This window comes from Micromonospora sp. NPDC049529 (assembly GCF_055586685.1).
Genome location: NZ_JBVJHT010000007.1, coordinates 297365 through 353845, shown reverse-complemented (window position 1 = coordinate 353845; position 56481 = coordinate 297365). Strand labels below are relative to the sequence as shown.

General features: G+C 71.8%; 51 protein-coding genes, 1 tRNA gene and 2 pseudogenes (1 of these 54 running past the window's edge). 19 read left to right on the top strand and 35 right to left on the bottom strand.

The features are described from left to right. Positions 1 to 129: the beginning of a glycoside hydrolase family 15 protein gene (locus ACZ6QQ_RS15005; protein WP_465876809.1), read on the bottom strand. Its footprint begins 1644 nt before the window's first position; 129 of the gene's 1773 nt are visible here — the first part of the coding sequence; the start codon lies at positions 127 to 129; its stop codon lies beyond the left edge, outside the window. A 190-nt stretch (positions 130 to 319) separates the two neighbouring features. Between ACZ6QQ_RS15005 and ACZ6QQ_RS15000 the strand changes: the two genes are divergently transcribed. After that, positions 320 to 1351, top strand: coding sequence for an NADPH:quinone reductase (locus ACZ6QQ_RS15000; RefSeq protein WP_465876719.1), 1032 nt, complete (start codon positions 320 to 322; stop codon positions 1349 to 1351). 5 nt (positions 1352 to 1356) lie between these two features. Here ACZ6QQ_RS15000 and ACZ6QQ_RS14995 read toward each other — a convergent pair whose 3' ends face one another. After that, the gene (locus ACZ6QQ_RS14995; RefSeq protein ID WP_465876718.1) at positions 1357 to 1590 is read right to left on the bottom strand and encodes a hypothetical protein; all 234 of its coding nucleotides are present in this window, start codon (positions 1588 to 1590) and stop codon (positions 1357 to 1359) included. Between the two features lie 282 nt (positions 1591 to 1872). Here ACZ6QQ_RS14995 and ACZ6QQ_RS14990 point away from each other — a divergent pair, with 282 nt between their 5' ends. Together ACZ6QQ_RS14990 and ACZ6QQ_RS14985 are read left to right on the top strand one after the other, a co-directional pair. Beyond that, positions 1873 to 2325 carry a ribonuclease domain-containing protein gene (locus tag ACZ6QQ_RS14990; RefSeq protein WP_465876717.1) on the top strand — a complete coding sequence of 151 codons (453 nt, stop codon included), beginning with the start codon at positions 1873 to 1875 and terminating at the stop codon, positions 2323 to 2325. 79 nt (positions 2326 to 2404) lie between these two features. Continuing rightward, on the top strand, positions 2405 to 2821 hold the full coding sequence (locus ACZ6QQ_RS14985; RefSeq protein ID WP_465876716.1) for a barstar family protein: 417 nt from the start codon (positions 2405 to 2407) through the stop codon (positions 2819 to 2821). 40 nt (positions 2822 to 2861) lie between these two features. On the opposite strand, the gene ACZ6QQ_RS14980 is transcribed toward ACZ6QQ_RS14985, so the two are convergent. Together ACZ6QQ_RS14980 and ACZ6QQ_RS14975 are read right to left on the bottom strand one after the other, a co-directional pair. After that, positions 2862 to 3335, bottom strand: a complete 474-nt coding sequence (locus ACZ6QQ_RS14980) for a hypothetical protein (RefSeq protein WP_465876715.1) — start codon at positions 3333 to 3335, stop codon at positions 2862 to 2864. A 29-nt stretch (positions 3336 to 3364) separates the two neighbouring features. After that, a complete protein-coding gene (locus ACZ6QQ_RS14975; protein WP_465876714.1) occupies positions 3365 to 5044 on the bottom strand; it encodes a fatty acid--CoA ligase in 1680 nt (559 codons plus the stop codon). Between the two features lie 107 nt (positions 5045 to 5151). Here ACZ6QQ_RS14975 and ACZ6QQ_RS14970 point away from each other — a divergent pair, with 107 nt between their 5' ends. Beyond that, entirely contained in the window at positions 5152 to 5646 is a 495-nt protein-coding gene (locus ACZ6QQ_RS14970) for an NUDIX domain-containing protein (RefSeq protein ID WP_465876712.1), read from the top strand. 30 nt (positions 5647 to 5676) lie between these two features. Here the strand turns inward: ACZ6QQ_RS14970 and ACZ6QQ_RS14965 are convergent, their stop codons facing one another. Continuing rightward, positions 5677 to 7293 carry an MDR family MFS transporter gene (locus ACZ6QQ_RS14965; protein WP_465876711.1) on the bottom strand — a complete coding sequence of 539 codons (1617 nt, stop codon included), beginning with the start codon at positions 7291 to 7293 and terminating at the stop codon, positions 5677 to 5679. A 226-nt stretch (positions 7294 to 7519) separates the two neighbouring features. On the opposite strand from ACZ6QQ_RS14965, the gene ACZ6QQ_RS14960 reads away from it, so the two are divergent. From ACZ6QQ_RS14960 to ACZ6QQ_RS14950, 3 genes are all read left to right on the top strand, one after another. Beyond that, a complete protein-coding gene (locus ACZ6QQ_RS14960; protein WP_465876709.1) occupies positions 7520 to 8824 on the top strand; it encodes an MFS transporter in 1305 nt (434 codons plus the stop codon). Positions 8825 to 8909: 85 nt separating this feature from the next. Beyond that, on the top strand, positions 8910 to 10739 hold the full coding sequence (gene rfaE2 / locus ACZ6QQ_RS14955; protein ID WP_465876707.1) for a D-glycero-beta-D-manno-heptose 1-phosphate adenylyltransferase: 1830 nt from the start codon (positions 8910 to 8912) through the stop codon (positions 10737 to 10739). Between the two features lie 14 nt (positions 10740 to 10753). Next, positions 10754 to 11686 carry a glycosyltransferase family 2 protein gene (locus ACZ6QQ_RS14950; RefSeq protein ID WP_465876807.1) on the top strand — a complete coding sequence of 311 codons (933 nt, stop codon included), beginning with the start codon at positions 10754 to 10756 and terminating at the stop codon, positions 11684 to 11686. Between the two features lie 73 nt (positions 11687 to 11759). On the opposite strand, the gene ACZ6QQ_RS14945 is transcribed toward ACZ6QQ_RS14950, so the two are convergent. The 5 genes from ACZ6QQ_RS14945 to ACZ6QQ_RS14925 form a co-directional block, all read right to left on the bottom strand. Next, entirely contained in the window at positions 11760 to 12863 is a 1104-nt protein-coding gene (locus ACZ6QQ_RS14945; protein WP_465876706.1) for a glycosyltransferase family 9 protein, read from the bottom strand. A gap of 16 nt (positions 12864 to 12879) precedes the next feature. After that, positions 12880 to 13596 carry an Hsp20/alpha crystallin family protein gene (locus ACZ6QQ_RS14940; RefSeq protein WP_465876704.1) on the bottom strand — a complete coding sequence of 239 codons (717 nt, stop codon included), beginning with the start codon at positions 13594 to 13596 and terminating at the stop codon, positions 12880 to 12882. Then, a complete protein-coding gene (locus ACZ6QQ_RS14935) occupies positions 13593 to 14108 on the bottom strand; it encodes a DUF2231 domain-containing protein (protein WP_465876702.1) in 516 nt (171 codons plus the stop codon). The genes ACZ6QQ_RS14940 and ACZ6QQ_RS14935 overlap by 4 nt, the downstream gene beginning before the upstream one ends. 139 nt (positions 14109 to 14247) lie before the next feature. After that, entirely contained in the window at positions 14248 to 15552 is a 1305-nt protein-coding gene (locus tag ACZ6QQ_RS14930) for an FAD-dependent oxidoreductase (protein WP_465876700.1), read from the bottom strand. Between the two features lie 72 nt (positions 15553 to 15624). Continuing rightward, entirely contained in the window at positions 15625 to 16170 is a 546-nt protein-coding gene (locus ACZ6QQ_RS14925) for a GNAT family N-acetyltransferase (protein WP_465876698.1), read from the bottom strand. Positions 16171 to 16278: 108 nt separating this feature from the next. Between ACZ6QQ_RS14925 and ACZ6QQ_RS14920 the strand changes: the two genes are divergently transcribed. The 4 genes from ACZ6QQ_RS14920 (at position 16279) to ACZ6QQ_RS14905 (ending at position 18935) form a co-directional block, all read left to right on the top strand. Further along, on the top strand, positions 16279 to 16656 hold the full coding sequence (locus ACZ6QQ_RS14920; protein ID WP_465876697.1) for an ArsR/SmtB family transcription factor: 378 nt from the start codon (positions 16279 to 16281) through the stop codon (positions 16654 to 16656). Between the two features lie 219 nt (positions 16657 to 16875). Beyond that, entirely contained in the window at positions 16876 to 17565 is a 690-nt protein-coding gene (locus ACZ6QQ_RS14915) for an arsenate reductase/protein-tyrosine-phosphatase family protein (protein ID WP_465876695.1), read from the top strand. 171 nt (positions 17566 to 17736) lie between these two features. Continuing rightward, positions 17737 to 18498, top strand: a complete 762-nt coding sequence (locus ACZ6QQ_RS14910; protein WP_465876693.1) for an aquaporin — start codon at positions 17737 to 17739, stop codon at positions 18496 to 18498. A 74-nt stretch (positions 18499 to 18572) separates the two neighbouring features. Continuing rightward, complete coding sequence (locus tag ACZ6QQ_RS14905; protein WP_465876805.1) at positions 18573 to 18935, top strand: arsenate reductase ArsC; 363 nt, start codon at positions 18573 to 18575, stop codon at positions 18933 to 18935. 299 nt (positions 18936 to 19234) lie between these two features. On the opposite strand, the gene ACZ6QQ_RS14900 is transcribed toward ACZ6QQ_RS14905, so the two are convergent. Next, positions 19235 to 19311, bottom strand: a tRNA-Thr gene (locus ACZ6QQ_RS14900). A gap of 177 nt (positions 19312 to 19488) precedes the next feature. Between ACZ6QQ_RS14900 and ACZ6QQ_RS14895 the strand changes: the two genes are divergently transcribed. Both ACZ6QQ_RS14895 and ACZ6QQ_RS14890 read left to right on the top strand, forming a co-directional pair. Beyond that, a complete protein-coding gene (locus ACZ6QQ_RS14895; protein ID WP_465876692.1) occupies positions 19489 to 21210 on the top strand; it encodes a metallophosphoesterase family protein in 1722 nt (573 codons plus the stop codon). 411 nt (positions 21211 to 21621) lie between these two features. Beyond that, entirely contained in the window at positions 21622 to 25461 is a 3840-nt protein-coding gene (locus tag ACZ6QQ_RS14890) for a DUF7933 domain-containing protein (protein WP_465876690.1), read from the top strand. Between the two features lie 111 nt (positions 25462 to 25572). On the opposite strand, the gene ACZ6QQ_RS14885 is transcribed toward ACZ6QQ_RS14890, so the two are convergent. From ACZ6QQ_RS14885 to tmk, 6 genes are all read right to left on the bottom strand, one after another. Further along, positions 25573 to 26415, bottom strand: a complete 843-nt coding sequence (locus tag ACZ6QQ_RS14885) for a PSP1 domain-containing protein (RefSeq protein ID WP_465876688.1) — start codon at positions 26413 to 26415, stop codon at positions 25573 to 25575. A gap of 58 nt (positions 26416 to 26473) precedes the next feature. Beyond that, positions 26474 to 27142, bottom strand: a complete 669-nt coding sequence (locus ACZ6QQ_RS14880; protein WP_465876687.1) for a hypothetical protein — start codon at positions 27140 to 27142, stop codon at positions 26474 to 26476. Between the two features lies 1 nt (position 27143). Then, complete coding sequence (locus ACZ6QQ_RS14875) at positions 27144 to 27449, bottom strand: type VII secretion target (RefSeq protein WP_465876686.1); 306 nt, start codon at positions 27447 to 27449, stop codon at positions 27144 to 27146. Between the two features lies 1 nt (position 27450). Continuing rightward, a complete protein-coding gene (locus ACZ6QQ_RS14870) occupies positions 27451 to 27777 on the bottom strand; it encodes a YbaB/EbfC family nucleoid-associated protein (protein WP_465876685.1) in 327 nt (108 codons plus the stop codon). A 110-nt stretch (positions 27778 to 27887) separates the two neighbouring features. After that, on the bottom strand, positions 27888 to 29096 hold the full coding sequence (locus tag ACZ6QQ_RS14865; protein ID WP_465876684.1) for a DNA polymerase III subunit delta': 1209 nt from the start codon (positions 29094 to 29096) through the stop codon (positions 27888 to 27890). Between the two features lie 37 nt (positions 29097 to 29133). Next, complete coding sequence (tmk, locus tag ACZ6QQ_RS14860) at positions 29134 to 31305, bottom strand: dTMP kinase (RefSeq protein WP_465876804.1); 2172 nt, start codon at positions 31303 to 31305, stop codon at positions 29134 to 29136. A 319-nt stretch (positions 31306 to 31624) separates the two neighbouring features. Here tmk and ACZ6QQ_RS14855 point away from each other — a divergent pair, with 319 nt between their 5' ends. Beyond that, positions 31625 to 32839: an amino acid deaminase/aldolase gene (locus ACZ6QQ_RS14855; RefSeq protein WP_465876802.1), complete on the top strand. Its 1215-nt coding sequence runs from the start codon at positions 31625 to 31627 to the stop codon at positions 32837 to 32839. A gap of 25 nt (positions 32840 to 32864) precedes the next feature. Here ACZ6QQ_RS14855 and ACZ6QQ_RS14850 read toward each other — a convergent pair whose 3' ends face one another. Continuing rightward, positions 32865 to 33536: a TetR/AcrR family transcriptional regulator gene (locus tag ACZ6QQ_RS14850; protein ID WP_465876683.1), complete on the bottom strand. Its 672-nt coding sequence runs from the start codon at positions 33534 to 33536 to the stop codon at positions 32865 to 32867. Positions 33537 to 33766: 230 nt separating this feature from the next. Here ACZ6QQ_RS14850 and ACZ6QQ_RS14845 point away from each other — a divergent pair, with 230 nt between their 5' ends. Continuing rightward, positions 33767 to 35131, top strand: a complete 1365-nt coding sequence (locus ACZ6QQ_RS14845; RefSeq protein ID WP_465876681.1) for a D-arabinono-1,4-lactone oxidase — start codon at positions 33767 to 33769, stop codon at positions 35129 to 35131. Between the two features lie 15 nt (positions 35132 to 35146). Here ACZ6QQ_RS14845 and ACZ6QQ_RS14840 read toward each other — a convergent pair whose 3' ends face one another. From ACZ6QQ_RS14840 to ACZ6QQ_RS14810, 7 genes are all read right to left on the bottom strand, one after another. Beyond that, positions 35147 to 36376, bottom strand: a complete 1230-nt coding sequence (locus tag ACZ6QQ_RS14840; RefSeq protein ID WP_465876679.1) for a CapA family protein — start codon at positions 36374 to 36376, stop codon at positions 35147 to 35149. Positions 36377 to 36513: 137 nt separating this feature from the next. Next, on the bottom strand, positions 36514 to 39432 hold the full coding sequence (gene topA / locus ACZ6QQ_RS14835; protein ID WP_465876677.1) for a type I DNA topoisomerase: 2919 nt from the start codon (positions 39430 to 39432) through the stop codon (positions 36514 to 36516). Between the two features lie 499 nt (positions 39433 to 39931). Continuing rightward, the gene (locus ACZ6QQ_RS14830; RefSeq protein WP_465876801.1) at positions 39932 to 40627 is read right to left on the bottom strand and encodes a hypothetical protein; all 696 of its coding nucleotides are present in this window, start codon (positions 40625 to 40627) and stop codon (positions 39932 to 39934) included. A gap of 65 nt (positions 40628 to 40692) precedes the next feature. Next, positions 40693 to 41235 (bottom strand): hypothetical protein, encoded by a 543-nt coding sequence (locus tag ACZ6QQ_RS14825; RefSeq protein WP_465876675.1) that lies wholly within the window; start codon positions 41233 to 41235, stop codon positions 40693 to 40695. 87 nt (positions 41236 to 41322) lie between these two features. Beyond that, on the bottom strand, positions 41323 to 43701 hold the full coding sequence (locus ACZ6QQ_RS14820; RefSeq protein WP_465876673.1) for a sodium-translocating pyrophosphatase: 2379 nt from the start codon (positions 43699 to 43701) through the stop codon (positions 41323 to 41325). A gap of 320 nt (positions 43702 to 44021) precedes the next feature. Then, complete coding sequence (locus ACZ6QQ_RS14815) at positions 44022 to 44459, bottom strand: ATP-binding protein (RefSeq protein WP_465876671.1); 438 nt, start codon at positions 44457 to 44459, stop codon at positions 44022 to 44024. Continuing rightward, positions 44456 to 44812 (bottom strand): STAS domain-containing protein, encoded by a 357-nt coding sequence (locus ACZ6QQ_RS14810; protein WP_465876669.1) that lies wholly within the window; start codon positions 44810 to 44812, stop codon positions 44456 to 44458. The genes ACZ6QQ_RS14815 and ACZ6QQ_RS14810 overlap by 4 nt, the downstream gene beginning before the upstream one ends. Positions 44813 to 45008: 196 nt before the next feature. Here ACZ6QQ_RS14810 and ACZ6QQ_RS14805 point away from each other — a divergent pair, with 196 nt between their 5' ends. Then, positions 45009 to 47399 carry a DEAD/DEAH box helicase gene (locus ACZ6QQ_RS14805; RefSeq protein ID WP_465876668.1) on the top strand — a complete coding sequence of 797 codons (2391 nt, stop codon included), beginning with the start codon at positions 45009 to 45011 and terminating at the stop codon, positions 47397 to 47399. 58 nt (positions 47400 to 47457) lie between these two features. Then, positions 47458 to 47685: a hypothetical protein gene (locus ACZ6QQ_RS14800; RefSeq protein ID WP_465876666.1), complete on the top strand. Its 228-nt coding sequence runs from the start codon at positions 47458 to 47460 to the stop codon at positions 47683 to 47685. A gap of 24 nt (positions 47686 to 47709) precedes the next feature. On the opposite strand, the gene ACZ6QQ_RS14795 is transcribed toward ACZ6QQ_RS14800, so the two are convergent. The 3 genes and pseudogenes from ACZ6QQ_RS14795 to ACZ6QQ_RS14785 form a co-directional block, all read right to left on the bottom strand. Then, entirely contained in the window at positions 47710 to 48216 is a 507-nt protein-coding gene (locus ACZ6QQ_RS14795; RefSeq protein WP_465876664.1) for an SRPBCC family protein, read from the bottom strand. 55 nt (positions 48217 to 48271) lie between these two features. Next, positions 48272 to 48571 (bottom strand): annotated as a pseudogene (locus ACZ6QQ_RS14790) (Rv3654c family TadE-like protein); the annotation flags it as partial. Between the two features lie 301 nt (positions 48572 to 48872). Continuing rightward, positions 48873 to 49445 carry a helix-turn-helix domain-containing protein gene (locus ACZ6QQ_RS14785; protein ID WP_465876663.1) on the bottom strand — a complete coding sequence of 191 codons (573 nt, stop codon included), beginning with the start codon at positions 49443 to 49445 and terminating at the stop codon, positions 48873 to 48875. A 77-nt stretch (positions 49446 to 49522) separates the two neighbouring features. On the opposite strand from ACZ6QQ_RS14785, the gene ACZ6QQ_RS14780 reads away from it, so the two are divergent. Then, entirely contained in the window at positions 49523 to 50473 is a 951-nt protein-coding gene (locus ACZ6QQ_RS14780) for an alpha/beta hydrolase (RefSeq protein ID WP_465876661.1), read from the top strand. A 49-nt stretch (positions 50474 to 50522) separates the two neighbouring features. Continuing rightward, a complete protein-coding gene (locus ACZ6QQ_RS14775; protein WP_465876660.1) occupies positions 50523 to 51494 on the top strand; it encodes a CPBP family intramembrane glutamic endopeptidase in 972 nt (323 codons plus the stop codon). A 73-nt stretch (positions 51495 to 51567) separates the two neighbouring features. Here the strand turns inward: ACZ6QQ_RS14775 and ACZ6QQ_RS14770 are convergent, their stop codons facing one another. The 7 genes and pseudogenes from ACZ6QQ_RS14770 to ssd all read right to left on the bottom strand — a co-directional run. Beyond that, complete coding sequence (locus ACZ6QQ_RS14770; RefSeq protein ID WP_465876658.1) at positions 51568 to 51933, bottom strand: Rv3654c family TadE-like protein; 366 nt, start codon at positions 51931 to 51933, stop codon at positions 51568 to 51570. After that, positions 51930 to 52298 (bottom strand): TadE family type IV pilus minor pilin, encoded by a 369-nt coding sequence (locus ACZ6QQ_RS14765; RefSeq protein WP_465876657.1) that lies wholly within the window; start codon positions 52296 to 52298, stop codon positions 51930 to 51932. The genes ACZ6QQ_RS14770 and ACZ6QQ_RS14765 overlap by 4 nt, the downstream gene beginning before the upstream one ends. Beyond that, positions 52295 to 52465: a DUF4244 domain-containing protein gene (locus ACZ6QQ_RS14760; protein ID WP_465876655.1), complete on the bottom strand. Its 171-nt coding sequence runs from the start codon at positions 52463 to 52465 to the stop codon at positions 52295 to 52297. Before ACZ6QQ_RS14760 ends, ACZ6QQ_RS14765 begins: the two co-directional genes overlap by 4 nt. 24 nt (positions 52466 to 52489) lie before the next feature. Next, positions 52490 to 53233, bottom strand: coding sequence for a type II secretion system F family protein (locus ACZ6QQ_RS14755; protein WP_465876653.1), 744 nt, complete (start codon positions 53231 to 53233; stop codon positions 52490 to 52492). Beyond that, on the bottom strand, positions 53233 to 54180 hold the full coding sequence (locus tag ACZ6QQ_RS14750; protein WP_465876651.1) for a type II secretion system F family protein: 948 nt from the start codon (positions 54178 to 54180) through the stop codon (positions 53233 to 53235). The genes ACZ6QQ_RS14755 and ACZ6QQ_RS14750 overlap by 1 nt, the downstream gene beginning before the upstream one ends. After that, positions 54177 to 55553 carry a TadA family conjugal transfer-associated ATPase gene (locus ACZ6QQ_RS14745; RefSeq protein ID WP_465876649.1) on the bottom strand — a complete coding sequence of 459 codons (1377 nt, stop codon included), beginning with the start codon at positions 55551 to 55553 and terminating at the stop codon, positions 54177 to 54179. Before ACZ6QQ_RS14745 ends, ACZ6QQ_RS14750 begins: the two co-directional genes overlap by 4 nt. Beyond that, positions 55550 to 56392, bottom strand: a pseudogene (ssd, locus tag ACZ6QQ_RS14740) (septum site-determining protein Ssd); the annotation flags it as partial. The gene ACZ6QQ_RS14745 and the pseudogene ssd, both read right to left, overlap by 4 nt. Positions 56393 to 56481: the final 89 nt, after the last annotated feature.

Below are 56481 nucleotides of genomic sequence, written 5' to 3'. Positions count from 1 at the left end.
CCGGGCGAAGACCGACGGGCCGTCGAACCGCGACGGGCACCACCAGTCCACCGCACCGTCCCGGCCGACCAGCGCACCCGTACGGCCGTCGGCCAGGAAGCCGTAGTCGCCGATCCGGTTGCCGCTCACCGGCTCACCGTCCGCCACAACCCCACCTCCCCGACCGGGAAGCACCCCGGATACCCGCGCATCGCCGCGCTAACCGGTCAGGGGGTGTGCCCCGACGCCGACCGGTCGTACGAAGCAAATTCGCCAACCACCACGAAGCTCCCCATGAGCGGGGAAAATGGGGTCAACCGCGCCAGCCAGGGGGACCACCATGAAGGCAGCCGTCTACACCCGCACCGGCGATCCCGGCGTGCTGGAACTGGTCGACCAGCCGGTCCCCGAACCCGAGCCGGGCGAGGTGCTGGTCAGGATGGCCTTCGCCGGTGTCAACCCGACCGACGTCAAGGCCCGGTCCGGCGACGGCAGCCCACCCCCGTACGGCTGGCAGGTCCCCGGCCAGGACGGCGCGGGCGTGATCGAGGCGACCGGTCAAGGGGTGGACTCGACCCTGGTCGGCGAGCGTGTCTGGGTCTGGGAAGCGGCCGTGAGCCGCCCCTGGGGTACGGCAGCCGAGTACACCCTCGTACCGTCCCGGCAGATCGTCCTGCTCGGCCCGGCGCCGTTCGAGGTCGGCGCGGCGCTCGGCGTGCCGTTCCTGACCGCCCACCGTTGCCTGACGGTCGGCGAGCTGATGCCCCGGCACCTCGACCTCGGCAGCCTGGCCGACCACGTCGTACTCGTCCAGGGCGGCGCGGGCGCGGTCGGCAACGCGGCGATCCAGCTCGCCCGCTGGGCCGACGCCACCGTCATCGCCACGGTCAGCAGCCCGGAGAAGGCCCAGTTGGCCGCCGCCGCCGGTGCCTCACACGTGATCGACTACCAGCAGCAGGACGTGGTCGCCGAGGTGCGGAAGATCGCCCCGCGCGGGGTCGACACCATCGTCGAGGTGGCCGGGGACCGGAACGCGTCGATCGACGCGCAGGTGATCGGCCACGCCGGGGTGGTCTCCGTCTACTCGTTCGGCGGCGACGGCACCCTGACCCTGCCGGCGATGCAGCTCATGCCGCCCGGTGCCCGCTGGCAGTTCGTGACGATCTACCAGGTGCCGGCCGCGGCGAAGGCGCAGGCCGTACAGGATGTGGCGACGGCGGCGACCCAGGGCGGCATCCGGGTCGGCGCGGACGCCGGCCTGCCGCTGCACTACTACCCGCTCGCCGAGGCCGCCGAGGCGCACGCGGCGGTGGAGAACTCGGCGGTCGGCAAGGTCCTGATCGGCGCCGCCCAGGAGCAGTCGGCGGCGTAGCCCGCTCAGCCGCTGCGGCGGTTGCCCCACTGGCGCGGCCCCTGGACCGAACCCCGGCCGCCGAAGCTCTTGCCCTTGCCCTGCGGCTGCTGCTGCGCGGAACCCTTGCCCCGGCGGGCCGCCCGGTTCAGGAAGGCGGGAGCGTCGTCCTCGGCCGTGGCGTCGTCCTCGGCCGGGTCGGTGCCCTCGGTCGACTCGGTCACGTCGTCGGTGTTCTCGGGGCCACTCGGATCCGGCATCGTCTCTCCCTGCAGCTCGTGGGTACGGGTCACACGACAGCGCCGGGCTCCGCACGGGGAATTCACCGAAGCTTACGGCCACCCGCGAGAGCCGCCGCACCCGACCAACCGGACGGCCGCCCCGACCCCGAGCGCCTTCCGGTACGCCCGGGGCCGAGGCGGAAACATATGGTAGATCATCGATTAAATTAACCTTTTCCCCCTTCCGGGGCAGGGATCCACTACCGAGGATGGATCACGACCCGCACACCCCCGCGGACTTCCCGGCACTGGAGGCCCACCATGACCGTCCTCGCCCCGCTCGCCGCCGTCGCCCGATCGCGACCGCAGCGCCTGCTCCCCAGCTTCGCCCTGCTCATCGCCATGATCGCCGCGTTGCTGGTCGGTCCGGCCGTGGTGGCTCCGACGCACACCGACTCGGCCTCCGCCGCCGTCTACAGCTCGTGCACCATCTCCCGCTGCGCCGACGCCCGCACCGCCCGCAGCGGTTGGGCCAGCCGGGGCTTCCCGACGGCGCGCGGCTGGGTCAGCTGGAGCGGCGGGCTCTCCAACTACGCCGGTGGCCGGCACATGAACTACGAGGGCCAGCTCCCGACGAACGCCACCTACTACGAGTACGACGTCTACCCGCGCCGCCAGGGTGCCGCCCGCGACGCCTACCGGATCGTGGTCAACAAGGCCACCGGTGCGACCTGGTTCACCCCGAACCACTACGCGGACTTCTACCGGCTCTGACCGACCGGTCCGTACCGTCGGGCCGGGCGGCACCCCGTCCGGCCCGACAGCTCCGCCACCAGAACGACGAGGGAACCCGATGTCAGAACCGACCGGTCCGCAACTGCCACTGTGGCTGAGCGTGTCGAGCACCGCCGACGTACCGCCGGGCGCACTGGTGGTATCAGGTGCGGCCAGCCGTACCCGCCACGCGCTGTTCACCGAATGGGCGGCGGCGCTGGCCTTCCCGGACTACTTCGGCCGAAACTGGGACGCCCTGGCGGACGTGCTGCGGGACCTGGTCGAGGAGCGGCCGCACACGCTGGTCGTGACCGACGCCGCCGAGGTGCTCGCCGACGAGCCGCCCGCGCAGTTCGCCACCCTGCTGGCCGTACTGGGCTCGGTCGGGGTCGGGGCGGACGACAGCGGTTCGGGGCCGGCGCTGCGGGTCGTGCTGAACACCGGGCCGGACGACGCACCCGCCCTGCGGGAACGGGTCGCCACCGCGCTGACCTGAGCCCGCCCCGGCCGGGTTACGGCGGTAGCACCGGGCAGGTTTACGGCAGCTCCATGGTCTGGGCGACGAAGATCTCGGCCAGCGCCGCGTCGAGGTAGTCGGCGAGCGGCCGGCCGGTGACCGCGAGCAGGTCGGCGACGAGCAGCGGCGCGTGCCGGGCCATCGCCGCCGGCTCGATCCGTGGCGCCTCCTCCTCGGCGGCATGTACGCCGAGCGCGGCCGTCAGGAGCAGCACCAGCACCGTCGGGTCCAGTTCCGGGAACCAGGCGATGTTGTCGACGGCGCACCGCTTCAGGACCAGTTGCAGGTCGTCGCTGTCCAGCCCGTCCGGGTGCACCTCCTCCAGCAGCATCCGGACCACCCCGCCGAGCACCAGCCCGACCTGCTCCGGATTACGGGCCGCCAACTCCACCGCCGCCCGCTCGTACGCCTGCGCGTCCCGCTCCACAGCCGCCGCCACGGCGACCTGCGCCGCCCGCCCGATCACCCGCCCCACACCCACCCCTGCTCCCATGCACCCATTCAACTCGCCGTGGCGGTCCACTACCCCTGTGGGGCGAGGGTTTCGACGGTGAGGGTGTTGGCGGCGTGGGTGGCGCGGATCTGCTTCTTGTCGAACTTGCCGACGCTGGTCTTCGGTACCACGTCGACGAAGGTCCAGCGCTCGGGGAGCTGCCACTTCGCCACCCGCTCGGCGAGGAAGTCGCGTAGTTCGGCGGCGGTGGCGGTGGCGCCGTCGCGGAGCACCACGGCGGCCAGCGGGCGCTCGTCCCACCGCTCGTCCGGCACCCCGACCACGCAGGCCTCGTGCACCGCCGGATGGGCCATCAGGTGGTTCTCCAACTCGACCGACGAGATCCACTCCCCACCGGACTTGATCACGTCCTTGGCCCGGTCGGTGAGGACCAGGTAGCCGTCCGGGGAGAGGGTGCCGACGTCGCCCGTACGCAGCCAGCCGTCGCGGAACTTCTCCGGGTCGGGCGTCTCCTCCCCGACGTACCGCGAGGTGACCCAGGGGCCGCGGACCTCCAGCTCGCCGACGGCCCGGCCGTCGGCGGGCATCGGCTCACCGGCGGGGCCGACGATCCGGGCCCGCACCGCCGCCGGCAGCCGCCCCTGGGTGTAGCGGTACGCCCAGGCGTCGTCACCGGAGGCGCCGGCCGGTGGGCGGGCCACCGAACCGAGCGGTGACATCTCGGTCATCCCCCAGGCGTGGATCACGTCGATCCGGTGCCGGTCGTGGAAGGCGTGCATCAGCGACGGTGGGCAGGCCGAGCCGCCGACGATCACCTCGGTCAGCGACGAGGTGTCGACCGGGTTCGCGTCCAGGTGGGCGAGGAGGTCGTTCCAGATCGTCGGTACCGCGCCGGCCAGGGTCGGCCGCTCGGTGGCGATCATCCGGGCGATCGGGGCGCCCTGGAGGAACCGGTCCGGCATGATCAGCGAGGCGCCGGACATCAGCGCAGCGTAGGGGATGCCCCACGACATGGCGTGGAACATCGGCACGATGGCCAGTTCCCGGGTGGTCGGGCCGAGCCCGAAGCCCTCCGCCATGCAGATCTGCATCGAGTGCAGCCAGATCGACCGGTGCGAGTAGGCGACACCCTTGGGGTGGCCGGTGGTGCCGGAGGTGTAGCAGAGGGCGGCGGCGTCGCGTTCGTCCAGCTCCGGCCAGTCGTACCGTTGCGGCCTGTCCCGCAGCAGGTCGGCCCAATGGTGTACGGCGACCGTCCGGCCGCCGGCGGCCGCCGCCTCGACCAGCGGTGCCGGGTCGCCGCCACCGACCACCACCAGGTGTTCGACCGTGGTCAGTTCCGGCAGTACCCGGGCCAGCAGCGGGATCAGGGTGGTGTCGACCAGGATCACCCGGTCGGCTGCGTGGTTGGCGATGTAGGCGACCTGGTCGGGGAAGAGTCGCAGGTTGAGGGTGTGCAGCACCGCGCCCATGCTCGGTACGGCGAGGTAGGCGACTAGGTGCTCGTTGTTGTTCCACATGAACGTGGCGACCCGCTGGTCCCCGGTGACCCCGAGGTCGTCGCGGAGCGCGTACGCGAGTTGCGCGGCGGCGGCACCGACCTCGGCGTACGTCATCCGGCGGGTGGGGCCACCGGCGGCCGGGTCGGCTCCGGTCCAGGTGACCACCTCGGAGCCGCCGTGCACCGTGCTGCCGTGTTCGAGGATCCGCGAGACCTGGAGGGGAACGTCCATCATGGTGCTGCGCATGCGTCACAAACTAGTGGCCCAGTTCACATCTTGGAAACCCTTGTGACCCTCGGCCGGCCCCGGAACAGCCACCGTTCCGCCCGTGTCCGCTGCCCTAGAGTGATCGGATGAGCAGCATTTCGTGGGCGGAGTCCTACCTCGGGCAGCTTCGTACGCTGGCCGGTGACCGAACCCTGATGTTCGTCGGTGCCCGGGGCGTGGTGCGGGACGCGGCCGGTCAGATCCTGCTGATCGAACGGTCCGACAACGGCGACTGGGCGATGCCGGCCGGGGCGATGGAACTCGGCGAGTCGATCAGCGACTGCGTGACCCGGGAGGTGTGGGAGGAGACCGGGCTGCGGGCGGAGGCGGTCACCCCGTTCGCCTTCTACACCGGCCCGGAGCGCACCTTCACCAACATGTACGGCGACACGTACCAGCTCTTCGTGGTCGCGTTCCGGATCGAGACCTGGTCCGGTGAGCTGTTGACGGTCACCGACGAGACCACGAACGCGGGCTTCTTCCCGCCCCGGAGCCTGCCCACCCCGATCGCCCCGACGGTGTCCGAGACCCTGGACGACCTGGCCGTGTTCGAACGCACCGGCCAACTCGTACTCAAGTAGGCCGGTGCGTTCGTTCGTCCGCGGTCGCCGTCAGATCATCGTCTGCGCGTTGGCTTCCATGTCGGTCGCGGCGTCGTCGTGCGACTCCTTGTCCAGCGGTGTGCCGGCGGCTCCGGCACCGCGCAGTTCCGCGTTGGGCATCAGCAGGGTGAGCACCACCGCCACGATCGCGATCAGGCCGGCGACCAGGAAGACCAGGTGCAGCCCGCTGACGAAGCTCTGCTGTACGGCGTCGCGGAGCGGGTCGGGCAGCGCCATGATCTTCGCCGGTTCGTTGATCGAGAACGTGCTCGGGTCGATCGGGGCCTGCTGCTCCGGCGGCAGCTTGGACAGGGCCGTCGGCAGCCGGTCGGTGAGTCCGCCGGTCAGCCGGGTGGAGAGCAGGGTGCCGAGGATGGCCACCCCGAACGAACCGCCGAGCGACCGGAAGAAGGTGACGGTCGACGTACCGGCGCCGAGGTCGCGTACCTCGACCGAGTTCTGCACACCGAGGATCAGCGACTGCATGCAGAGGCCGAGACCGATACCGATGATCACCATGTAGAGGAACGCCAGCCAGAGCGTGGAGCGCACCTGGAGTTGGGTGAACAGCAGCATGCCGAGCACCAGCATCAGGGCCCCGGCCACCGGGAACCACTTGTAGCGGCCGATCCGGCTGATCGCCCGCCCGGTGAGCACCGAGGTGACGATGATGCCGGCCATCATCGGCAACATCAGCAGACCGCTGTTGGTCGGTGACGCGCCCTTGACGATCTGAAGGTAGAGCGGGATGAAGATGATCGACCCGAACATCACCAGGCCGAGGATGAAGGAGGCCGCGTTGCCCAGCGCGAAGGTCCGGCGGCGGAACAGGCCGAGCGGCAGGATCGGCTCGGAAACCCGCGACTCCTGCCACAGGAAGACCGCCGCGAGCAACGCGCCGACCGCGAACAGGCTGAGGATGAGCGGGGAGGCCCAGGCGTACTCGTTGCCGCCCCAGCTCAGCGCGAGCAGCAGCGCGCTCACCGAGGCGACCAGCAGGCCGGCGCCGAGCCAGTCGACCGAATGCTGCCGCTTGACGAACGGGATCAGCCGCATCACGTAGTAGCTGACGATGATCGCGACGATCGCCAGCGGCACGTTGATGTAGAAGATCCAGCGCCAGTTGTGCTCGGCGAAGTAACCACCGACCAGCGGGCCGGCGACCGAGGCGATGCCGAAGACCGCGCCGAACAGCCCCTGGTAGCGACCGCGTTCCCGGGGTGCCACCACGTCCGAGATGATGGTGAAGGCGAGGGTCAGCAGACCGCCGGCGCCGATGCCCTGGATCGCCCGGGTGATGATCAGCTGGGTCATGTCCTGGGAGAGGCCGGCGAGTGCCGAGCCGACCAGGAACGTGCCGATCGAGAACAGGAAGACCGGCCGGCGGCCGTAGAGGTCGGCCATCTTGCCGTACAGCGGTGTCGAGGCGGTCGACGCCAGCAGGTACGCGGTCACCACCCACGAGTAGTGGTTGATCCCGCCCAGCTCGCCCACGATCGTGGGCAGTGCCGTACCGACGATCGTCTGGTCCAGAGCGGCCAGCAGCATGCCGGTCATCAGACCGCTCATCAGGAGCAGGATCTGCCGGTGACTCAACGTCGGCCGGGCGTTTTCGGCGGTCGTCATCGTGCTTTCTCCCCCCGCCGGCACGGAACATGCCTGGCGGGTGGCACTCTTCCACCGCCACCACGACGCTTACCTGCCGGCCGGCCAGTATGTGATCCCCGGCATCCCGAAGATCAGAGAACGCTGGGAAACCGAAGGTCAACACCGGTACCCCCGGGAAAATCGGCTCGACGGAACGGGCCCGATCCGGAACCATCCGCCAGGTGACGACGGAACCGACCACGAGGTGAGAACCGGCCTGCTCCGGCGCCTGGCACTGGACCTCACCCCGCTGCGTACCTCCCGGGACTTCAGGCTCGTCTTCGGCGCCGCCGGGATCTCCGGCTTCGGGTCGTTCATCACGTACGTCACCGTTCCGTACCAGGTGTACGAGATGACCAAGGATCCGCTGCTGGTCGGGCTGCTCGGCGTGGTCGAACTCGTACCCCTGCTCCTGATGGGTTTCGTCGGCGGTGCCCTCGCCGACTACCTGGACCGGCGCCGGCTGGTGCTCGGCGGCGAGATCGGGCTCACTCTGCTCTGCGGTGTGCTGCTGGTGAACTCGCTCTCCGACCAGCCGCACCTGTGGCTGCTCTACCTGGTCGCCGGGCTGACCGCCGCGGTCGACGGCCTGCAACGCCCGGCGCTGGAGGGGCTCACCCCACGGCTGGTCACCCCGGCCGAGATCCCGGCGGCCAGCGCGCTCAACTCGCTGCGCATGCAGGTCGCCCAGCTCGCCGGGCCGGCCCTGGCCGGGGTGCTGATCGCCTCGGTCGACCTGGCCTGGGTGTACGCCATCGACCTGGCCACCTTCGCCGCCTCGCTCGGCTGCCTGGCGCTGGTCCGGGCGGTCCCGCCGCCACCGGCCGCCGACCGCCCCTCGGTGCGTTCGGTGCTGACCGGCCTGCGGTACGCCCGCAGCCGCCCCGAACTGCTCGGCACCTACCTCGTCGACATCAACGCGATGTTCTTCGGCATGCCGCAGGCGCTCTACCCGTTCATGGCCGACAAGCTCGGCGGACCAGCCGTACTCGGCCTGCTCTACGCCGCCCCGGCGGTCGGCTCGCTGCTCGCCACGCTCGGCTCCGGTTGGACCCGGCAGGTGCACCGGCACGGGTTGATGGTGGTGCTCGCGGCCGGCGCCTGGGGGCTGGCGATCCTCGCCTTCGGGCTGGTCGACTCGCTCTGGCTGGCGCTGGTCCTGCTCGCCCTGGCCGGTGCCGCCGACATGGTCTCCGGCCTGTTCCGGATGATCATCTGGAACCAGACCATCCCCGACCACCTGCGCGGCCGGCTGGCCGGAATCGAGATGCTGTCGTACTCGACCGGGCCGCTGCTCGGCCAGCTGCGGTCCGGGCTGGCCGCCCGCGTACTCGGCGTGAACGGCTCGATCGTCTCCGGCGGGCTGCTCTGCATCGTCGGCACGATCGCCCTGGCCGCCGCGCTGCCCCGGTTCCTGCGCTACGACGGGCGCGACGGCCTGGCCCGCAAGGAGGCCGAGGACACCGCCTGGGCCGCCGCCGCGACCGCGCCGCCCAGCACCGTCGGATAACCCCGATCGGGTACGAACACCACCAGAACCACCGTGCGCCGACCACCGCCCGGTTTGGCGCTGCCGACAGCGGGGACCCGCCGGCATGGTGATCGGAGCAGAGGACGATCGGCGACTCGCCGATGTGGTCGAGAGCTGGCTCGGGCGTGGCGTGCTGGTGGTCGGCGACGCGATGCTCGACGAGTGGCGGTTCGCCGATTCCGACCGGCTCTGCCGGGAGGCGCCCGCCCCCGTACTCACCCTGCGACGGCGGATCACCGCCGCCGGTGGTGCCGCGAACACCGCGGTGAACCTGAGCGCGCTCGGTGGCCGGGCCGCCCTGGTCGCACCGGTCGGTGCCGACGTGGCCGGCGACGAACTGCACGACTGCCTGGACCGGGCCGGGGTCTGGGACCGGACGATCTCGCAGAGCGGCCGCCGTACGGCGGTCAAACGACGCCTGCTCGCCGCCGACCAGATCCTGGTACGCGAGGACGAGGGCGACCGGGACGACCGGCTCTGCCCCGACGGGGTGCAGCGGCTGCTCGGCACCCTGGCCAGCGCCACCGGCGAACTGCACGAGGTCACCGGCGAACCGCCGACACTGGTGATCTGCGACTACGGCCTCGGTGCCCTGCCCGAGCCGATCCGCGCCTGGCTGGTCGAGCACCGCGACCTGTTCGGCACGGTGGCCCTCGACGCGCACGACCTGGCCTACTGGCGCGGTCTCGCCCCGACCGTGGTGACGCCGAGCTTCGCCGAGGCCACCCGCCTGCTCAACACCACCGGCCTGCTCAACGCGACCGGCCCGGCCGCGCCGTCGGGGCCGGCGGAGCCGTCCCGGCCGACGGGACCGCCGAGGGCGGCCGAGATCGTGGCCGGGCGGACACCCGGCGGGCAGCGCACGCCGACGGTGGAGATGCCGACGGTGGTGACCACGAGCGACGTACCGCCGCTGCCCGAGCGGCCGAGCGCGTTCACCGAGAGCACCACCGGCATCGGCACCGACCGGGCCGGGCTGGCCCGGTCCCACCTCGCCGAGATCCGGAAACGCACCGGGGCCGACGTGGTGGCGGTCACCCTGGACACCGATGGTGCCGTGGTCGGCGGCGCCGACGGCGAGCCCCGACGCAGCCACGCCACCCCGGTTCCGGCCAGCTACGCGGTCGGCGCCGGAGACGTGTACCTGGCCGCCATGACCCTGGCCCTGGCGGCGGGCGCACCGCTGCCGACCGCCGCCCAACTCGCCCAACTCGCCGCCACCAGCACCGTGGCGGGCACCGGCACGTGTGTCTGCGTACGCGAAGATCTGCTCGCGGCCCTCGGCTCGACCGGCGGCGGCGAGCCGGTGCCGGCGGTCGTCGACCACGGCGGACTCGACGCCCTGATCGCCGCCCACCGTCGGGACGGCCGTTCGGTGGTCTTCACCAACGGCTGCTTCGACGTCCTGCACCGGGGCCACGTCCGCTACCTCGACCAGGCCCGCCAACTCGGCGACGTGCTGGTGGTGGCGGTCAACTCGGACGACAGCGTGCGCCGGCTCAAGGGCGCCGACCGGCCGGTGAACCCGGTCGAGGACCGGGTCGCCGTGCTCGCCGCACTGGCCTGTGTGGACCACGTGGTGGTCTTCGAGGAGGACTCGCCGGCCGCCCTGATCGAGACCGTCCGGCCCGACGTGTACGTCAAGGGCGGCGACTACCCGCCCGAGATGGTCCCCGAGGCACCCCTGGTACGCCGGCTCGGCGGCCAGGTCCGCACCCTCGGGTACGTGCCCGACCGCTCCACCTCGGCCATCATCGAACGGATCCGGGCCCAGGGCGACGGCGCCGCCGGAGTCCCGGTGGTGCTCGCCGACGGCCCGCCCGCCCCCGCCCCCAACCCGATCGAGGGCCACGTCGACACGCACGTCGACAGTCCGAGCGGCAGTACGCCGTGAGCCGGCCGCCCGTCGTGAACCGGCCGCTGGCCTCGGACGACGCGGCGGACTTCCGGACCGACCGGCTGTTGGACGTCCTCGTACCGACCCGGAACCGCCCGGCCGAACTGGCCGTCACCCTGGCCGGGCTGGCCGCCCAGAGCGGGCCGGACGGGTTCGGGGTGGTGGTCAGCGACCAGTCCGGCGGCAGCCCGCCGTGGGCGCAACCCGCCGTCGCGGCGACCGTACGCGTGCTCCGCCACCGGGGCCACCCGGTGCTGCTCACCCGGCGGCTGCCCCGGCGCGGGCTGGCCGAACACCGCGCCTACCTGCTCGACCAGTCCCTCGCCCGGTACGTGCTCTTCCTCGACGACGACGTCTGGCTCGAACCGGACGCGGTGCAGCGGCTGGTCGACGCGATCGGGGAGCTGGACTGCGGTTTCGTCGGCAACGCCGTACACGGGCTGTCCTATCTGGACGACGTACGCCCGGAGACGCACCGGCACTACCAGGAGTGGGACGGGCCGCCGGTGCCGGAGGAGATCCGACCCGGCACACCGGAATGGGACCGGGCCCGGATCCATCCGGCCGCGAACCTGCTGCACGTCACCGAGGCGGTCGGGCTGGCACCGGGCCAGTGGCGGGCGTACAAGGTCTCCTGGATCGGCGGTTGCGTGCTCTACGACCGGCTCCGGCTGCACGCCTCCGGCGGCTTCGACTTCTGGCGCCAACTGCCGGAGAAGCACCAGGGCGAGGACGTGGCCGCCCAACTCGCGGTGATGGCCCGCTACGGCGGCGCCGGGATCCTGCCCAGCGGCGCCTACCACCTGGAGGCACCGACCACGGTCACCGACCGCCCGGTCGAGGCGTGGGAGATCGTCCTCGGCGACCGGTCCCTCGACCAACCAGCCTCGCTGGAACCGCAGGCCGCCTCGCTCGAAAGCCAGGCCGCCCTCGAACCGACGTAGTCCCCGGTTGAGCAGGTGACGTAGTCCCCGGTTCAGCAGGTCCGGGCGGGCGAAAACCGGCCGGTCGGCGGGGTCAGCGGGCGTCGGTCAGGTCGGCCACCGCCTCCAGCACCTCCACCACCGGTACGTCGGTGACGAAGGAAACCCGGTGCGGGCAGTCCCCGGCACCGGGCCGAGCCGGATAGATACCCCGGCTACAGTCGACCCCGCACTCCGGGCAGTGGATCGTCCAGGAGCCGATCGGCCGGTGCCGGGCCCGTAGCGGGGTGGCGCAGTTGATCAGATTGCCGACCCAGAAGATGCCGACCGTCGGCGTACCGACCGCCGCCGCGACGTGCACCGGTCCGGTGTCGTTCGCGATCACCACGGCACAGCCGGCGTAGAAGCCGAGCAGCCCGCCCAGCGACAACTCCCCGGCGAGGGAACGCACCGGCGCCCGCGCCGCGCCAACCACCTGCCCGGCCAGGTCCCGCTCCTGCGGGGTGCCGGTCACGAACACCTCGTACCCGTCGGCGACCAGCCGGTCGGCGACCTCGGCGAACCGCTCCGCCGGCCAGCGTCGGCGCGGGTCGCTGGCGCCCGGATGCAGGGCGATTCTCGGCCGGTCCGGCTCACCGACCACCGACCGGGCCTCGGCGAGGTCGGCGGGAGTCACGTGCAGGCGCGGGCTCACCGTCGCCGGGCTCGCCCCGACCAGGCCGGCGACCTCCAGATAGCGGAACACCTCGGGCTGGTAGAAGACGTACCGCAGCCACCGGTCCAACCCGGGTGCCCCGTCGGCGCGCAGTCCGGCGGTGACCCGCGCACCGAGCCCGGCGACGATCGGGTTCGAGTTTCCCCCGCCGCCGTGCATCTGCAGGGCCAGATCGAAGCGCTCCCGCCGGGCGGCGGCCAGGAAGTCGGCCATCGCGGCGGCCGACGGCGCCGGCTCGTCCGCTCCGGCGGTCCGGATCCCCTCGGCCGGCGGCACCACCAGCACCCGGTCCACCGGTCCGGGCCGGTCGGCGAGCAGGCCGACATGCCACGGTGCACCGATCAGGACCAGTTCGGCGTGCGGGTAGCCGGCCCGCAGCGCCTCCAGTGCGGGCAGCGCGAAAATGAAGTCACCCAACGCGTTCGCCCGAAGTACGGCGATCCGCTCGACATCCGGCACCAGGTCCCGTACCCGGCCGATCATCGCCCGTAGTCGCCGTTCAGCCGAAGCGGCGCCGGGCGGGCTGACTCGACCCCGCCTCCGGCTGGTGCAGTTCCCGGTCGGCGGCCGGATCACCGGTGCTCCGGGTCATCCCGCCGCTGGAGCGGGCCGAACTGCCCGCCGTCAACGCCGCCTCACCGACCCGACGCGCGGCGGCACCGGCCGGCAGGGCCGTACTTCCGTCGGTCGCGACCCCGCTCGCGCCGGCCCCCGTCCTGGTGTCCCCGGCCCTGGCGGCTCCGCTGCCTCTGGGCGGGGTGGACCGGCCCGACGGGTAACGCCGGCCGACGGTGATCGTCCGGCGGCCGGACCCGTTCGCCTTCGGTAACGCCACCGTCAGCAGGCCGTGGTCCATCACCGCGTCGATCCGCTCCAGGTCGACCTCACCGGGCAACCTGACCCTGTGCTCGAAAGCCCGTACCCGCGAGCCGGCACCGGGCATCCCACTGTCGGCGTTGACCTCTTCCTCCGACCTGGCCCGTACGCACAGGTCCCGGCCGTCGACCTCCACCGCCACCTCCTCCGGGGCGACGCCGGGCAGCCGGGCGACCACGTACCAGCCGTCGTCGCTGGCCACCAGCTCCACGTCCGGCGGGCCGCCCCCGGCACCGGCCAGCGCCGAGTTCACCATCCGCCCCAGCTCGGCGCGGAACGCGCGCAGCCCGGTCACCGCCTCACGGCCACGGTCGAGCCCTGCCTGCACCGGTTGACTCATCGGGTGTCTCCCATCCGGCCCATCCGGTCCGTCGCCGGAGCGGGACTCAGCGAACTGGGGGCGTTCAGGTCCGCGTCCGTGTCGACCCCTACACCGAGCCGGTCGACCAGTTCGCCGCCGAACCAGGAACCGAGACCAACTCCGGCGAGCGCCACCACCTCGATAGCGAAGATGGCCCCGCCGGCACCGCGCTCGTCGGCCGCCATCCGTACCGCCCAGATCGCGGCGAAGAGCAGGATCACCGCGAGGTTGACCGCCGCGTGGCTCACCCCGATCCGCTTGGCTCGGGTACGGGACGGGATCGCCAGCAGGTCGACCGCGCCGACCGCCGCCGCCAGCACACCCCCGATCAGCCCGATCAGGATGTTCCAGTACGCCGCCTCCCCGAAGAACCTCGGCCCGCCGACGATGTCGACGAGGTCGAAGATCACCGCGGTCACGAAGAGCGCGACCGGAAACATGACCAGCATCGGGTGCACCGGATGCCCCAGCGATTTGATCCGGCTTTCCATGGTCGCCTCCCAGCTCGGCGGGCTGTCCCGCGCTGGGCCCGTACCCGGCTGTGACCTGGACAAACCCGATCGCCAGCGATCGGAGGGGTCGGGTACGACACCGAGCGGCGGTTCGGTGTCGACCCGCCGCTGGGCATGGTCAGCCGCAGCAGCCGCCGGGTTGGGCTGTGGTCGGGTCGTCGGCGAAGGCCAGGTCGCTGGAGCAGACTCCGGTTTCCGGCAGTTGGAGTTGGACGTCCCGGGCGGCTTCCCAGTCTCCGGCGAGGGCGGCGACGACGGAGCGGACCTGTTCGTAGCCGGTGGCCATGAGGAAGGTGGGTGCGCGGCCGTAGCTCTTCATGCCGACGGTGTAGAAGCCGCGCTCGGGGTGGGCGAGGTCGTCGGCGCCGTGTGGTGGGACGGTGCCGCAGGAGTGCTGGTTCGGGTCGATCAGCGGGGCGAGCGCGCGGGGTGACTCCATGATCGGGTCGAGGTCGAGGCGCAGTTCGGTGCTGATGGTGTGGTCGGGCCGGAACCCGGTGGCGGCCACGATCCGGTCCACCGTCACCGCTCGTCGGCCGCCTGCGGCGTCGAGGGCTACCACTTCCACGCCGCCTGACGTGGCTTGCACGGTGTGTGCGGAGAATCCGGTGAGCAGGGTGATCCGGCCGGCTTCGACGTGGGCGTGGAGTCGGGTGCCGAGGGCGCCCCGGGCGGGTAGCGCGTCGTTGTCGCCACCGCCGTAGACGCGGGATGCGTTCGCGGCGCGGATCGCCCAGTACACGGTGGCGCCCGGTTCCTCGGCGGCGAGGTCGGCGAGGCTCAGCAGGGTGTTCGCGGCGGAGTGTCCGGCGCCGACGACGAGGACCCGGGCACCGGCGAAGCGGTCCCGGTCCGCGCCGAGCACGTCCGGCAGCGCCTGCTCGATCACACTGTGGGCGTCGGTTTCGCCGTGTGCCGGTAGTCCGTTGGCGCCGAGGACGTTGGGCGTGGTCCAGGTGCCGGAGGCGTCGATCACCGCACGGGCGAGGATCTCCTCAGCACTCCCGAGCCGGATGACGAACGGGGCGTCTTCCCGGCCTCGGGAGCGGACCCGGTCGAGACCGACCCGGCTGATCGCGACGACCCGGGCGTCGTAGCGCAGGTGCGGGGCGATCGCCGGGAGCTTCGCCAGCGGTTGCAGGTAGGAGTCGATGAGTTCCGCGCCGGTGGGGAGTTGTTCCGGGTCGGGTGCGGTCCAACCGGCGGTGTCGAGGAGCCTTCGTGCGGCGGTGTCGATGTCGTACCGCCATGGGCTGAACACCCGGACGTGCCCCCATCCGGCGACCGAGGCGGCGGCCTGCGGGCCGGCTTCCAGGACGACGAAGTCCAGGCCGCGTTCGGCGAGGTGCGCGGCGGCGGCCAGACCGACGGGGCCGGCGCCGATCACCGCGACGGGCAGGGTCTCAGGATTGCTGGTACTCATTCCGAACTCCTTGTCTCGACACTTTTCGAAGTAAGAGGTTGGACTGATCCCTGCCCCCGATGGGCCTCGCGGTCAGCCGATGGTGGTGCTGCGTCGTTCGATCAACACGACGTCACGCCAGGCACCGTGATGCTGGCCGACGCGTTCTCTGGTGCCGATAATTCGGAACCCGAGCCGTTGGTGTAGCGCAAGGCTGGCGGCGTTCTCCGGGAAGACGCCGGACTGGATGGTCCAGATCCCGGCGGTCTCGGTCGAGGCGATCAGGGTGTCGAGCAGGACGCGACCCACTCCCCGCCCGCGGGCGGCGGGGTCGACGTAGACGGAGTGCTCGACCACCCCGGCGTAGACCGGGCGGGCGGAGACGGCCGACACCGCGACCCAGCCGAGCACCTGCGCGGTGGCCGCGTCGGTCGCGACGTACCGGTGTTCAGGTAGCCGGGCGGTGTCGAAGGTCGCCCAGTCAGGGGCGGTGACCTCGAAGCTGGCATGACCGCCGTCGAGGCCCGCCTGGTAGATCGCCAGCACCAGGTCCGCGTCGGCCGGGGTCAACGGGCGTACGCGCAGCGGCCGGCTGCCGGTCGGCGCTGTAGTGCGATCCTGCCGGTCGGCTGGTGTCATGCGCGTCTGGTGCACGGCACATCCTCCGTACGGGTGTGGCGGTTGCTGTCTCGACGTTGCTCGAATCAGAGAGTTGCACGCTGTTTCGAGATCTGTCAATCTAGAGATATGTCGAAGCAGTCGACGTCCCTCAGCCTCACCGATCTCAACGCCGACGTGCCCTGCTGCGCACCGATGAGCGAGCAGCGGATCCCGGCTGAGACCGCCGCCGCACTCGCTCCCGCCTTCAAGGCCCTGGGTGACCCGATACGGCTCCGGTTGATGTCGATGATCGCCTCAGCGCCGTCCGGGGAGATCTGCGTGTGCGACCTCACCCCGGCCTTCGACCTGACCGGCCCCACCATCTCGCATCACCTGAAGACCCTGCGGGACACCGGGCTGGTCGACGCCGAACGGCGTGGCACCTGGGTCTACTACCGGGCGCGGCCCGGCATCATGCGGCAACTCGCGAGCCTCCTCGCGATCGAGGCCCCCGCGTCTGCGTAGGCAGCAAGCGAGACCGGCAGGACGACCTACGGCAGTGGGTCCCTCGCGCGACGCGAGAAAGATTGTCGTCGCGGGGCGTTCGAGACCATGCCGTCACCCCTTCCCGATCACCTCCTTTCGCCGGATCCAGTCCACGACGCGACCGGCTTCCGACCGGGCTCACGGACACGGCCCGGGGAGGCTTGACCAGAGCAATATGCCTCAGCAATCATTGACTCAATGAATACTGAGTCTTCCTTGTTGTCGCGCCGGGCGCGGGTTCACGCCGCCCTGGGCGAGCCGGCCCGTCTCGCGATCGTGGACACCCTCACCGTCGGCGACGCCTCCCCCGGCGAGATCGCCCGCGCCCTGGGCCTGCCCACGAACCTCGTCGCGCACCACCTGAAGGTGCTGCAGGACGCCGGGCTCGTCGTACGGACCCGGTCCGAGGGTGACCGGCGGCGCACCTACCTGCGTCTGGAACCCGAGGCCCTCGCGGTGCTGACACCCCCGCCGCTGGCCGAGGTGGCGCGGGTGGTGTTCGTGTGCACCCACAACTCCGCGCGTTCCCAGCTCGCCGCCGCGCTCTGGGCCCGACGTGCCCGCATCCCGGCCGCCTCCGCCGGCACTCAACCCGCCCCGCGGGTGCACCCTCGGGCGATCAAGGTCGCGAGCCGGAACGGCCTCACGCTCAACCCGACCGGTACCGCGCACGTCGCCGATGTCGTTCACGACGGCGACCTGGTCATCGCGGTCTGCGACAACGCGCACGAAGACCTCACCGAGACCGTCCGGCCCCGGCTGCACTGGTCCGTGCCCGACCCCGCACCGGCCGACAGTGACGCCGCGTTCGAGGCCGCGTTCACCGACCTCGCCGGACGCATCGACCGCCTCGCGCCCGCCCTCGAACCCGGAGCGTCCCATGCCTGACCTGACCGCCCACGACCGGCGCGATGACCTGTCCGTCGACCAGCAACTCGCGCCTCGGCCAGCTCGACATCCCGCCGCCGGATAACCCCGGCCTCGTTCAAGGCCAGCCGACCAACCATCCAGGCCGCAGGACCAGGCCGCCGACCTCTCAGAACCGGAGCACCCACCCTGATGACCACCGAAGCATCCTGGCGGCGGCTCCTCGCCGAATTCCTCGGCACCGCACTGCTCGTCACCGCCGTCGTCGGCTCCGGAATCATGGCCACCACCCTGTCGCCCAACGACACCGGCCTACAACTACTGGAAAACTCCGTCGCGACCGCCCTCGCCCTGGGCACGCTCATCCTGATCTTCGGACCGGTATCCGGGGCGCACCTCAACCCCGTCGTCTCCGCCGCCGACTGGTTCATCGGCCGCCGTACCCGTACCGGCCTCACCACACGGGACCTGGGCGGCTACATCGCCGCCCAGAGCGCCGGTGCCATCGGTGGTTCGATCCTGGCCAACCTGATGTTCGCGCTGCCCGCCGTCGAATGGTCCACCAAGGGACGATCCGCCGGGCACCTGTGGCTCGGCGAAGTGATCGCCACCGCCGGGCTCATCCTGCTGGTCTTCGCCCTCGCCCGCTCCGGCCGCTCTGCGATGGCACCAGCAGCGGTCGGCGCATACATCGGCGCCGCCTACTGGTTCACCTCGTCAACGTCGTTCGCCAACCCCGCCGTCACCCTCGGCCGGGCGTTCACCGACACCTTCGCCGGCATCAACCCCACATCCGTGCCCGGATTCGTCCTCGCCCAACTCGGCGGGCTCCTCCTCGGCGTCGGCCTCCTCCTCGCCCTCTATCCGCGCCCCGTCCAACCCGCTGATGAGGTGCCTGTCGCTCATCCGCCGGCCGTCAGCCCCGCTACCGCCGTTGCCAGTCGTCCATCCTGAACCGAAGGAAGACAACGCCCGTGAGCAAGCCCAGTGTCCTGTTCGTCTGCGTGCACAACGCCGGTCGCTCACAGATGGCCGCCGGCTGGCTACGCCACCTCGCCGGAGACACCGTCGAGGTCCGCTCCGCCGGCAGCGAACCCGCCAACCGGATCAACCCCGTCGCCGTCGAAGCGATGCTTGAGGTCGGTATCGACATCACCGCCAACACCCCGCGCCTGCTCGACCACGCCACCGCCGAATCCTCCGACGTCCTCATCACCATGGGCTGCGGCGACGTCTGCCCGGTCTTCCCCGGCAAGCGCTACCTCGACTGGCAACTCGACGACCCCGCCGGCCAGGACATCCATGCCGTACGCCCCATCCGCGACACCATCCGCACCCGCGTCGAGCAACTCCTGAACGAACTGTCCGCCACGACCGGCCAGGCAACCTGATCTAGCCACCTGCCCTGATCCACCTGGTTGGACCTGATTTGATCGCGTCCTTCGCCCTGGACAGCTCCACCATCCTTGAACAGCTCGGTGCCAAGTTGGTCACAACCGATCCCGGCCGTCGCGATCTTGGGCCGGTCCGGGCCACGTAGGCGACAAATAGCAGCAGACGCCCGGTATGTCCAGTTCCGCCGACCCCGATCGCCCACAATCGTCATCGGGGGGTTTTCGGGGGGTGATTCGAAACCACATAGATAAACATGAGGCCCTGACCGGCATTTCTGCTGGTCAGGGCCTCACCCTGGAGCCGCCTGACGGAATCGAACCGTCGACCTACGCATTACGAGTGCGTCGCTCTAGCCGACTGAGCTAAGGCGGCAACGCCCGTCGAGTGTACGGCACGCCCCCCGCACCCCCTCCACCCGGTTTCCCCTTCCCCGTTAGCCCTGGATCGGCGGGAGAGAGGCTCCCGAGGGAGGGGCAGGCGAGGGGTAGGAGGGGCAGAGGTCATGTAGTGGACAGCGTGGGTTGAGCGGGGATGGGTAGGCTCCGGCGGGTGAAGAGGGATGAGGTGGCCGGGGCGGGATCGGTCACGCCGGCACGGCCACGCAGCCTCGATCCCCGGGAACTCGGCTTCACGCCGGCCCGCCCGGTGCCCTGGTTGGCACCCCTGCTGCTGATCAGCACCGGTGTGCGTACGTTGCTGGCGCTGCTGTTCGGCGCCTATCTCGACAAGCGAGAACTACAGAACGCGCTGCCCAGCGAGGTCTACCGGGAGCCGGGCACCGACGGCGAGCTGTGGCTGGACTACGTGGCGGACCTGGGCGACGGGTTCAACGCGACCTACTCGGTGGCCTACCTGCTGGCGCAGCCGGAGCTGGTCCTCGACGGCCAACGGTTGCCCCGTGGACAGATGCTCATGATGGGTGGCGACCAGGTTTACCCGACCGCCAGCAGCGGCGCGTACGAGCAGCGGTTCAAGGGGCCGTACCAGGCGGCGCTGCCGTGCCCGCCGGCCGACGGGCCACAACCGACGCTGTACGCGATTCCCGGCAACCACGACTGGTACGACGGACTGACCGCGTTCCTGCGCCTGTTCGCCCGCTCCCGCGACGACAACATCGGCGGCTGGCGTACCCCGCAGTCCCGCTCCTACTTTGCCGTGCGGCTGCCGTCGGACTGGTGGTTGTTCGCCCTCGACGAGCAGTCCGGCACGTACCTGGACGATCCGCAGTTGCGGTACTTCGAGGAGGCGGCGGAGCAGCTCGGACCGGAGTCACGGGTGATCGTGTCGGTGCCGGCTCCGACCTGGGTGAAGGCGGTGGACAACCCGCAGGCGTACGAGTCGGTCGACTATTTCGTCCGTACCGTTCTCGATCCGACCGGCGCCAAGGTCCGACTCATCATCTCCGGTGATCTGCATCACTACGCCCGCTACGCCGACCCGGAGCGCCAGTTGATCCACTGCGGTGGCGGTGGCGCGTACCTCTACCCGACCCATCACCTGCCCGAGCGGATCGAGGTCCCGCCCCGGGACACCCTGGCCCGCCGCGCCAGCCAGACCCGCGAGTACGACCTCGCCGGCCGCTATCCCGAGGCGGCCAGGTCACGCCGCTACGCGTGGGGCATCTTCGGTCGGCTACCGCTGCGCAACACCGGCTTCATCACCCTGCTCGGCGCCCTGCACGTGCTGCTGATGCTGCCCATCGCCGGGGTGGCGACCCAACGGGCCAGTTCGACCGACCAGGGGCTGTTCAGCATCCCGCTGGTGCTGATGCTGGCGGTCGTCCTCGTCGGAGCGGCGTTCTTCGCCAAGCCGCCGACCGCGAGCGGCAAGCGGCAGATCCGGCACTACCTGCTCGGCGTGATCCACGGGCTGGCGCACATCGCGCTGGGTGCGGCCGGTGCCTGGCTCTGGCTGCAACTGCCGTTCCGGGACTGGCCGTGGCCGCTGCCGGTGGCCGCCGCCGCGTTGCTCTACGCCCCGGTCGCCGGGCTCGTGGCCAGCCAGCTCACCGCCGCGTACCTGCTGGTGGCCGGGTTCTTCGGGGTGAACCTGAACGAACTCTTCGCCGGGCAGGGCATCGAGGACGCGAAGAGCTTCCTGCGGATGCGGTTCGCCCCGGACGGCTCGCTGACCATCTACCCGGTCGCCGTCGACCGGGTGAGTCGGGAGTGGCGGGTGAACCCGGACGACCGCCGACCGGACGCCTCATGGCTGGTGCCGCAGCAGCCACTGGCCGCCCGGCTCGCCGAACCTCCGGTCGTCCTGCGCTGAGCCCTGCCGGGGCGACCACCCCACGGCCGATGACGCTGGTCGTACGCCCGGAAGGCGAGCCCAGCTCACGTAGCGTGCGCCTGGCCGGCGAACGACGGACTTCACCCTTCTCTACCGCCTTATGCGGCATTTGGCGTCATTGCGCCACTTTGCACGGATAACCTCACGCCAGAAGGCTTTTGGGCGCCCTCACCTGACGGCGCCCCGGTTGACGCCTTCGCGCTCTGCATCTCGCCGGGGGGCGGGATCTTGATTGGTGAGGGAAATCCTGTGTCGGTGATCCGTTTGGCCCGCGCGTGTCTGAGACACCGTCGGTCTACTGCGATGGTGATGGCGGGAGCAGTCGTCTCCGCGACGATCTTTGTCGGGCTTGTTGGGACACCGACGGCGTGGGCCCAGACCCAGGTCCCGTTGGGGACTGCCGAGACCTACGGGGTGTTGGCCGGCCAGGCGGTGACCGATGTTCCGCCTCCCGTCGGCCCTTCGGTCATCAACGGGGACCTGGGGGTCTGGCCGGGCACCTCGGTCACCGGCTCCCCTGTCGTGAACGGCGCCACCCACGTCGGTGACACCGCGGCGATGCAGGCCCAGGCCGACCTGACCACGGCGTACAACTTTGCCGCAGCGGAACCGACGACTGCCATTATCAGCTCCGACCTCGGCGGCCAAACTCTCCCCACGGGCGTCTACCGGTCGCCCGCCACCATGTCCCTGACGGGCACCGTCACGCTGGACGGGGGCAACGATCCCAATGCGGTGTTCATCTTCCAGGTGGGATCCGACCTGATCACCGCGACCGACAGCCGGGTCAGCCTGATCCGTGGCGCGCAACCGTGCAACGTGTTCTGGCAGGTGACCAGTTCGGCGACCCTGAATACCAGAACGATCTTCACCGGAAGCATCCTGGCGTTGCAGTCGGCGACCCTCGGAGAGGGAGCCACAGTTGCCGGACGGGTATTGGCCCGCAACGGCGCCGTCACGCTGATCCACAACACCATCACGCGACCGTTCTGTGCCGCAGCCATCGCGCCACCGACGATCTCGAAGGCGTTCGGGGACGCGACCATCCCCTTCGGCGGGACGACATCGCTCAGCTTCACCCTCACCAACCCCAACACGACTACGGCGCTGACCGGCGTCAACTTCACTGACGCGCTGCCCGCCGGGCTCGTCGTCGCCACACCCAGCGGTCTGACCGGCACCTGCGGCGGCGGCACCATCACCGCCACCGCCGGCAGCGGCAACATCAGCCTCGCCGGCGCCACCCTGGCAGCCAACGCAAGCTGCACCTTCTCCGTCAACGTCACCGCCACCACCAGCGGCACCAAACTCAACACCAGCGGCCCGGTCGACTCGACCGAGAGCGGCCCGGGTGCGCCCGCCTCCGCAACCGTCACCGTCGCCGCAGCGGTCATCGCACCGCCGACGATCGCGAAAGCCTTCGCCGACGCGACCCTCCCCTCCGGTGGGACCACGTCACTCGACTTCACCCTCACCAACCCGAACGCCACACCACTGACCGGCGTCAACTTCACTGACGCACTGCCCGCAGGGCTCGTCGTAGCCACACCCAACGGCCTGACCGGCACCTGCGGCGGCGGCACCATCACCGCCACCGCCGGCAGCGGCAACATCAGCCTCGCCGGCGCCACCCTGGCAGCCAACGCAAGCTGCACCTTCTCCGTCAACGTCACCGCCACCACCAGCGGCACCAAACTCAACACCACCAGCCCGGTCGACTCGAACGAAAGCGGACCCGGTGCCCCCGCGTCGGCAACCGTCACCGTCGCCGCACCGGTCATCGCGCCACCGACGATCGCCAAGGCCTTCGAGGACGCGACCATCCCCTTCGGCGGGACGACGACGCTCGACTTCACCCTCACCAACCCCAACACGGGTACGGCGCTGACCGGCGTCAACTTCACTGACGCGCTGCCCGCGGGACTGGTGGTCGCCACACCCAACGGCCTGACCGGTTCCTGCGGCGGCGGCACGATCACCGCCACCGCCGGCAGCGGCAACATCAGCCTCGCCGGCGCCACCCTGGCAGCCAACGCAAGCTGCACCTTCTCCGTCAACGTCACCGCCACCACCAGCGGAACAAAGCTGAACAGCAGCGGCCCGGTCGACTCCAACGAAAGCGGCCCGGGTGCCCCGGCTGCGGCAACGGTCACCGTCGCCGCAGCGGTCATCGCACCGCCGACGATCGCCAAGGCCTTCGCCGACGCGACCCTCCCCTCCGGTGGGACCACGTCACTCGACTTCACCCTCACCAACCCGAACGCCACACCACTGACCGGCGTCAACTTCACTGACGCACTGCCCGCAGGGCTCGTCGTAGCCACACCCAACGGCCTGACCGGCACCTGCGGCGGCGGCACCATCACCGCCACCGCCGGCAGCGGCAACATCAGCCTCGCCGGCGCCACCCTGGCAGCCAACGCAAGCTGCACCTTCTCCGTCAACGTCACCGCCACCACCAGCGGCACCAAACTCAACACCACCAGCCCGGTCGACTCGAACGAAAGCGGACCCGGTGCCCCCGCGTCGGCAACCGTCACGGTCGCCGTCGCCACACCACCGACGATCGCCAAGGCCTTCGGGAGTACGACCATCGGTGCCGGCGGGACGACGCCGCTGACGTTCACCCTCAGCAACCCGAACACGATCACGCCGCTGACCGGGGTCGGCTTCAGTGACTCCCTGCCTGCGGGGCTCCTGGTCGCCACACCCAACGGCCTGACCGGCTCCTGCGGCGGCGGCACGATCACCGCCACCGCCGGCACCAGCATCATCAGCCTGGCCGGCGCGACCCTGGCACCCAACGGAAGCTGCACCTTCTCGGTCAACGTCACCGCCACCACCAGCGGCACGAAGGTGAACACGAGCGGCCCGGTCGACTCGAACGAAAGCGGACCGGGTACCCCCGCTGCGGCGAGCGTCACGGTTGCTGTCGCTTCACCACCGACCTTCACCAAGGCCTTCGCGGACACGACGATCCCCCTCAACGGGACGACGACACTGGGATTCACGCTCACGAACCCCAATGACGACGTGCCGCTGACCGGCGTCAGTTTCGTCGACAACCTTCCGACGGGACTGGTGGTCGCCACCCCGAGTGCCGCGCAGACCAACTGCGCCGCCAGCACGCTCACCGCGACTCCCGGTAGCAGCATCATCGGCCTGTTCGGCGCGACCCTGCCGGCCAACGGAAGCTGCACGGTGTCGGTGAACGTCACCGGCACCACGCCCGGTACAAAGGTCAACACCACGGCCCCGATCACCTCGGTCGAAAGCGGCCCGGGCGCGCCCGCCTCGGCAACCGTCACGGTCAGCCCGGCGGTCGTATCGGCACCGACGATCACCAAGGCGTTCGACGATGGCACCATCCCGTTCGGCGGGACGACGACACTCGACTTCTCTCTCACCAACCCCAACACGGGTACGGCGCTGACCGGGGTCGGCTTCACTGACGCGCTGCCTGCGGGGTTGGTGGTCGCCACACCCAACGGCCTGACCGGCACCTGCGGCGGCGGCACCATCACCGCCACCGCCGGCAGCGGCAACATCAGCCTCGCCGGCGCGACTCTGCCGGCCAACGGAAGCTGCACCTTCTCCGTCGACGTCACCGGCACCACCAGCGGAACGAAGGTCAACACGACCAGCCCGGTGGACTCGAACGAGGGCGGCCAGGGTACGCCCGCCTCGGCAACCGTCGTCGTCAGCCCGGCGGCCGTCTCGGCACCGACAATCGCCAAGGCCTTCGGGAAGGGCAGCATTCACCTCCACGGGACGACGTCGCTGGGCTTCACTCTCACCAACCCGAATGCCGGCACACCGCTGACCGGCGTCGGCTTCGTCGACAACCTTCCCGCGGGACTGGTGGTCGCCACACCCAGCGGTGTGAACGGTTCCTGTGGCGGTGGCACGATCACCGCAACTCCCGGTAGCAGCAGCATCAGCCTGGCTGGTGCCACCCTGCCGGGGAACGGGAGCTGCACCTTCTCGGTGAACGTCACCGGCACCACCAGCGGTACGAAGGTCAACACGACGGGTGCCGTCACCTCGGACCAGACCGGCCCGGGTTCCTCCGCCTCGGCAAGCATCACGGTCCGCAAGGGCAAGCTGCCCGTCACCGGATTCCGATCCTCGGCCTACGTCACCATCGCCCTGACCACGATCGGCCTCGGCGCGGCATTCATCGCGATCAGTCACCACCGGCTGACCGGACGGAGGCGTGACACCGCCTAGCTCGCGGCGTAATACGGAATGACGGATTGCGGTGCTTGTGCGGAACCACGCACAAGCACCGCGTTCGTTTCCGCGACAGGCCGGACCCCGGACGTCTCGGGGTTGGTCTTCCTAGCTCGGGTCGGCGCCCTCGTACGCGCGGCGCGATCCGCAGACGTCGGCCACGGCGCACCGCCGGACGGTTCCGTCCTCGATCTGCCGTACGGTCACCGTCTCGCTCGGCGGGTGCCGGGATATGACCTTCGCCAGGCCGTCCGAGGTCTCGATCCGCTGACCGGAGGTGGGGTAGTTGCTGCTGTTGGCGTACAGCGGATGTTCGTACTTCAGGCAGCACATCAGGCGGCCGCAGGCACCGGAGATGCGCAGCGGGTTCAGCGGCAGATCCTGGTCCTTGGCCATCCGGATGGTGACCGGTTCGAAGTCGGTCAGGAAGGTCGCACAGCACAGGTCCCGTCCGCAGGAACCGATGCCGCCCTGGACCCGCGCCGAGTCACGGGCGGAGAGCTGACGCAGCTCGACCCGGCAGTGCAGGGTGGCGCCGAGGTCGCGGACCAGCGCCCGGAAGTCGACCCGGTGCGGCGCGGTGAAGTAGACGGTGGTCCGGGAGCCGGACGAGGTGCCGCCCGGCGACTCCAGCACGTGGTCGACGGCGATCACCTTCATCGGCAGGCCGTGTTCCCGGATGAGCCGCTTCGCGGCGACCTTCGCCTCCGCCTTGCGCTTGCGCTGGAGTTCGTCCCGGCGCAGGTCGCCGTCGTCGGCCAGGCCGGCCAGGCGCGGGAACCCGCTGGTGTCGTCGCTGACCCACTGGGCGGCCCAGACACACTCGGCGACCTCGGTGCCGTCGTCGGTGGGGACCAGCACCCGGTCCCCGACCGTGGGCCGGAAGTCACCCGGATCCAGGTAGTAGAGGCGCCCGTACCGGGTGAAACTAACCGCACACAGCATCCCCATGTGCCCACCCTACGTCCAAAACACCGGGTCCTTACCCACCCATTTTCCGCACCGCAGGTCAGCCGGCGATCCAGGTGGTCGCGTCGAGCCGGCTCGGCGTCGCGTCCCTCGGACCCCGGTACGGCAGCTCGGCCAGGTCCGGTGCCCACCGGTGCAGCAGTGCTCGTCCCCGCGTCTCCGCCTCGGCAACCGTGGCCAACACCCGGGCACCGATCTCGGCGGCGGCCAGCGCGACGCTGCCGGGGGCGCTGGTCGTGCCGGCCGTGACGACCGCTACCGCCTCGGCGGAGCCGAGCACGTCGGCGAGGGTGCGGGCGAGTGCCCGCCGGCTGTCGGCCACCCAGTCGTCAACCGCGTCGGCGTACGCGGCGGTCGTGTCGAGCCGCCCGGTCAGGCTCTCCGGATCACCGTCGAGGTACGCCGCGAGCGCGTCCCGGTGGGCGGCGTACGCCTGCGCACCCGCCCCCTGCCACGGGTCGTCGCCGGTAAGGTTCGCGCGCGCGTGGTCGTACTCCCCGGAGAGGGTGCGCAGCGCGTGGCCGGCGGCGGCCAGCGGCGCCGGTCGCAACGCGACGATCGCGCCGAGCGCGGCGCCGGGGAGCGTCCCGAGGTGGCGCAGCAGCGGCCAGATCCGGTGGTCGTCCGGGGCACCGGCGATCGCGAGCAGGTCGTCGACCCGGCGGAGCAGGTCGGTGCCGGCTCCGGCGAGCCGGTCCAGCGGGTCCATCTCACACCTCCCGCGCGTGCCGGCGCCGGGCGTGGTCATCGGTGTCGGCGTAGCCGTCGGCCACCACCCGAAGCGTGTCGGCGAGGTCGGCGACCCGGCCGGCGGTCAGCGTCGCCTCCGTGGCCCGCGCCCCGGTCGCGATCTGCCACTGTTCGGCCAGCGCGCGGGCGGTCTCGGTCAGCCGCCCCGGCCCGTCGCCGCCGAGCGCCGGCTCCACACCGGCGGTACGGGTCAGCGCACGGCCGGCGGTGGTGAGTGATCCGGCCACCGTGTCCAGTTTGTCGGCGAGTTCGCGCAGGCTCTCCACGTCAGACCTCCGTCAGCCGCCGGTACGCGCCGAACGTCTCGGTGTGCAGTTTCTCCCGCGCCCACCGGGCGGCATCCTCGGCGGCGGTCACCGCGGCCTGCACCGCGCGGGCCAGTTCGGTGTTGCCACGGTTCTGCACCGGGCTCAGGAAGCGGACGTCGGTGATCGTCCCGGCGGCGGTCACCAGCACCTCGACCAGCCCGTCCGGTGACCGTACGCTGACTTCGACCGCGCGTACGGCCTGGTCGAACTCGGCCTGCAACGACTCGATCCGGCGGTAGCGCTCGACCGCCTCCTCGACCCAGGCCTCGTCGATCTCCCGCGACATCGATGAGCTCCTCCCGGCGACCGGTTACTGAATGTGCCGTCGCTGTTGCACCAAGCTCAGCACCGTACCGGTTGGATCTCCCGAACGGAACCCCGTCGAGGCGGCCTCGCTCAGCCGCGCCAGAGGGCGAGCATCATCGCCTCGACGGCGATCCGGGGCTTGACGTTCGTGTCGATCGCCGTACGGCAGGCGAGCACCGCCTCCAGTCGCCGCAGGGTGGCCTCCGGGGTCCACTTCGCCGCCGCCGCGCTCGCCAACGGCGCCGTGTCGGTGTGCACCGGCGCGACCGGGGCACCCAGCGACACCGCCAGTACGTCCCGGTAGAAGCCGGCCAGGTCGACCAGGGCCCGGTCCAGCGCGTCCCGCTGCGCCCGGGTGGCCCGCGACTTCTGCCGGCGTTCCAGGTCCTTGATCTGGCCGGCGGAGCCCCGCGCCGCACCGGCGGCACCCTTGCCGGTCCCGCCGGCACCCAGCGCCGTCTGCAACGCGGCCCGCTCGCTCGCGTCCGAGTCGGCCACCGCCGCCTCGGCCTCCGCCTCGGCCGAGTCGATCAGTGTGGCGGCGGCGTCGAAGCAGGCTCCGACGCCGGTCAGTCGCCGTGGCACGGCCAGCACCGCGTCCCGCCGCTTGCGCGCCTCCGGGTCGCGGGCCAACCGGCGGGCCCGACCGACGTGCCCCTGCGCCGCAGCGGCGGCCCAACCGGCGAGGTCCGGGGCGATCCCGTCCCGCTCGGCGAGGGCCGCCGCCACCGCCTCGGCCGGCGGTTGGCGCAGCGGCACCAACCGGCACCGGGACCGGATGGTCACCGAGATGTCGTCCGGGTGGGTGGACGGGGTGCAGAGCAGGAAGACCGTCCGGGGTGGAGGCTCCTCGATCGCCTTGAGCAGGGCGTTTCCGGCCGCTTCGGTGAGCCGGTCGGCGTCGGAGATGACCACCACCTGCCAGCGCCCGCCGGACGGGGTGCTCGCCGACCGGAGCACCAGGGCCCGCATCTCGCCGACGCCGATGGAGAGGCCCTCGGGGACGACGAACCGTACGTCGGCGTTGGTGCCGGCGAGCGTGGTGTGGCAGCCGGCGCAGTCGCCGCAACCGGTGCCCCGCTCGCACTGGAGCGCGGCGGCGAACGCGCGGGCGGCCACCGACCGGCCGGATCCCGGCGGGCCGGTGAAGATCCACGCGTGGGTCATCGCGCTGTTGGTGACCGCCGCCGGGTCCGGTACGACACCGGCCCGGATCACCTCCGCCGCCGAGGCGGCGGCCCGCCGCAGCGTCGCGGTCGCCTCGGCCTGGCCGACCAGTTCGGCGAAGACATCGGCCATCAGGACCGCCACTCCACGTCCGCGACAACGTCCGCCATCAGGACCGGCGCTCCAACTCCACCGACGAGCCCGGCTTCGGCGTCCTCGGTTCCGCCGACGGGTCCGGTTCCGGGGTCCTCGGTTCCGCCGACGGGTCCGGTTCCGGGGTCCTCGGCTCCACCGACGGGTCCGGTTCCGGGGTCCTCGGCTCCACCGACGGGTCCAGCGACTTCGCCGGGCCGGGGTGCACGATCGTGTCCGGGTCGGTGAGCATGCCCCGGACCCGCTGGGCGACGGTGGCGGTGATCCGGTCGACCGTGCCGGAGCCGTCGAGCACCAGGTAACGCTTCGGGTCGGCGGCGGCCAGGTCGAGGAAGGCGTCCCGGACCCGGTCGTGGAAGTCGAGCGACTCGCCCTCCAACCGGTCGGCGCCCTCGCCCCGGGCGGCCACCCGGGCCAGTCCGGCCCGGGGGTCGACGTCGAGCAGCACCACCAGGTCGGGCTTGAGTCCGCCGGTGGCCCAGGAGGAGAGCCAGGAGACCTCGTCGACCGGGAGCGTACGACCGGCGCCCTGGTAGGCCAGGGACGAGTCGACGTACCGGTCGCTGATCACCACCGCGCCCCGGGCCAGCGCCGGCCGAACCACGGTGGCCACGTGATGGGCCCGGTCGGCGGCGTAGAGCAGCGCCTCGGCGCGCGGCGAGAGCGGTACGGTACCGGCGGCGACACTGTCGAGCACCAGGGACCGGATCCGTACGCCCACGTCGGTGGCGCCCGGCTCACGGGTCACCAGCACCTCCCGGCCCTCCTCCCGCAGCGCCTCGGCCAGGGCGTTGACCTGGGTGGACTTGCCGGCCCCCTCGCCGCCCTCGAAGACCACGAAGGCGCCGGTCGAGGCGAACGGCTCGGCCGGGGAGAGCGGGCGGCCCCGGATCGAGCCCCAGAGGTCGGCCAGGACCGGCACGCCCGGCTTGTCGTCCATCTGGCGGAACGCGTTGATGCCGGCGAAGATCCCGGCGATGCCCGCGACCAGCAGCAACAGGCGGGTGGAGGAGACCGAGATGCCCAGGTCGGCGATCCGCAGTTGGCGGGAGCCGCCGACGCCGACGAGCAGGCTGCTGACCGAGATGGCCAGGATCAGCACCAGCCGGGTGCCGGTCTGGACCACCGCGAAGACGCGGCCGCGTACCTCGTCGTGGACCTCACCGCCGAGCAGGGTGGTGCCGGCCAGGAAGGCCATGCCGGCACCGGCGCCGACCAGCACCGCGCCGAGGATCGCCATCGACAGGTGGATGGCGGCGGCGAGCACCAGCACCGATGCGCTGGCCAGGACGATGCTCATGCCGAACCAGCGGCGGCGGGACATCTCCCGGACGATCATCGGGCCGAGGCCGATGCCGACCGACAGGCCGACGAAGATCGAGCCGAAGAGCAGGTAGAACGCGGCCTCACCGGCGCTGAGCGACTTGGTGAAGAAGTTCGCCGTACCGATCACCACGCCGCCGCCGGCGAAGGCGCCGAAGATGCCCAGGACCAGGCCACGGATCAGCGGGGTCTTGCCGATGAACTTCCAGCCGTCGACGAACTGCCGCAGCACGCTCTCCTGGCCGCCGCCCTCGCGGGCGCCGGCCCGGCCGCTGATCTCGCGGATGCCGAAGAAGACGACCAGTGCGGTGGCGAGCCGGCTCAGCGAGTTGAAGTAGAGCGCCAGTTGGGTGGGGTCGTTCCAGCCCTGCGGCGGCCCGCCGGAGACGGCCCGGACGCTGCGGTCGAGCACCGCGATGCTGACCGCCGCCAGGACCGGGGTCACCCCGTAGGTGGTGATCAGCGTGAGCTGGTTGGCCACCTCCAGCCGGGTGCGCGGGATCAGGTTCGGGACCGCGGCCTCCTTGGCCGGGATCCAGATCAGCGTGATCGCCTCGATCAGGAAGGTGGCCACCGCCGCCCAGCCGACCACCAGGCCGCCGCCGATGTTGAGCAGCGCGGCGAGCGGGATCGAGGCGAACAGGACGAAGCGCAGCAGGTCGCAGACGACCATGGTGAGCCGCCGGTCGAACCGGTCGGCCAGTACCCCGGCGACCGGGCCGAGCAGCAGTGCCGGCAGCAGCCGGACCGCGATCACACCACCGAACGCCAGGCCCTTCGCCGTGTCGCCGCTGACCTGGGTGGCCGCGAAGATCGACGTGGCCAGCAGGCCGAGCCAGTCGGCGAACGAGGCCGCACCGAGCACCAGCCAGAGCCGACGGAAGGGTCGGATCCGCAGCACCGACCGGAGCGCCTGGTAGCCCGTCCGGTCGACCTGGGTGGTGGGCGACGCTGCCGAGGATGTCGCTCCCGGTTCGTCGCTGCGGTTCGTGTCGATGGCCGTACCTCCCAGTGCCGGCCCATCGCTGGGCTCCCCCGGACACACTCTAATCGCGGCCCGAACAGGCCCCACCCCGACATTCCCCTGATCGGCGGGGGCGCCGGGGCGGAAGCGGTCAACCCGACCGGCAAGACGCGAGGGTGTTTCGCATTGGCGGCCGGCCGGTTAGCGTGCACAGGTGCCCATCGAGGAACCAATCGCCCGAGTCGCCCTGCGCGCCCGCCTGGACCGGGCGACCGCGCACCTCGACCCGCCGTTCGCGGCAGTCGACCTGACCGCCTTCGACGCCAACGCCGACGCGCTCACCGCACGCGCCGCCGGAAAGCCGGTACGGGTGGCGAGCAAGTCGGTCCGCTGCCGTGACCTACTCACCCGTACGCTCGCCCGGCCGGGCTGGCACGGGGTGATGGCGTACACGGTGCGCGAGGCGAACTGGCTGGTCCGGGCCGGTGTGACCGACGACGTGCTGGTGGCGTACCCGAGCGCGGACCGGACCGCGCTGGCCGAACTGGCCGGTGACGCCGAACTGGCCTCGGCGGTGACCCTGATGGTGGACAGCCCGGACCAACTCGACCTGGTCGACGCGGTGGTCCCGGCCGACCGGCGGGAGCCGATCCGGGTCTGCCTCGACCTCGACGCCTCGTGGCGGCCGGCCGGCGGTCGGCTGCACATCGGGGTGCGCCGCTCCCCGGTCCACTCGGCCACCGCCGCCGGCACGCTGGCCGCACGGGTGGCGGGCCGTCGCGGGTTCCGGCTGGTCGGACTGATGTCCTATGAGGCACAGATCGCCGGGCTCGGCGACGCCCCGCCCGGACAGGCGCTGCGCGGGGTGGCGATCCGGGCGTTGCAGCACTGGTCGTACCCGGAACTGCTGGCCCGGCGCGGCGCGGCGGTCGCGGCCGTACGCGAGCACGCCGACCTGGCCTTCGTCAACGGCGGCGGCACCGGCAGTGTGGCCGCGACCAGCGCGGATCCGGCCGTGACCGAGATCACCGCCGGCTCCGGGCTGTACGGGCCGACCCTGTTCGACGGCTACCGCGCGTGGCGACCGGCTCCGGCGGCGTTCTTCGCCCTCGCCGTCGTCCGTCGCCCGGCACCGGGCCTGGCGACGGTGCTCGGCGGCGGTTGGATCGCCTCCGGTCCGGCCGACCCGAGTCGGCTGCCGCAGCCGTGGCTGCCGGCCGGGCTGCGGTTGACCGGTTCGGAAGGGGCCGGCGAGGTGCAGACGCCACTGGCCGGGTCGGCGGCCGACGCCCTGGCGGTCGGCGACCGGGTCTGGTTCCGCCACGCCAAGGCCGGCGAGTTGAGCGAGCACGTCAACGAGTTGCACCTGATCGAGGGTGAGCAGGTGGTGGCGACGGTCCCGAGCTACCGGGGCGAGGGCCAGGCGTTCCTCTGACCCGCTGCGGTCTGCCCCGGTCGGGTCAGCCGGTCGGGCCGTCGGCCGGGTCGGTGACCCCGACGGGAACCGGAACGCCGTCGCTACCGCCGGCCTGTCCCGGTACGGCGGCCTTCTCCGCCGCCGCCTTCCCCGGTACGGCGGGCACCGCGCCGACCTGCCGGTGCAGGTACTCGCGGATCAACGCCTTGGCCTCGGCGAGGACCCGCTCGTCCCCGTCGGAGTCCCGCCGGAAGGCAAGCTTGATCAGGGCGTCGGCGGCCTCGACGGCGATCTCCAACGCGAACCGCAGCGGCGGCCCGTCGGTGATGCCGAACTGCTCGACCAGCACCCGGGCGAGTTGTTCGGCGATGACCCCGTTGTTGTCCCGCTGGTCGTCGAGCAGGTGCACGTCGACCACGTCACCGAAGTGCAGCGTACGGAAGCCGGGAACCAGCCGGTGCATGGCGATGTACTCGTCGATGCCGGCGTCGACCCCGTCCCACCAGTGGGCGAGATCGCCCTGGGAGAACCGGTCGGCCAGCCGTTCGAGGTACGCCTCCATGTTGCGCAGGGTGAGCGCCTGCACGATCGCCCGCTTGTCCGGGAAGAACTGGTAGACCGAGCCGATCGCCACCTCCGCCCGCTCGGCGAGCAGGGTCGTGGTCAGCCCCTCGTAGCCCACCTCGTCGACCAGTTCGGCACAGGCGTCGAGCATGCGCTGAACCCGGGCAACGCTGCGACCCTGCACCGGGACGCGGCGTAGTGGACCACTCGTGGCGGTTGATGTGGACACGCGTCGCCACTCCCCCTTCGACGGATGAGATGTGTCTGTACGTCGCGAGTTCGAAACGTTACCTGGATTAACGATCGGACCTGGTGTGCGATGTTTACTCATCGCATCGAAGCCTGATATGAATGCTACTCATATTCGGCTCTGGAGGCTGCATGGCCAGCACCCCATCGCCGTCCGGCGCGGCGTCGCCGCTCGGCGCGACGCCATCGTCCGCCGCGTCCGGCCCCGCCTGGCGCAACTGGGCCGGCAACCAGCGGGCCACCGCCGCCGCCGTACTGCGACCGTCGGGCGTGGACGAGCTGGTCGACGCCGTACGGGACGCTGCCTCGGCGGGGCACCGGATCAAGGCGGTCGGCAGCGGCCACTCCTTCACCGACATCGCCCGTACCGAGGACCGGCGGGTCGAGCTGACCGGGTTGACCGGGCCGGTCCGGGTCGACCCCGAACGGCGTCTGGTCACCGTGCCGGCCGGGCTGGAACTGCGCCAGCTCAACGCCCTGCTGGCCGGGCACGGGCTGGCCATGCCGAACCTCGGTGACATCGACGCCCAGACCATCGCCGGAGCCATCTCCACCGGCACCCACGGCACCGGGGCCGGCTACGGCTGCCTGGCCACCTTCGTCACCGCGCTGCGCCTGGTCACCGGCACCGGCGAGGTCCGGCACTGCTCCCCCGCCACCGACCCCGAACTGTTCGCCGCCGCCCGGGTCGGGCTCGGCGCGCTGGGCATCATCACCGAGGTGACCCTGCGCTGCGTGGACGCGTTCGTGCTCCGGGCCGACGAGCGACCGGCCCCACTGGCCGGGGTGCTGGCCGACCTGCCCGACCTGATCGCCGGCAACGACCACTTCGAGTTCTACTGGTTCCCGTACACCGACCGGGTGCAGGTCAAGACGAACAACCGGGTGCCGGCCGACGACCGGCCACTGCCCCGGTTCCGGGGCTGGCTGGACGACGAGTTCCTGGCCAACACCGTCTTCGCCGGGGCCTGCCGGCTCGGCCGGGCGGTGCCCGCACTGGTGCCGCCGATCAGCGCGATCTCCGCCCGCGCCCTCACCGCCCGGACCTACACCGGCCGCTCCGACCGGGTCTTCTGCACCCCGCGCCGGGTCCGGTTCACCGAGATGGAGTACGGCCTGCCCCGCGCCGCCCTGCCCGAGGCGCTGGCCGCGCTGCGCCGGGTGGTCGACGGGCTGCCGTTCAAGGTGCAGTTCCCGGTCGAGGTGCGGTTCACCGCGCCGGACGACATCTGGCTGTCGCACGGCTACCAGCGCGAGTCCGCGTACCTGGCGATCCACCAGTACGCCGGTGCGCCGTACGAGCCGTACTTCCGGGCGTTCGAGGCGCTGGTGGCCGACTGGGGCGGTCGGCCGCACTGGGGCAAGCTGCACTACCGGGACGCGGCGTCGCTGCGGCCGGTCTACCCGCGGTTCGACGACTTCGTGGCCGTACGGGACCGGCTCGATCCGGCGCGGGTGTTCGCCAACGCCTACACCGAGCGGGTCCTCGGCCCCTGAGCGCACGCGCACCCGTCAGCCGGTGCGGGTCAGCACCTTCAACCCGTCCTCGGCGGCACCACGGGCGTTCAGGTAACCGGTGATCCGCTCGTACGCCGACCGGTAGACCTCACGACGGGCCGGCGGCAGCGCCGGATCGGCCAGCGCGGTGGCGAGATCGACCAGCCGGATGTCGGGCGCGAGGTCGGTCCAGATCGGAATTGCCGCAGCCTCGGTTATCTTCCACTTTTTCGGGGCAATTTCCGTGAAGGTAATCTTCGCCATCACACCCTCACGATTGTCGTTCACCGGTTCGGAATGCCGGGCCAATTGGTTACCCATGCCATAAACGACCCACTTGTCGCCGAACTCCTCGAACGGCTGCACCACGTGCGCGTGATGCCCGAGGATCAGGTCGATGTCGGGAGAGTCGATCAGCGGCCCCACCCAGCTCAGCTGGTCGGCGTCCGGCAGATGCTGGTACTCCGTACCCCAGTGCAGGCTGAGCACGACGATCTCGGCGCCGGCCGCGCGGAGCCGGCCCGCGTCGGCCAGGATCTTGTCCGGCTCGATCAGGTTGGCCATCCAGAGCTTGCCCGCCGGCCGTTGCAGCCCGTTGAAGTTCAGGCTGTACGACAGGTGCCCGACCCTGACCCCGGCCGCCTGGTAGATCCTCGGCGTGCCGGCCTCCCGGGCGTCGCGGGCGCTCCCGGAGTGGCCGAGCCCGGCCGCGTCGAGCGCGTCCAGGGTCCGCTCCACCCCCTGCGCGCCCTGGTCCAGGGTGTGGTTCGAGGCGGTGGAGCAGGCGTCGAAGCCAGCCCGGCGCAGCCCGTCGACCACCTGCGGCGGGGCACTGAACGACGGGTAACCCAGAAACGGCCCGGCGGCCGGGGCGAGCGGGATCTCCAGGTGGCAGATGGCCAGGTCGGCGGCGGTGATGGCAGGCGCGACCGAACCGAACATCGGCAGGAAGTCGAAGGTGCCGGGCCGACCGGTCCGGGTCGCGTCCCGGCGGGCCTGCTCCGACACCGCCGGGTGCACCAGCACGTCGCCGGCGCCGAGCACCGTGAACAGCCGCCGGCCCTGGGCGTCCAGTCGGACCCCGGACGCCGCCGCCGCACCGCCGGACGGTGCACCGACCGCACCGGACGGGGTGCTCACCCAGGTCGACGTACGCGCCGACGAACCGCCCCACCAGTCGGCGACGTGACCGACGATGCCGACACCGATCAGCACCACCGCCACCATGGCCGAAAACAACAGCATTGTGTGCCGTTGTCCGCCCAATATCCCCCGTCCGACCATCGGGCGAGCGTAAGGCATACCGCCGAACCGGAAAATCCGATCCGGCGGCCATTCACCCGTTCAGTTACCCACCCACGGGCGGTAACCCGGCCCCGGTTTTACTCGGCCCGGTCGGTCGCCTTCGCCGGAGCGGCCTTCTTGGTCACCCTGGCGGCGGTGGTCGATTTCGCGGCACCGGTCGACTTCGCGGCGGCGGTGGCCTTGGCGGCGGTAGCTTTCCGGGGCGCGGCCTTGCGGGGCGTCGCCTTCTTCGCGGCCGTCTTCTTCGCCGGGGTGTCCGCCCCGGCCGCCGCCGTCGCCTTCTTCGCCGGAGCCTTCTTCGCCGCCGCCTTCTTCTTCGGCGCCGGCCCCTTGGCCCGCTTCTCGGCGAGCATCTCCGACGCCTCTTCCAGGGTCAGCGCCTCCGGGGTCTGGCCCCGCCGCAGCGACGCGTTGACCTCCCCGTCGGTGACGTACGGGCCGAACCGGCCGTCCTTGATCACCAACGGCTTCTCGGTCAACGGGTCGGCGCCCATCTCCCGCAACGGCGGTGCGGCGGCCCGCCGCTGCCGAGCCTTCGGCGCGGCGAGCAGCGCCAACGCCTCGTCCAACGTGACCGTGAAGATCTTTTCCTCGGAGTCCAGTGAACGGAACTCGTCACCCTGCTTGACGTAAGGCCCGTAGCGGCCGGCGGCGGCGAGCACCTCCGCGCCGTCCGGCGCCAGCCCGACCACCCGGGGCAGGCTGAGCAGGCGCAGCGCCTCGGTGAGCGAAACGTCGTCCGGCGACTGCGACTTGAGCAGCGACGACTTGCGGTCACCGCTGGAGACGTACGGGCCGAAGCGGCCGGACTTGAGCAGGATCGGCTCACCGGTCTCCGGGTGCTCGCCGAGCTTGCGCTCGCCGCCACCGCCGAGGAAGAACTCGCTGACCTTCTCCGGGGTCAGCTCGTCCGGTGCCACCCCCTCCGGGATCGACACCCGGTCCCCGGCCGAGCCACCGTCCTCCGGCTGACCGCCGTCCTCGGCACCGGTCTCGGCCACCGCCGGCTTCTCCACCTCGGGGCCGGGCAGCGTGCGTTGCAGGTAGGGCCCGTACCGGCCGACCCGGACGACGACGTCGCGTCCCTCGTCGTCGCGGAAGAGCGGGATCGAGTTGACGCTGCGCGCGTCGATCTCGCTCAGGTTCTCCGTCACCATCTTCTTCAGCCCGCCGGAACGGGCCACCGAGTCGTCGCCGGCCACGTCGCTGCCGAAGTAGAACGAGGTGAGGAAGTCCACCGCGGCGTGGTCGCCACCGGCGATCTCGTCCAGCTCGTTCTCCATCGCGGCGGTGAAGTTGTAGTCGACCAGGCGCGGGTAGTGCTGCTCCAGCAGGCCGACCACGGCGAACGCCAGGAAGGACGGGATCAGCGCCTGACCGCGCTTGAACACGTACCCCCGGTCCTGGATCGTCTGCATGATCGACGCGTACGTCGACGGGCGGCCGATGCCCAGTTCCTCCAGCGACTTGACCAGCGAGGCTTCCGTGTAGCGGGCCGGCGGCTGGGTGGTGTGCCCGGTCGCGGCGAGCTGCTCGGCGGTCAGCGGCTGGTCCTTGACCAGGTTCGGCAGCCGCCGTTCGGCATCCTCCGCCTCGGCGTTCTCGTCGTCGGAGGACTCCACGTACGCCCGCAGGAAGCCCGGATCGGTGATGGTCTTGCCGGTGGCGCCGAAGTCGGCCTCCTCGCCGGCCGTGGTGACCGCGCGGATCCGGACCGAGACGCTGGAACCGACCGCGTCGGTCATCTGGGAGGCGATGGTCCGGCGCCAGATCAGCTCGTAGAGCCGGAACTCCTCGCCGGACAGCTCGTTCGCCACCTCGCCCGGAGTGCGGAAGTGGTCGCCGGCCGGGCGGATCGCCTCGTGCGCCTCCTGCGCGTTCTTCACCTTGCCGGTGTAGCGGCGCGGCTCCGGCGGCACGTTGCGCTCGCCGTACAGCTCGGCGATCTGGCGGCGGGCGGCGGCGATCGCGGTCTCCGACAGGTTCACCGAGTCGGTACGCATATAGGTGATGTAGCCGTTCTCGTACAGCCGCTGGGCGGTGCGCATCGTCTGCTGGGACGACAGGCGCAGCTTCCGGGCCGCCTCCTGCTGGAGCGTGGAGGTGATGAACGGCGCGTACGGCCGGCGGCGGTAGGGCTTCTCCTCGACCCGGGTGACGGTGAACGGCCGCCCGTCGAGGCGGGCGGCGAGCCCACGGGCCCCGTCGCCGTCGAGGTGCGTGACCCCGGCACCCGGCTTCACCCGGCCGGTGGTCGGCTCGAAGTCCCGACCGGTGGCGATCCGGTCGCCGTTGAGCCCGATCAGGGTGGCGTGGAAGGTACGCGGTCCCTCGCCGGCCTCGCGTACGGCGAGGGTGGCCAGGATGTCCCAGTACTCGGCGGTGCGGAAGGCCATCCGCTGCCGTTCCCGCTCGACCACGATCCTGGTCGCCACGGACTGGACCCGGCCGGCCGACAGGCGCGGCATGACCTTCTTCCAGAGCACCGGGGAGACCTCGTAGCCGTACAGCCGGTCGAGGATGCGGCGGGCCTCCTGGGCGTCGACCAGGTCCTGGTCGATCTCCCTGGGGTTGGCCACCGCAGCCTGGATCGCCGGCCGGGTGATCTCGTGGAAGACCATCCGCTTGACCGGAACCCGCGGCTTGAGCGTCTCGACCAGGTGCCAGGCGATGGCCTCGCCCTCGCGGTCCTCATCGGTGGCGAGGTAGACCTCGTCGACCTCCTTGGCCAGCTTGGTCAGCTTGGCGATCTGCTGACGCCGGTCGGCGGAGACCACGTAGAGCGCGGTGAAGCCGTGGTCGACGTCGACGCCGAGCCGGGCCCACGGTTCCTTCTTGTATTTGGCGGGCACGTCGGCGGCGTTGCGCGGCAGGTCACGGACGTGCCCCAGGCTGGCCTCGACGATGTAACCCGGGCCGAGATAGCCCGAGATCGTCTTGGCCTTCGCCGGTGACTCGACGATGACCAGACGGGTGCTCTTGGCGTTACTCGGCACGTCTCTCCCCGACCTCACTCACGACAACTCGCCCCGCGGACCACCATGGTCCGCCTTTCCACCGGGTCGCCACACCGGAGCGTGGCGTTGAACGTCCAACGTAACGCGCTGCGCGGCGTCCGGGTTGCGCGGGCCGCGAAGAGGCCCGTCGAGCAGGGCGAACGCGGGACCCCGGAGCCGGCCCGGTGTTCATCCCGGACGGCGACACCGTACACCGACGATGAATCGGCCCGGATCCATTGGCGACGACGATCTCCTCTGAATGCCACCAGTTGGTGGATTATCTCCCAAATTACCGGTCGGCTGTCCGCCATCAGACAGTAGATCGGATTGTTCCTGAATTAGCGTTGAAAGTATTAAAGCGGAAGAATGGCCTTTAATGGCATCAAACCGCCGAAGCACCTCCCGTCCTCGTCGCCTCGTTGATCATGAAGTTAGCGCAGGGCTCGGGCACTTGAGGCTGCGCTAACTTCATGATCAACGAGGTCGGCGGGCGCGGTCAGGGCGCCGGGGGCGGCCAGGTTGCGGGCGGGGCGGTCGGCGGTCGTTCGCCCACCAACTCCACCAGCCGGGCCAGCCGGCGCCGGCCGGTGATCCGGTACGCCGGACCCCCGGCCCGGGGAACCAGCAGTACGGCCGGCAGCCCGATCGCGGCGAGCGCGGCGCCGACCGCCTCCCAGCAGCTCTCCTCGGCATCGCCGAGCCCGAGCAGGTAACCGGGCGGTTCGGGGCTGCCCGCCGCCGCCACCCAGAGCCGCAGCCGGCGCCCGTTGAGGTGCAGGCCGGCCGGGGGCCGTTTCGCCGTACCGCGCAACCAGGTCCGGGCGAGCGGAGCGAGCGTGGTCGCGTACGCCGTGCGTACCTCGTGCCGCTGGTCCTCAATTGGCTCCCAGGTGGCCGGCAACCCGCGTTGGGCCAGCTCGGCCACGAGCACGTGCACCCGCCAGGCTGCGTCGACCACCACCGATACCCTGGCCGTCCCACCCATCCGGACCACCTGTCCGGGGCCGACGAGCAGACCGGTGAGATCGGCCGGCGACGGCTCGGTCGCCTCCACCCCGAACAGCGAAAGCTGCCGAACCGACGGATCGGGTGGAACGGGCGGCTCCCATGGACCCGGTGGATCGGATGGAGCGGGCGGATCGGGCGGAGCCGGTGGAACGGGTGGCGGATCGGGCGGATCGGGCGGGAGCAGTGCTGGCGCCTGCGCCGCCGACGGTCCGGGGGACTCCGTCGGCGGTGCGTCCGGGGGCGGCGAGGTCAGCGACACTCCGGAACCTCGTCGAAGGCCTGCTTCAACTCCGGTGAATCGAGCTTGCTGGTGTCCAGCGCGCTCGCGTCGTACTCCTCGTTGAGGGTGTCCACCGCCGCCTTCACCCCGTCGTAGAAGGCACCCGACTGGCCGGTCCCGAGCCCGTCGATGGTCCGCTTGGCCCGGCCGTACGCGTCCCGGACCTCGGTGAGCGAGTCGAGGAACCCCCGCGACACCTCCTCGCCCTGGGACACGTCGGGCACACCGGCGTCCGCCACCCCCCGACGGGCGGTCTCGCTCGCCTGTTCCGCGCCGGCCATCATCCGGACCAGGTTCTCCTTGGCCTGTGCGGGTGTCGTCCGCGCCGTCATCTGTTGCTGGGCGCTGCTGGTCAGGGCATTGATCTCCAGTCGCCAGGGAGCCAACGCCCGGCAGACCGTGGCCGCCCAGGCCGGTGCCGTCGGGCCCCCACCACATCCGCCGGTCAGCAACACGAGGATGCACAGCACCGCCGGGACAATCCCGGCCGCCGGTGCGCGGGGCGTACGCATGCGTTGCAGCGTACGGGTTGGATCGGATGGTGCGGTGGGACAGCCGTACCGGCCCACCGCACCATCCGACCCGTTGCAGCGGACCGATCAGGCGGTGATCGTCTCCGGCCGGTGTTCCGAGCTGCCGGTGGCACCCGGACCGGAGCTGTCGTCCGACATCGCGACCGGCTTGCGCTTGCTCCACACCACCGCCGCCACCACGATCAGTACGGCGACCAGCGAGACGGAGATCCGCAACGGAGTGTTCCGGTCGTCCCCGATGCTCCACGCCACCACGGCCGGCGCGATCAGCAGCGAGACCAGGTTCATCACCTTGATCAGCGGGTTGATGGCCGGACCGGCGGTGTCCTTGAACGGGTCACCGACGGTGTCGCCGATGATGGTCGCCTCGTGCGAGGCGGAACCCTTGCCGCCGTAGGCGCCGTCCTCGACCAGCTTCTTGGCGTTGTCCCAGGCCCCACCGGAGTTGGCCAGGAAGACCGCCATCAGCGTGCCGGCGCCGATCGCCCCGGCCAGGTACGACGCCAGCGCGCCGGGCCCGAGTCCGAACCCGACCGCGATCGGGGCGAGGATGGCCAGCAGGCCGGGGGTGACCAGCTCACGCTGGGCGTCCCGGGTGCAGATGTCGACCACCTTGCCGTACTCGGGGCGCTGGGTGCGGTCCATGATGCCGGGCAGTTCGCGGAACTGGCGGCGTACCTCCATCACCACGGCACCGGCCGAACGGGAGACCGCGTTGATGGCCAGCCCGGAGAATAGGAAGACCACCGCCGCACCGATGATCAGGCCGACCAGGTTGCGCGGGTTCGCCACGTTCAGCGCGTTCAGGATCTCGGTGCCGACGTCACCCACACCCGCCTCGGCGTACGCCGAGCGCAGCGTGTCGGTGTACGACCCGAACAGGGCGGTCGCGGCGAGCACCGCCGTGGCGATCGCGATGCCCTTGGTGATCGCCTTCGTGGTGTTGCCGACGGCGTCCAGCTCGGTGAGCGTACGGGCGCCGTCCTCGTCGATGTCGCCGGACATCTCGGCGATGCCCTGGGCGTTGTCCGAGATCGGGCCGAAGGTGTCCATCGCCACGATCACTCCGACGGTGGTGAGCAGGCCGGTGCCGGCCAGCGCCACCGCGAACAGGGAGACCGTGATCGAGGTGCCGCCGAGCAGGAACGCGCCGAAGACACCGGCCGCGATCAGCAGTGCGGAGTAGACCGCCGACTCCAGCCCGATGCTGATGCCGGCGAGCACGACGGTGGCCGGGCCGGTCAGCGAGCTCTTGCCGATGTCCTGCACCGGGCGCTTGTTGGTCTCGGTGAAGTAGCCGGTCAGCGCCTGGATCGCGGCGGCGAGCACGATGCCGATGACCACCGCGCCGATCGCCACCCACTGCGGGCCGAGCGGCAGGTCGCCCTCGACGCCGAGCTGCGTACGCCACTCGTCGCCGAGCAGTTCGGCCCAGGTCGCCGGCAGGTACACGAAGGACATCGCCGCGACCAGGATCGCCGACAGCACCGCGGAGGCGTAGAAGGCCCGGTTGATCGCGGTCAGCCCGGACCGGTCGGAGGCGCGCAGCCGGGTGATGAAGACCCCGACGATCGCCACGATCACCCCGATGGTGGAGATGATCAGCGGGAAGACCAGGCCGTCCTCGCCGAACGCGGCCCGGCCGAGAATCAGGGCGGCGACCAGGGTCACCGCGTACGACTCGAACAGGTCGGCGGCCATGCCCGCGCAGTCGCCGACGTTGTCACCCACGTTGTCGGCGATGGTCGCCGCGTTGCGCGGGTCGTCCTCGGGGATACCCTGTTCGACCTTGCCGACCAGGTCGGCGCCGACGTCGGCGGCCTTGGTGAAGATGCCACCGCCGACCCGCATGAACATGGCCAGCAGCGCGGCACCGAAGCCGAAGCCCTCCAGCACGGTCGGCGCGTCGGCCCGGAACAGGACGACGACCAGCGCCGCACCGAACAGGCCGAGCCCGACGGTGAGGAAGCCGACCACGCCACCGGTCCGGAAGGCGATCTGCATCGCCTTCTCCCGGCCTCCGGAGCGTTCCCGGGCGGCGGCGGCCACCCGCAGGTTGGCCCGGGTGGCCAGGGCCATTCCGGCGCCGCCGATGAACGCGCTGAACACCGCGCCGACGACGAAGAAGGCCGAGCGACCGATCTTCACCAGGGTCTCGTTGTCGGTGGCGTGCACCGGCAGCAGGAAGAGCAGCACCACCGCCAGTACGACGAAGACCGCGAGGGTTCTGAACTGCCGGAAGAGGTACGCCGATGCGCCTTCCTGGACCGCTGCCGCGATCTCCTGCATGTTTGTGGTGCCCCTACCGGTCGCCAGTACCGCTCTGGTAAGAGTGGCGGCGAAGCCGAGCGCCACCAACGCGATGACCGCGGCGATGATGACGTACGACAGGTTCTGACTGCTGAGGGACAACCCGCCGCTTTCGGCGGCGAAGGTCGTGGACATCTATGTCCTCCTGTACCCAACACTCGCGCCGGCCGGCGGACGAACCGGCTCGGCGTCTCCACACGTGGAGCGACGGTTCGCAAGCGTCCCCGCCGGGCCAAGGCTTCAGCTCAGCGGTGACCACCCGGTCACGCGAGCGCGGGACCAGGGCACTTGCTGATAACCCCGGGTACTCTATCGGCCCGCAGTGTTGGAGGTCACAGTTACCACCCACCGTGTCGCAATGATCTTCGTCGCTGTACTAGTGGAGTTGATCTGCTATGGCGACGCGGTGCACGGTGGACGGGTCACGACCCGGACGCGAGGTCGGTCGGGACCGGTCAGCGACCGACCGGCCAGACCATGCGCACCTCGGTGCCGATGCCCTCGTCCACCGGGCGCACCTGGAGGTCCTCGACGAATCCGGCCAGCAGGGCGAAGCCCACTCCGACGGTGAGCGCCTCGTCGGTCAGGGACTCGTCGGCCAGCTCGTCCGGGGGGAGCGCGGCCAGGCCGAGCCCGGCCTCGATCGGTGCCCGGTCGGTCACCCGGACCGTGTAGGACCCACCGTCGGACATCTCCACCCGGACCAGGTCGCTGAGACCGTACTGGCGGTGCAGGGCGACCGCGCGGGTGCAGGCTTCGCCGATGGCCAGGCGTACCTCGTCGAGCAGTTCCTCGGCGACGCCGGCCCGGCGGGCGACCGCGACCCCGACCAGGCGCGCGGTGCGGACGTGCACCGGCGCCGGAGAGAAGGACAACCGGACGGTCGACATCACGCGCCGGGGTTCGCCGCGTCCGGCGCCGTCGCCGCGTCGATCGTGGGGTAGAGCGGGAAGACCTGGTCCAGCGCGGTGATCCGGAAGATCTTGAGCAGCGGTTCCTTGTCGCAGACCAGCCCGAAGGTGCCGCCGACCGCGCGCAGCCGCTTCAACTGGCCGACCAGCACACCCAGACCAGTGGAATCGAGGAAGTCCACCCGGCGCAGGTCCACCACGACCTGCCGGGCACCACCGTCGACCATCTCGATCAGGCGTTCCCGGAGCCGGGGGGCGGTGTAGACGTCCACCTCGCCACCGACCTCCAGCACCGCGTGATCGGCGATGGTGCGGGTCGTCAGCGACAGCTCCATCCGTCCTCCTCGACTACCTCTCCGGCTGATGCCGGCCCGACCGGCCAGCTCCCGCCGAGAATGCTCATGGGCATCTAACCATCGTCCGGCCGGCGCCGCACCGAGCCGGAGCGTCGCCTACCTGACCCACGGCCCCCGCCCGCCTGCCGCGCCCCCCGCTTTCGGATCCCGGCGGGTCGATGCGAGAGTGCAGGGCGTGACCACCGCAGCCAGCGTATCCGCCGAGGCCGACCGGCCCCGCCCGGCCGGTGGCCCCGCCCCGACCCCGGCCGAACTGCTGCACCGGCTCCGGGCCCGAACCCGGGACGATCCGGTCACCCACGTCGAACGAGTGCCGGCCAGCGACGGGCACGCCGTACCGTGGCCGGGCTGGGTGCCGGAGCCGCTGCGGGCGGCGCTCGTCGGACGCGGTGTGGTCGCCCCCTGGCAGCACCAGGCCGAGGCGGCCACCCTGGCGTACGGCGGCCAGCACGTCATCGTCGCCACCGGTACGGGGTCCGGCAAGTCGCTGGCGTACCAGTTGCCGGCGCTGGCGACCCTGCTCACCGACCCGCGCGCGACCGTGCTCTACCTGGCCCCGACGAAGGCGCTCGCCGCCGACCAGTTACGCAGCATCGCCGCCCTCGACCTCGACGGCGTACGCCCGGCAAGCTACGACGGCGACACCCCGCGCGCCGAGCGAGAGTGGATCCGCAAGCACTCCCGGTTCGTGCTGACCAACCCCGACATGCTGCATCACGGCATCCTGCCCGGACACGGCCACTGGGCGACGTTCCTGCGCCGGCTCGCGTTCGTGGTGGTCGACGAGTGCCACACCTACCGTGGAGTGTTCGGCTCGCACGTCGCGCACGTGCTGCGCCGGCTGCGCCGCCAGGCCGCCCGGTACGGCCCCACCATCGACGGCGTACCCCGGTCCCCGGTCTTCGTGCTGGCCTCGGCCACCTCCGGCGACCCGGCGAACGCGGCGCAACGGTTGACCGGCCTGCCGGTGACCGCCGTGACCGAGGACTCGTCCCCGCGCGGCGGGGTCACCTTCGCCCTCTGGGAACCACCGCTGCTGCCGCCACCACCGGACGCGGTCGACGTCGGCGAGGCCGAACCCATCCGCCGCTCCGCCCTGCGGGAAACCGCCGACCTGCTCAGCGACACCGTCGCCGCCGGAGTGCGCACGCTCGCCTTCGTCCGGTCCCGGCGCGGGGCCGAGGTGGTCGCCAGCACCGCGCGCCGGTCACTGGACGAGGCGGTGCCGGGCCTCGGCCGCCGGGTCGCCGCGTACCGGGCCGGTTACCTGCGCGAGGACCGGCGCAAACTGGAACGGGCGCTGCTCCACGGCGACCTGCTCGGGCTCGCCTCGACCAACGCGCTCGAACTCGGCGTCGACCTGGTCGGACTCGACGCGGTGCTGATCTGCGGCTGGCCGGGGACGCGGGCGTCGCTCTGGCAGCAGGCCGGGCGGGCCGGGCGCTCCGGCGGCGAGGCACTGGCTGTGCTGGTGGCCCGCGACGATCCGCTCGACACCTACCTGGTGCACCATCCGGAGGCGCTGTTCGGACGCCCGGTCGAGGCGACCGTGCTCGACCCGGCGAACCCGTACGTGCTCGGGCCGCAGTTGTGCTGCGCGGCGTCCGAGGCCCCGCTGACCGAGGCCGACCTGTCGCTGTTCGGGCCGGGGGCGCGGGAGGCGGTGGCCGCCCTGGTCGAGGCGGGCGCGCTGCGGCAACGCCCGACCGGCTGGTACTGGCGGCACACCGGGCGCCCCGAGGTGGACCTGCGCGGCACCGGCGGCGCCCCGATCTCGGTGGTCGAGACGGCCACCGGCCGGCTGCTCGGCACCGTCGACCCGGCCTCGTCCCACTTCATGCTCCACTCCGGCGCGGTCTACCTGCACCAGGGCGTGTCGTACGTGGTCGACGACCTCGATCTGGACGACGCCTGCGCGTTGGTGCACGCACAGGAGCCTGACTGGTCCACCCACGCGCGGGACGTCACCTCGCTCACCGTCGCGTCGGTCCGCTCCTACCGGGACGCCGGGCCGGTCGGGCTCTTCCTCGGTGAGGTGGACGTGACCAGCCAGGTGGTGTCGTACCAGCGGCGACGGCTGTCCACCGGCGAGGTGATCGACACCCGACCGCTGGACCTGCCCGCCCGCGAGCTGCGTACGGTCGCGGTCTGGTTCACCGTGTCGCTGGAGGCGCTGGGGCGGGCCGGGGTGGAGGTGGCCGACGTACCGGGTGCGCTGCACGCGGCCGAGCACGCCGCGATCGGCCTGCTGCCGCTGATCGCGACCTGCGACCGCTGGGACATCGGCGGGCTCTCCACCGGGCTGCACCCGGACACCGGGGCGCCGACGGTGTTCGTCTACGACGGACACCCCGGCGGGGCGGGTTTCGCGGAGCGGGCGTACCACGCGGCGGCCCAGTGGTTGCGGGCGACCCGGGACGCGATCAGCGAGTGCGGCTGCGAGTCCGGCTGCCCGTCCTGCGTGCAGTCACCGAAGTGCGGAAACGGCAACAACCCGCTGGCCAAGGCGGAGGCGGTGAAGGTGCTGGACGTGGTGCTGGCAAACCTGGCCGAGGAATCGGCTTGATTCATCTGTATGGATGACGACCCGTACGGGTACCCTGCTTGGGAGCGCTTCCATAGCAATGCCCAAGGAGGACGAGGTGGCCGACACCATCGCCGAAACCGTCGACCTGCTCTACGGCGTCGACCAGGACAACCTCACGGTGGACCAGCAGATCTCGCTCAGTCAGGCGTACGCCACACTGGCCCAGGCCGAGCAGCTGCACCGGATGAACGAGCAACTGCACGGCATCCACCAGATCCTCAGCGCCTCGGCGCTGCGCGCCGCTGCCGACGGCACCGGCCGCTGACCGCGTCTCAGGTCAGCGGGCAGTTCACGATCTCTCCCGGACCAGGTCGGCGGAGGCCGCCATCGCGGTGAGAGTGGTAATCATGTTGTGACGCAACTGGGCCAGCCGGCCGACCATTCCCGGATCCCGTTCGGCGGCAATCGCACGAGCGCCACTACCACCCGGTCCGTGTTCGAAACTGTGCCGCACCACGGTCTGCTCCGGCGTGTCGCCGGGCAGCAACTCGTACCGCCAGATGGCGGCGGGGCGATCCGGGTGCCCGCTGCCGTCGAGCACGACCCAGGCGAAGACGCTCGGCCGTACGACCTCGGTGACCACGCAGGTCGCCGAGGCGACCTGCCCGTTCGGGTACCGGTTGTGTCCCTCGAACCGGGCTCCGGGCGCCATCGGGTCGAGCCAGCGGGCGGACACGCACTCCGGGCTCCACTCGCCGATCCGCGACACGTCGGTGATCAGCTCCCACAGCCGCGGCCGGGGTACGTCCAGGGTCAGGGTGACGTCCACTCGCTGTCCGGTGATGTCGTCGTTCATGGCTGTTCTCCTCCGGTTTGTCCTAGAAGGAACAACTCCGGCGGAGACCCGGCGGTCACGGGACGTATGTCGGAACAGGTCGGCTCAACCTCGGACGGCCGGCGCGGGCAGTGGCCCGCGCGACGCGAGCCAAGCCCGGTAGTGGGGTCACCGCCGCCTCGACCATTAGTTGCAGGTCGAGTCCGTCCACCGTGCAGTCGAGCATCCGGCCGCCGTTGGCGGTGACGAGCTCGCCGGCCCGAGCACAGGCCACGGTCGGGCCGTCGAGCGTACGGGCGGCGCCGGCCAGGGCGCCGAAGTCGGCCGCCACCCCCGCCCGGTGCCCGGCAACCCTGGCCGCCCCCACCGCTGCCCCGGGGCACCGATCCGCGCCTTCGGCACCCGACTGCCTCGACTGACGGTCTCGGCGAGCGCGGTGGCCGCCGTGGAGCCGGGCCATCCGGAGCCGCTGAAGTGACCGGATCCGTGTTCGGCCGCCGGGATCGGGGCAGCGCGTCGCTGTGGCTGCTCGCGGTCGGGTTGACGCTGGTCATGGCCGGTCTGGCGGGTACGCCCGCGACGACCCGCTCGCCCGCGACGGTGACCGACCCGGATACGACAGCCACCCCGACCCACCACCGGCCGGGCCCAGTGGGCGCCGCCGGCACCGGAGCGGTTCACTCGGCCCGCCGCTCGGTCCCGGCTTCCGGGCCGGCTTCCGCCCTGGGTTCATCCGGTACGACAACCAGACTGACGACCCGACGTATGCGGCCATCTCCCCTGGCGTTTCCGACCCTGGCCAGCACGGCGCTCTCGATCTCCCCGACCAGCGCGGCGAACTCCTCCTCGGTCAGCCACACCGCCGCCTGCCGGTAGACCACCCCGTCCACGGTGGGGTCGGCGTTCTCGTGGGCGAGGTAGCGGTCGAAATCCCCCATCAACGAAGCCGAAAACGTCGTGTACGCCCGCAGGTGGTCCTCGCGGGTCATCGTCGCCCGCGCGGCGGGGTCGATCACCGCCTGCTCCTTGCGTACCCGGTAGCTGCGCTCGACCGTGCCGCGGACCCGCTTCTCGTCCACCACCTCAAGCACGCCTGCGTCGGCCAGCACGGCGATGTGCCGGTACATCGTCGCAGCCGGGATGTCGGGTAGGCGGTCGCGCAGCTGTGCGGTGGTCAACGGGTCGGCGTCGAACAGCGCTTGCAGGATGCGCATCCGCACGGGGTGCAGGAGAAGGTCCGCAGTTGCCATGCCCCCATGTTCCCACATACGATAATGTTCCCAGCGCTGATAATGTTCGCAAAGCCGAGAATGATGGGAGGTGGGACATGCGGAACGTCGACATGACCGCCACCGCCGACGACGGACTGCCCCTGGTCGGCACACTGACCCTGCCTTCGGGTTCCGGCCCACACCCGGCCGTCCTGCTGGTGCACGCCTCGGGACGGCTGGACCGCGACGGCAACACCACCGGCCGGTCCCGCATGGAACTCGGACCGCCGCTGGCCGCAACACTCGCGGAGAACGGCATCGCGACCCTGCGGTACGACCGGCGCGGCGTCGGAGCCACCTCCGGTGACTGGCGTACGACCGGGTTCGGCGACAACCGGCTCGACGCCGCCGCCGCGCTCCGCGCCCTGGCCGAGCGTCCCGACATCCGGGCAGACGCCATCGGCGTGATCGGGCACAGCGAGGGTGCCGTCCACGCGATGTCGCTCGGCTCCGCCCCGCAGGTGAGCGCGGTGGTGCTACTGGCCGGGTTCGCCCGGTTGGGAGAGGACGCACTGCGCTGGCAGGCCGGGATGATCGCCCGTGACCTGCCCGCCCCCGTACGGCTGCTGCTGCCGGCCCTGCGCGCCCTGGCCAACCGGCAACTGGCTCGGATCAAGGCGAGCGGCGCGGACGTGATGCGGGTCGCCGGGAGGCCGATGAACGCCCGCTGGATGCGGGAGATGCTCCACCACGACCCGCGCCCGGACCTGTCGAAGATCGAGGTTCCCGTCCTGGCGATCACCGGCGGCAAGGACATCCAGGTCGACCCCGCGGACCTGGACGAGATCGGCCGACTGGTCCGCGGTGAGGTCCAGGTCCACCGGATTCCCGACCTCACCCACCTGCTGCGCCGCGACCCCGGTCAAGCGTCGTTGCGCTCCTATCCACGGCTGTTGCGCCAGCCGGTCGACGCCGACCTGCTCGCACAGGTGAGCGGCTGGCTCGCGCACCGGCTCGGGGACACCTCGCGGGAGCTTCCCGCAGCACGACGGACGGACTCTCCCTGAGGGGAGGGGAAGTCACCACCGGAGGCCACCGGCCCGCTCATTCCATCGAATGCCCCAGTTGCAGCTTCCGCTCGCCCCCGGCATGAAGGAAATCGAAATTCCTCCATGCGACACCCTTGAAAGGGAAACCGGCGTGACTATCGCAACCCCCGTTCGCCAGCACAGCGGCCTTGCCATTTTCTGGGCTGTGACGTTCGCGTGGACCCTCGTCTTCTGGATTGCCGCGATCACTCTCGGTGGGTCGCCGACGAGTTCTCCCACCGCCGTTCCCTACCTGCTCGGTGGCTTCGGCCCGGTGGTCGGCGCGATCGTGCTCCGAGTACGCCGCTCACGCCGCCGCGAGCCCATTCCCGCTCACACGGTGCGGACCCGACTGAACGTACGACTGTTCTGGGCGTTGCCCATGCTGATCCTGGCTTCGGCAACCGTGGTGGGAGCCGCGCTGCTCGCAGAACTCCTGGGTGGCCCGGTGGTGAGCCTGACCGAGGGGCGGGATCTCATCGCGACCGTCGGTGGGCCCGTACCGTTCTTCGTCAGCATGCTGATCGCCGGTCCGCTGGCCGAGGAGCCCGGTTGGCGCGGCACCGCATATCCCCGCCTGCTGGCGTCGTTGAGCCGCCTTCAGGCCGGCCTGCTGTTGGGTGCCGCGTGGGCCGTGTGGCACCTGCCGCTGTTCTTCATCGACGGGACTCTCCAGTCGGAATTCGGGCTGTTCAGCTGGAGCGGGCTGCTGTTCACCCTGAGCGTGTTCCCGATGGCGCTGCTCACCGGTTACGCCTACGAGCTTGCCGGGGTGGTGGCCTCGATCGCGGTCCACCTCGGCGTCAACATGACCATGGCGCTGCTGACCGTCAAGTCACCCGTCACGCAGACCGCCATCCTGGCGGTGCAGGTTGTCGTCGCGATCGCGCTGCTCGCGGTGCAGCGTCGTCGCCGGCCGGACCTGTCGATCCACGTGGACCCCCAACCGCACCCGGTCGTCGACGACCCGGCGTCGCGGGTCGGCACGACCCGAGGTTGATCGGTTCGGGCGACCCGATCCGGAGCCGTCCAGTGGCAGACCTGCCGGTTGGCAGGTCTGCCACTTCGCTTCGTCAACCGCGTGCCGGGCCGGCTCGGGCGGCCGCTCGGGCCACCCGGTTCAGGCCCGGCAGTGGGGTGACGGCGACCTCGACCACGAGTTGCAGGTCGAGTCCGTCCACCGTGCAGTCGACCATTCGGCCACCGTTGGCGGTGACCAGCTCGCCGGCCCGAGCACAGGCCACGGTCGGGCCGTCGAGCGTACGGGCGGCGCCGGCCAGGGCGCCGAAGTCGGCCGCCACCCCCGCCCGGTGCCCGGCAACCCTGGCCGCCCCCACCGCTGCCCCGGCCAGACCGGCCATGACCAGCGTCAACCCGGCCGCGAGCAGCCACAGCGACGCGCTGCCCCGATCCCGGCGGCCGAACACGGATCCGGTCACTTCAGCGGCTCCGGATGGCCCGGCTCCACGGCGGCCACCGCGCTCGCCGAGACCGTCAGTCGAGGCAGTCGGGTGCCGAAGGCGCGGATCGGTGCGCGTACGGTCGCGACGACTCGCTCGCCCTCGACGGTGACCGACACGGTGGCGCCGGGTGGTGCGGAGCCGGCTCCGGCCGGTACTCCCGGTTCGCCCCGGGAGGCGGCGAGTGCCGCCTCCCGAGCCGCGTCCACACACTGGGCCTTCATGGTCACCGCACCGACGGCGGCCAGCCCGACGAGCAGCAGCATCACCAGCGCCGGCAGGCCCGCCGCCAACTCGGCGGTGAACGAGCCCCGGTCGTCCTCGGCCCACCGGCACCGGATCACTTCAGCGCCCGGTCGATCACGGCGGTCAACGCCGACTGAACGTTTCCGGAGGTCAGAACCTTGAGCAGGATGCCGGCGAACGCGACGGCGGCGAGCGTGCCGACGGCGTACTCGGCGGTGTTCATCCCGGCGTCGCCGCGCAGCCGGGCCCTCAGTTTGCGGATCATGGTTGTCCCTTTCCTCGTACGGACTCAAAGCACGTCGCCGAGCACGGCGACGATCACCGGCACCAGGCCGGCGAGAATGAAGGCGGGCAGGAAACACAGCCCGAGTGGCAGCACGATCAGCACGCCGGCCCGCCGCGCCGCCGCCTCGACCGTGGTGGCCCGGTCGGCGCGCAGGTCGTCGGCGAGGCGGGTCAGCGCCCCGGCGAGCGCGGCACCGCTGGTGGACGTACGGACCGCGGCGGCGGTGAGCCGGTCCGCTCCGGCGACGGTGCCGAGGTGGGACCAGGCCTCTTCCGCTTCGCCGCCGAGGCGCAGGGTCCGACCGACCCGGTGCAGCCGCTCGCCGAGCGGACCGCCGAGGGCCTCGGCCACCGAGACCACCGCCCGGTCGACGGGAGCGCCGGCCCGCAGCGCGGCGGCCAGCAGATCAGCACCGAGCGGCAGGTCGGCGACCTCGCGCAACCGCAGTCGGCGGGCGCCGGCCGGTTCGAGGCGACGCAGCAGCCGGTCGCCCAGGATCCCGACCAGCATGCCGGCCATCGCTCCGGTCCAGCCGCCGAGCACGACGGCCACGGCCAGTCCACCGAACACGGCCCCGAACCGGATCAGATCCAGCGGCCCTCGACCGCCGCCGCCACGCTCGTCACCCCGAGTCAGGTCGAGCCGGAGCAGACGACGTCGGGGGCGTCGTCCGCCGCGTCGGCGGGCAACGAGGACAAGTCCGGCCGCACCGGTCAGGGCGAGGACCAGCGTCGTCGAGGTCGACATCAGGCCGCTCGCAGCGCGCTGCCGGCGAGTCGGTCGGCCCAGGCCAGGCCGGCGAGTTGCAACACGATGGCACCGACGGCGCAGCCGGCCCCGATCGGCGTACGCAGCAGCACGGCGAGCGGGTCGACGCCGATGCCGTAGCCCAGTGCGATGCCGCCGAGGGGTAACCCGGCGAGCAGCATCGCGGTCGCCCGTGCACCGGCCGCCTGGGCGGCGGCAGCGGCGAGTCCCCGGTCCATCGCGCGGGCATCGGCCTCGATCCGCTCCAACAGATCGGCCAACGGCGCGCCGGTCTGCTCGGCGAGCCGGACCGCCGCCCGGGCCAGCCCGTCGATCCGCTCGGCCGCACCGGTCACCGGCGCTGTGATGCGCCCGGTCGGGGGCGCACCGGCGGTCGCCGCCGAAGCCGCGTCGGCCGTGAACGCGTTGGTGATCGGCAGGCCGGCACGCAGGTCGGCGGCGAGCGCGCAGAGGTTGTCCAGCTGCCGGCGGCGTGCCTGTTCCGCCGTTCGTCCGGTACGCCGTCGCAGCGCGGCCCGTCCGGCGAGTCCGCCGTACGCCAGCGCGGCGAAGCCGGCGACCGGTCCACCGAGCACAGCTCCGGCCACCGCCGCCAGGCCGGCGACAACCACCACGACCCGATTCGGTGCACCGTCCACCCAGCCGGGCACCGGGACCCGCCACCCGAACACCACCCGCCCGCTGGCCCCGGTCCCGGCCCGCCCGCTGGCCCCGGTCCCGGCCCGCCCGGTGTCCCCGGTCCCGGCCCGCCTGGTGTCCCCGGAGGAGGGTCCGGCGCCGGTGTCCGTGGTCTCGGCCCGGCGGCCGGCTCCGGAGGAGGGTCCGGCAATCGCCCGCCAGCGGGCCCGACTGCGCACCGGCGACCAGGCCACCAGCCCCGCCGCGACAACCAGACAGGCCGCGACGAGCCACCATCCGCCGCTCACGCCCGACCTCCCGTACCGGACAACGGCACCGACGACGGCAGGGGCGGTCGGCTCGGCTGCGCGCCTTGCAGCAGCACCGCCGGTACGGGCACCGCCCGGTCGGCGAGGAGCCGGGCGAGCGCGGTGGCGGCCGGTCCGGCACCTTCCCCACGCCGCCAGGCCGGTACGACGGTGACGAGCCGTTCCGGCCCGCTCGGCAGCAGCAGGCAGACGGCTTCCAGCACCCGTCCGCGCTCGGTGCGGCGTACCTGCAACAGCACCTGGAGGGCGGCGGTGACCTGCGCGTGCAGGGCGGCTCGGGGCAGGCCGCCGAGCAGACCGAGCGCCTCCAACCGGGCCGGCACGTCGGCCGGGGCGTTGGCGTGCAGGGTGCCCGCGCCGCCGTCGTGTCCGGTGTTGAGCGCGGCGAGCAGGTCGACCACCTCGGCGCCCCGGCACTCGCCGACGACTATCCGGTCCGGGCGCATCCGGAGCGCCTGGCGGACCAGGTCGCTGAGCCCGACCGTGCCGGTTCCCTCCACGTTGGCCGTACGCGCCTGGAGGCCGACCACGTGCGGGTGCACCGGGCGCAGTTCGGCCGCGTCCTCGACCAGCACTATCCGTTCGGTCGGCGGGACCAGTCCGAGCAGCGTGTTGAGCAGGGTGGTCTTGCCGGACCCGGTGCCACCGACGACCAGGTACGCCAGCCGGGCGGCCACCACGGCGGCGAGCAGTGGTGCCGCCGACCGGGGCACGGTGCCGTGGCGGACGAGTTCGTCGAGGGTGAACGGCCGCTGCCGGAAGGTACGCAGCGACAGGTACGGCCCGTCGGCCGCCACCGGCGGCAGTACGGCGTGCAGTCTCGTCCCGTCCGGCAGCCGCCCGTCGACGTACGGTGATCCTTCGTCGAGGCGCCGGCCGCAACCGGCGGCGAGCCGTTGGGCCAGCCGTCGTACGTCGTCGCGGCCGCCCAGCGCGATCGTCACCGGTTGCAGTCCCCGTCCCCGGTCGACCCAGACCCGTGCGCCGTTGACCAGCACGTCGGTGACCTCGGGGTCGGCGAGCAGCGGGGCGAGCGGACCGGCGCCGACGAGGTCGTCGTGCACCCGACCGGCCATCCGGAGCACGGTGGTGTCGCCCAGGACGGCGGCGGTGGGCTCGTCGCGTACGGCGGCGACGACGGCGGCCGGGGTGATCGCCGTACCCTCGGTGGCGAACCGTCGGCGGACCCGGCCGGCCAACTCCCCGCCGACAGCGACGGTGCCACGGCCGGCGGTCCGGGGCCGGATGTCGGTCGGGGGCCGGATGTCGGTCGGGGGCCGGTTGTCGGTCGGGGGCCGGTTGTCGGTCGGGGGCCGGTTGTCGGTCGGACCCGGGCCGGTGCGGCCGGTCATGCCGCGCCCGTGATCGGCTGGTCGTCGAGCTCGGTGAGCAGGCGTTGGCAGAGGGTGGCCAGCGGGCCCCGGCCGCTGGACGCGGGCGCCTCGCCGCGCTCCAGGCCACGGCTGAGTCCGGGTTCCGGGCGGAGTGTGCCGGCCAGCGGCAGGCCGAGTGCGCGGGCGACCTCGCGGGCCTTCAGGCGGCCGGGCGCCGGCCCGCGCACGATCACCGCCAGGTCGGCGCAGTGCAGGCCGGCGACGGCTACCACCCGCGCGGCCGCCGCGGTCGCCCGCAGTTCGGCCGGCACCACGACGAGCGCCCGGTCGGCGGCCTGCAGGGCGATCACGGCCGGGTCGTCGAGCTGGCGTGGCAGGTCGACGACGACCAGGTCACGGCCCCGACGGCCGGCGTCGATCGTGGCCGCCATGGCCTCGGCCGGGAGGCTGAACAGCTCACCCCGGTCCCAGGAGAGCATCACCAGGTCACCCCGGCTCGGCAGGGCCCGGACCAGCGCCGGTGCGTCGACCCGGCCGTCGGCCTCGGTGAGCGCCGGCCAGCGCAGTCCGTCGAGTTGTTCCCAGCCGAGCACCAGGTCGAGTCCGCCGCCGAGCGGGTCGGCGTCGACCAGCAGGGTGCGCAGCCCGCCCCGCGCGGCGGTGACGGCGAGTCCACCGGCCAGTACGCTCGCGCCGGCGCCGCCCCGCCCGCCGATCACCGCGACCACCCGGCCGGGTGCGGCACCGGCCGATCCGGGTACGCCCTCGGCGAACCGGTCCACCAGCCACGGTTGCGCCGCGGGCAGCATCGCCACGTGTTCGGCCCCGATCAGTTCGGCCAGTTCCCAGCCGGGGGGGGGGGGGGGGGGGGGGGGGGGGGGGGGGGGCAGGGGGGGGGGGGGGGGGGGGGGGGGGGGGGGGGGGGGGGGGGGGGGGGGGGGGGCGG

Bases quoted from the DNA above. Each gene is read 5' to 3' on its own strand.
- ACZ6QQ_RS15000 (WP_465876719.1), top strand. From the start codon at position 320: ATGAAGGCAGCCGTCTACACCCGCACCGGCGATCCCGGCGTGCTGGAA.
- ACZ6QQ_RS14995 (WP_465876718.1), bottom strand. From the start codon at position 1,590: ATGCCGGATCCGAGTGGCCCCGAGAACACCGACGACGTGACCGAGTCG.
- ACZ6QQ_RS14990 (WP_465876717.1), top strand. From the start codon at position 1,873: ATGACCGTCCTCGCCCCGCTCGCCGCCGTCGCCCGATCGCGACCGCAG.
- ACZ6QQ_RS14985 (WP_465876716.1), top strand. From the start codon at position 2,405: ATGTCAGAACCGACCGGTCCGCAACTGCCACTGTGGCTGAGCGTGTCG.
- ACZ6QQ_RS14980 (WP_465876715.1), bottom strand. From the start codon at position 3,335: ATGGGAGCAGGGGTGGGTGTGGGGCGGGTGATCGGGCGGGCGGCGCAG.
- ACZ6QQ_RS14975 (WP_465876714.1), bottom strand. From the start codon at position 5,044: ATGCGCAGCACCATGATGGACGTTCCCCTCCAGGTCTCGCGGATCCTC.
- ACZ6QQ_RS14970 (WP_465876712.1), top strand. From the start codon at position 5,152: ATGAGCAGCATTTCGTGGGCGGAGTCCTACCTCGGGCAGCTTCGTACG.
- ACZ6QQ_RS14965 (WP_465876711.1), bottom strand. From the start codon at position 7,293: ATGACGACCGCCGAAAACGCCCGGCCGACGTTGAGTCACCGGCAGATC.
- rfaE2 (WP_465876707.1), top strand. From the start codon at position 8,910: ATGGTGATCGGAGCAGAGGACGATCGGCGACTCGCCGATGTGGTCGAG.
- ACZ6QQ_RS14945 (WP_465876706.1), bottom strand. From the start codon at position 12,863: ATGATCGGCCGGGTACGGGACCTGGTGCCGGATGTCGAGCGGATCGCC.
- ACZ6QQ_RS14940 (WP_465876704.1), bottom strand. From the start codon at position 13,596: ATGAGTCAACCGGTGCAGGCAGGGCTCGACCGTGGCCGTGAGGCGGTG.
- ACZ6QQ_RS14935 (WP_465876702.1), bottom strand. From the start codon at position 14,108: ATGGAAAGCCGGATCAAATCGCTGGGGCATCCGGTGCACCCGATGCTG.
- ACZ6QQ_RS14930 (WP_465876700.1), bottom strand. From the start codon at position 15,552: ATGAGTACCAGCAATCCTGAGACCCTGCCCGTCGCGGTGATCGGCGCC.
- ACZ6QQ_RS14925 (WP_465876698.1), bottom strand. From the start codon at position 16,170: ATGACACCAGCCGACCGGCAGGATCGCACTACAGCGCCGACCGGCAGC.
- ACZ6QQ_RS14920 (WP_465876697.1), top strand. From the start codon at position 16,279: ATGTCGAAGCAGTCGACGTCCCTCAGCCTCACCGATCTCAACGCCGAC.
- ACZ6QQ_RS14915 (WP_465876695.1), top strand. From the start codon at position 16,876: ATGAATACTGAGTCTTCCTTGTTGTCGCGCCGGGCGCGGGTTCACGCC.
- ACZ6QQ_RS14910 (WP_465876693.1), top strand. From the start codon at position 17,737: ATGACCACCGAAGCATCCTGGCGGCGGCTCCTCGCCGAATTCCTCGGC.
- ACZ6QQ_RS14905 (WP_465876805.1), top strand. From the start codon at position 18,573: ATGGCCGCCGGCTGGCTACGCCACCTCGCCGGAGACACCGTCGAGGTC.
- ACZ6QQ_RS14885 (WP_465876688.1), bottom strand. From the start codon at position 26,415: ATGGGGATGCTGTGTGCGGTTAGTTTCACCCGGTACGGGCGCCTCTAC.
- ACZ6QQ_RS14880 (WP_465876687.1), bottom strand. From the start codon at position 27,142: ATGGACCCGCTGGACCGGCTCGCCGGAGCCGGCACCGACCTGCTCCGC.
- ACZ6QQ_RS14870 (WP_465876685.1), bottom strand. From the start codon at position 27,777: ATGTCGCGGGAGATCGACGAGGCCTGGGTCGAGGAGGCGGTCGAGCGC.
- ACZ6QQ_RS14865 (WP_465876684.1), bottom strand. From the start codon at position 29,096: ATGGCCGATGTCTTCGCCGAACTGGTCGGCCAGGCCGAGGCGACCGCG.
- ACZ6QQ_RS14850 (WP_465876683.1), bottom strand. From the start codon at position 33,536: ATGCTCGACGCCTGTGCCGAACTGGTCGACGAGGTGGGCTACGAGGGG.
- ACZ6QQ_RS14845 (WP_465876681.1), top strand. From the start codon at position 33,767: ATGGCCAGCACCCCATCGCCGTCCGGCGCGGCGTCGCCGCTCGGCGCG.
- ACZ6QQ_RS14840 (WP_465876679.1), bottom strand. From the start codon at position 36,376: ATGCTGTTGTTTTCGGCCATGGTGGCGGTGGTGCTGATCGGTGTCGGC.
- ACZ6QQ_RS14825 (WP_465876675.1), bottom strand. From the start codon at position 41,235: ATGCGTACGCCCCGCGCACCGGCGGCCGGGATTGTCCCGGCGGTGCTG.
- ACZ6QQ_RS14820 (WP_465876673.1), bottom strand. From the start codon at position 43,701: ATGTCCACGACCTTCGCCGCCGAAAGCGGCGGGTTGTCCCTCAGCAGT.
- ACZ6QQ_RS14810 (WP_465876669.1), bottom strand. From the start codon at position 44,812: ATGGAGCTGTCGCTGACGACCCGCACCATCGCCGATCACGCGGTGCTG.
- ACZ6QQ_RS14800 (WP_465876666.1), top strand. From the start codon at position 47,458: ATGCCCAAGGAGGACGAGGTGGCCGACACCATCGCCGAAACCGTCGAC.
- ACZ6QQ_RS14795 (WP_465876664.1), bottom strand. From the start codon at position 48,216: ATGAACGACGACATCACCGGACAGCGAGTGGACGTCACCCTGACCCTG.
- ACZ6QQ_RS14785 (WP_465876663.1), bottom strand. From the start codon at position 49,445: ATGGCAACTGCGGACCTTCTCCTGCACCCCGTGCGGATGCGCATCCTG.
- ACZ6QQ_RS14780 (WP_465876661.1), top strand. From the start codon at position 49,523: ATGCGGAACGTCGACATGACCGCCACCGCCGACGACGGACTGCCCCTG.
- ACZ6QQ_RS14775 (WP_465876660.1), top strand. From the start codon at position 50,523: ATGCCCCAGTTGCAGCTTCCGCTCGCCCCCGGCATGAAGGAAATCGAA.
- ACZ6QQ_RS14760 (WP_465876655.1), bottom strand. From the start codon at position 52,465: ATGATCCGCAAACTGAGGGCCCGGCTGCGCGGCGACGCCGGGATGAAC.
- ACZ6QQ_RS14755 (WP_465876653.1), bottom strand. From the start codon at position 53,233: ATGTCGACCTCGACGACGCTGGTCCTCGCCCTGACCGGTGCGGCCGGA.
- ACZ6QQ_RS14745 (WP_465876649.1), bottom strand. From the start codon at position 55,553: ATGACCGGCCGCACCGGCCCGGGTCCGACCGACAACCGGCCCCCGACC.